Raw genomic sequence first — 57,671 nt, forward strand, 5'->3', positions numbered from 1 at the left:
GAGATTTCTGACGCATCCAAAACATAATATTTATAATTATGTTCATTTAATTCCTTACGTAATTTTTCTATTTTTTGTTGAATTTCTTTACTCATAATTTTTATCTGTGAAAGCATAAAAATAAGAAACTTCTTCGGATTGAAATCAAACATTTTCACTTAATTTGGGCACTTCATTCCTTTCTTTTTTTTTAGAAAAAAGAAAAAATATCGGGCTTTCGGCAGTCGCTTTTTGGCTGCAAAAATGCAGGCATCCAAAAGAGCTTCAACAATTGCCTCTATCCCTAGTGCGATTTTCAGATAAATTGTAACTTTAAGTTTAAAACTAAAAAAATGAAAAATCAACAAATTGCAATCATCGGAGCAAACCAAGATTTATGTAATCAAGATCTTTATGATTTCGTATATCAAGTAGGAAAAATACTTTCTAAATTTGACATAACTGTTTTAAATGGAGGAAAAGGTGGCGTTATGGAAGCTGTTTCAAAAGGAATTTTTGAAAATAAAAACAGAAAAGCAAAAATCGTCGGAATTTTACCAGAAAAAGATACAAGTCTTGGAAATAATTTTTTAGATATAACTATTTGTACAGGTTTAGGAGAAATGCGAAATTCTTTAATTGTAAGTTCTGCTGATTTTGTAATTGCTTTTGGAGGCGGTTCAGGAACTTTAATTGAACTTGGTTTTTGTGCAAAATACCAAAAGAAAACATTTTGTTATAAAACCGAAACTGGTTGGAGTAGTTATTTTTCAGAACATAATATTGATGAAAGAAATTCAGGTTTATTAGTTTGTTTTTCTAATATTGAAGAACTAGAATCTCTAATAAATTTAGAACTAAAAAAATCCTCTTAAGTTTAAACAAAAGAGGATTTTACATATTTTTTTTATAAAACTTATCCTTTTATTACATCTTCAAACATATAGAAAAACTCTTCAAATTTTTCCATATTTTCATTTAGAAACACCATTGTTTCTTGCCATGTTTTTTTATTGTGAATACAAACTTTGTCTTTCTGAATATAAATTCTTGAAATTTCTTTTCCATTTTCTAAAACATAACAATCTTCGAAAATTAATCCTTGAATATAATCTTCTTCCAAAATTTTCTTGAAAGATTCAAATTTCTCATAATAATGAATTCTCGATTCCAAATCTCTACATTCAATATCTAAAGCAACCATCGCAGATTTTCTATCAAAATAAAATTTGAATGCTACATCTTTAATTTTTGTATTGTATAAAATCCACTTTCTTGGAAATGATTTTCCAAATGAAGTCCAAAATTCTTGTTTTAATCTTCTTGATTCTTCTTTGCTGAACATATAATTGATTTTAAAAAGCGGGCAAATTTCTTAAAAATTATTCATTTTAAAAAACAAATTTATTTCCCTTCCACAACAGGTAAATCACTCGGAATTCCCCATTCGCTCCAAGAACCATCATAAACTGTAATATCTTCATAACCTAAAATCGTTGCTGCAAGAGCTAAAATGCAAGCAGTCACACCAGATCCACATGAAAAAATCAATTCATGAGTTTTAGAAATTCCTGCAAAAGCTTTTTCTAATTCTTCTTTAGAAACAATTTTTCCATCTTTAATAATTGAAGTAAAAGGAATATTTACAGAATTTGGAATATGTCCACCTCTTAAGCCTGGTCTTGGTTCTGGAGTTGTTCCACAGAAACGACCTTCAGGACGAGCATCACAAGTTGTAATCATTAATTCATCAATTGTATCTTTTACATATTTTTTATCACAAAAAGCATTATAATGATATTTCGCTTCAAAATTTCCTAAAGAATATTCCTTTTTCTCTATTTCTTCCACTTCTCCACCTGAATTTTTCCACGCTGGATAACCACCATCTAAAACAGCAATATTTTGAAATCCCATTGCCTTAAACATCCACCAAACTCTTGGAGAAGAAAAAATTCCAAGTTTATCATAAACAACAATAATACTATCTTGATTAATTCCAAGTTTTCTAACTTCTTCCTGAAAAACTTCAGGAGTTACCATCGTATGAGGCAAACCAGAAGAAGTATCTGAGAAATTATTTCCTAAATCAAAAAACCTGCTGCCTTTAATTTGCAAATTATCTTCTTCTACTCCTTTTGCATTAGGGTTTGAAATTGTTGCATTTAATAATATTAACTTGTCATTATTTAAGTTTTCTTTTAGCCAATCAACTGAGACAATTGGACTTGAAAAAAATGTATTTTCCATTGGTATATTTTTTTGATTGCTTTCTTTTAAAATTACAAAACAATAATCCTACTTTTTAGTCTTTAAAAAATATTTTTACTTACCCTATCAAATTATTTTTTAAAAATTATATTTGTTGAAAAATAAAGAGAACCTATTAGATTCACTATTTTTTAATTCAAATTCTTTTTTAAAGCTAATTATATGGTATTCTTTTAAAAGAATTCTAATTATTAAATACTATTTCTTTTATTTTTCGTTTAATAAACAAATACCTTTTACACGATAGTCATATATGAAGAAAATACTATTACTTCTTTGTCTTTATTCTACTTTTGCAACAGCGCAAACTGGAGGAGAAAATGTTTATCAATTTTTAAATATTACTACTTCTGCTAGACAAGCAGCTTTAGGAGGAGAAATTTATACATTAAGAGATGATGTAAATCAGGCACTTTGGAATCCTGCAACCATCAATGAGAAAATGCATAATAATATTGGAATTAATTACATCAATTATCTTGCTGGAATTTCATTTGGTTCTGCTTCATATGCTTATAAAGTGAATGATAAAATCGGAACTTTTCATGCTGGAGTGACCTATGTTGGATATGGTGAATTAATTGGTGCAGATGCGCAAGGAAATGAGACAGGAACTTTCAAAGCTAACGATTTTTCTGTATCTTTGGGATACGCATATCAGATACCAAATTCGCACTTTATTTTAGGTGCAAATCTAAAAATGATTAATTCAGTAATTGACAGTTATTCTTCGTTTGGACTTGCGACAGATTTAGGTATTTTATATCATAATCCAGACAAACAATATTCCTTTACTTTAGTAGTAAAAAACTTAGGAACTCAGATTACTAAATTCGATAATACAAAAGAAGATTTGCCACTTGAGATTGCTTTGAGTGCTGACTATCAACTAGAAAATGTTCCATTAAAATGGTATGTTACATTAGATAATCTTCAACAATGGCAAGTTGCTTATGAAAACCCTTCTAATGCAACAACAGATATTGAAGGAAACAGAACAGAAGAAGACATTACTTTCTTTGACAATGCTTTCAGACATTTAATTATTGGAGCAGAACTTTTTCCTCAAAAAGCATTCAATATTCGTGTTGGATATAATGTTCGAAGAGGAAAAGAATTAAGTCTAGCTGACTCAAGAACTTTTGCAGGAATTTCTGCAGGATTTGGACTGAAATTAAACCGTATAAAGTTTAGTTATGCGTTTACAAAGTACCATCCAGCAGATAATGCGAGTACTTTTAGTTTATTAATTAATTTAAATTAGAGGATTTGAGTATGGAGAGTAAAAAAATAACAATTGCAATAGATGGTTTTTCATCAACTGGAAAAAGTACCATCGCAAAAGAATTAGCTAAAAAATTAGGATATGTTTATGTAGATACAGGTGCAATGTATCGCGCAGTAACTTATTTTGCTATGATTAATGATTATGTTTCTGATGAAACATTAAATAAAGAAGGATTAATTGCTCAATTAAATAATATTAAACTGAAATTTGTCTTTAACCCTGATGCAGGTTTTTCTGAAATTCATCTAAATGGTGAAAATATTGAAAAACAAATCAGAGGGTTAGAAGTTTCTCAATTAGTAAGTAAGGTTGCCGCAATTACAGAAGTTCGTAAAGTTCTTGTAAGTCAACAACAAGAAATGGGGAAAGACAAAGGTGTAGTAATGGATGGAAGAGATATTGGAACTGTTGTTTTTCCAGATGCAGAACTAAAGTTATTTATGACAGCTTCTCCTGATAAAAGAGCAAAAAGGAGATATAAAGAACTTTTAGACAAAGGTGAAGATATTAAGTTTGAAGATGTATTAAAGAATGTTCAAACACGAGATCATATTGATACTACAAGAACAGATTCTCCATTAAAAAGAGCTGATGATGCTATCGAATTTGATAATTCTGATATGGGGTTAAAAGAACAATTTGAAAGAGTTTATAACATCACTCAAAGAACAATCCAAGGAATAAAATAAAAATCTAAATAAATTCACATTGAAAGAATCTCAATATTTTTAACGAAATATTGAGATTTTTTTATATTTCTCTTCACATTTTATCTATAAAAAAGGACTCAAAAGTCTTTTATATAATGCGTATTTGTTAAATTTATCAACTTAAAAACCTAACAAACATATATTTACATATTTAAATCTTTTTTCTTCTACTAGATATTCAAGCTTTTGCGTTAGATTTACCTGATTTTAAAACATAACAGGAAATCATCATGAAAAAAATTTTATTAACATTAGTTCTTATGCTAAATATCTGTTTTGCATTTGCACAAAGCCATATTGGTAAAGCAAAAGTTGTAAACGGATTAGAAGTATATGTCTTTATGGAACCTCTAAGAAGTTATGAAACTGTATTAACTTCAGACATTACTTCAAATATTAATGCAAAATCTCTAATTTCAAGTGGATTAAGCAATGAAAAACCTGACGAAAAAATGAGTCAGTATATCAACAATATCAAAAGACAAGCTTCAAAACAAGGAGCAGAAATTGACGCTGTTATTTATAGCGAGGGAAAAAGCGCTATAGGAATTAAATTTACTGAAGATAAAACAGATGAAAATTACCGCTTAGGAGAACTTCAAAAAGTAGACAATTTAGCAGTGTATTTTTTCTCTGAACCAATCAAAGAGTATGAAGAATTAAAAACAATCAAAGCTGGTTCTGGTTCAATGGCTTCATTGGGAACTGCTGGAATTGTAAACTCTTCAATAAAAGAAGATATTATTGACTTTGTAAGAAAAGCCAAACGTAAAACTAGAAAGAACAAGGCAGATTTTATCATCTATTCTGGTGGAAAAAGAGCTGTTGCTTGTAAATTCAAATCATAACTAAAAATCAACTTATCTTATTTTATTTTTGAGTGCCACTTTTATAAGTGGCATTTTTTTTGGATTTTATTTTGAAAAAAATCTATTACATTTGAAAAATACACTCTAAAATTTCACAAAATGAAAAAGACTATTCTTTTAATTTTTAGTATTCTATTTCTGGTTTCTTTTCAAAAGAAAGATACTTTACCTAATGGTTTTTCTTATGTCGATAATAAACTACCAACAATAATTACTGAAATTCGATACCATTCAAAAGATAATTTTGTTGGAAAAAAAATTGATGGCTATGAAAAATCTATCTGTATTCTTACAAATGAAGCTATTGCTGCTTTAGATAAAATTCAAAAGGAATTAATTACAAAAAATTTAGGATTAAAAATCTATGATGGTTATCGTCCGCAACAAGCTGTAAATGAATTCGTTCGTTGGGCAAGAGTTTTAAATGACACAATAATGAAACAAAAATATTATCCAAATGTCAAGAAGAAAAATCTTTTTAGAGATGGATATATCGCTTCAAAATCGGGACATTCTCGCGGAAGTACTGTGGATGTTACTTTAGTTAATTTTGAAACTGGTGAAGAGCTTGATATGGGAAGTCCTTGGGATTTTTTCGGTAAAGAATCATGGGTTAAGAACCCGAACTTAACTCCAAAACAAAAGAAAAATAGACAAACTTTACAAAAAATAATGAATAAACACGGATTTCGATCTTATAGTAAAGAATGGTGGCATTTTACATTAAAAAATGAACCTTATCCAAAAACATATTTTAATTTCCCTGTAAAATAAGTCAATTCATCTTGGCTTATTTTTTTGCTTTTATAAATATTTCATAAGGATATTCTTGGTAATTTTCCCAAAATTCCTTTCCATATTTTTTTATTCCTATTGGTGAAATTTTTGTTTTAATCCATTCAACAGAAGAAAATCCAACTTTTTTAAAAGCTTCTTCATATATTTTTGGAAATAAAAAACTATTTGTTATTTCAATTGTTTGCTCTTTTTCCACAAACATTTTCACAAAAACAGGTTTTCCATTTTCATATTCTGGAATCGTAATTTTTATTCCATAATTTTTATAAAAATCTTCTGAATATTTCTGATGATGAAAATTTGAACTACAGCCTACATAAAATCCATCTTTATTTAAACTTCGATAAATTGTTTCACAAAATTTCAAAACTTCTTCTTTTGTTTTCATGTGATTAAAAACAAAAGCAGAAATAACAATATCAAATTTTTCTTCGGATTTAAATTTAGATAGATCTTCAACTAAAAATTCTACATTTTCTAACTTTAATAATTTAGCTTTTTCATTAGCTACTTTTATCATTTCATCAGAAATATCAATTCCAACAATTCTTTTAGCACCAAGTTTTTGCAACAAAAATGAATAATAACCAGAACCACAACCTAAATCCAACAATGTTTTATTCTTTAATTCTCCAATTTCTTTTAAAAAAGTAAATTCTTCACCATATTTTCTTGTTGGAAGCTTGTGAGATAAATCATATGTTCTTGCCATTTTGTTGTAATCTTTCTCTAGCATAACATTTATTTTTAGGTTATTAAAAAGAATTTAAAATTATTCATCTTTTGATACTTAAATTTAATCCAAAAAAAAATCGTGAACAATAATTCACGATTTCTATTTTTTTAAACCCAAGATTTTGGATTTTTCAATATTTCTTCTAATTCTGCTTCTTTAGAACCTGTTTCTGGATGATAATCATATCTCCATTGTACTTTCGGCGGTAAACTCATCAAAATACTTTCAATTCGTCCATTTGTTTTTAATCCGAAAAGTGTTCCTCTATCGTGAACTAAATTAAATTCTACATAACGTCCTCTTCTGATTTCTTGCCAATCTCTTTGCTCTTTTGTATACTCAAAATTCTTTCTTTTTTCTACAATTGGAGCATAACATTCTAAGAAAGAATTCCCAATTTCAGTTACAAAATCAAATCTATCTTGTAATGAAAACTCTTCAGTTTCTTTTAAATAATCAAAGAAAAGTCCACCAATTCCTCTTGCTTCATTTCTGTGTGTATTCCAAAAATAATCATCACAAGCTTTTTTATATTTTGGATAAAAATCTTTATGATGTTTGTCACAAGCAGTTTTACAAACTTCATGAAAATGTTTTGCATCTTCTTCGAAAACGTAATATGGAGTTAAATCTTGACCTCCTCCAAACCAACAATCTTTTACATTTCCATTCTCATCATACATTTCAAAATAACGCCAATTTGCATGTACAGTAGGAACCATCGGATTTTTAGGATGAATAACTAAAGAAAGCCCACATGCGAAAAATTTTGCTTGTGCAACACCAAAATTCTTACGTAAAACTTCTGGTAATTCTCCATGAACATAAGAAATATTCACACCTCCTTTTTCAAAAACGTTTCCATTTTCAATTACACGAGTTCTTCCTCCTCCTCCTTCAGGACGATCCCAAAGATCTTGCTGAAAAGTAGCAACTCCATCTAAAGATTCAATTTTTTCACAAATTTGATCTTGTAAATTATGTATATATTCAAGAAATTTTTCTTTCAAACCTTTCGTTTTTTAATTTTCAGAAACAAAGATACAATTTGATTAATTAGTAAAAACATATTCTAAAATGTTTGCACCCATTTTTAAAGCTTTCAATCTAGTTTCATCGTCATCATTATGAATTTCTTTATCTTCCCAACCATCACTTAAATCCGATTCATAATCATAAAAACAAACCAATCTTCCATCGATAAAAAGTCCAAATCCTTGTGGTCTTTTTTTATCATGTTCATGAATTTTAGGAACTCCTTTTGAGAAATCAAATGTTTGGTGGTAAATTGGATGATTATATGGAATTTCCTTAAATTCTGCATCTGGAAATAATCTTTTCATTTCTCTTCGAATATATTTGTCCATTCCATAATTATCTGAAATATGTAAAAACCCTCCAGATTTCAAGTAATTTCGCATGTTTTCTAATGCATTTTCAGAGAAAATCACATTTCCATGCCCTGTCATAAACACAATTGGATAATTAAAAATCTCCACATTATCTGCTGAAACTGTCGCTGGATTTTTATCTATTTTTGTAGAAATATTTCTATTTGAAAATTGAATCAAATTCGGAATTGCTGTTGGATTTGCATACCAATCTCCTCCTCCTTCATATTTTAAAATTGCAACTTGTTGTGCTTCAGAAGTATTCCAATTTAAAAAGCTACTTAGAAACAGCAAAAAAGTGATGATTTTAATATTCATAGTTTCGTGTTTTATTTCGTAAAAATAAGATATTTTTTAAACCTTTTCAGAATCATATCTTCTTCTATTTTAACAGCAAATTCACTTTCAAAATTTTAATCAAGTATAATTTTTGCTATAAAAAAATTAATTTAATTTAAATAGTTGGTTATGAAATGTTTTATCATTGCATTGATTGGTTTTTTAACTTTTTCTAGTTGTTCAAAAGAAACAATTTTAAAAGTTGAAGCAAATCAAAACCTTTCGGAAAATCCATTTCGAAATTCCAACTCTACTAGTGCTCCTACACAAATTGAACTTGAAAATATTGTCTATTATGATGGATTTGGTCCTGAAAATATGACTTTAAAAGTTCAATTTCGTTTTAATCCTGTTGGTTATAGTGATTTTAATATTATTCACTATTTAATCATCTTCGGTAATGAAAATTATGATGTAAATACTGGTTCTGGTAAAATTTATAATGCTTTTCAAATAGAGCATGATGAAAACGCTGAAATTCAAGAACTTTTTTTAAGTCATTATGATGAGTTTGGCTTTCAACTTGATTTGGTAAAATGTAATGTATATATCCTTCCTATTACAGATGGAAATGGTATTTTGCCATATACTTGCTTTTACGATAACGTTCGACAAGTAAAAGATTATTTTCGATTTAACAATGCAAATTTAATTTCTGTTACAAATCCAAATAATTTAGAACCGCCAATAGTAATTCCTTGGAATCCACTTGAGCCGCCACAAACAACACCAGCAATCCCTTTAGATCCTGCTAAAAAGAAGAAAAAACATTGGTGGGATTGGATTCCTTGGGATGATTGGTTTCCTTGGTGGCCTTGGCAAGAACAAACAACCTAATATGTATAACAAAAAAATCCTGTTCAAAATTGGAACAGGATTTTTTTATCAAAAGAAAAATAAAATTATCTTCTTCTTTCTTTAATTCTTGCTTTCTTACCTGTAAGGTTTCTAAAGTAGAAGATACGAGCTCTACGTACTTTACCTCTTTTGTTAACTTCGATTTTCTCGATAGCTGGTAAGTTTACTGGGAAGATACGCTCTACTCCAACAGTTCCTGACATTTTACGAATAGTAAAAGTCTCAGTTAATCCTGTTCCTCTTCTTTGGATTACTACTCCTCTAAAGAACTGAGTACGAGTCTTAGATCCCTCTACAATTTTGTAATAAACAGTGATTGTATCACCTGCTGCAAACTCTGGTAATTCGTTTTTTGTAACAAATTCGTCTTGTACAAACTTTACTAAAGATTCCATTTTATATCTTTTATATATGGTTTAATAAAAATCAACATACACGGTTTTCGTCAGAGGTTAATTTTGAGTTGGCAAATTTATAAAAAAACTATATAAATTCACACACCTATCTGTTAAATATTTTTATTTAATGATTTTTTAATGTAAGAACTCATTTTCAAAGCATTACTGAATTGCATCTACAATTATTTGTTGAATTTTAGTACGAATATTCTCTTTTACTAAACCTCGATTTTTAGCATTAGGATAAATTCTGTTCGAAAGAAACACATAAATTAATTGTGTCTGTGGATCTGCCCAAACATAAGTTCCTGTAAATCCACTATGTCCAAAACTCGATTCTGAAACACAACCACAAGTAACTGAAATTGTAGAATCTAATTGTGGTTTATCAAATCCAACTCCTTTTCTTACACCATTTTTTTCGAAATATCGATGGTTAAATTTGTGAAATGTTTCTGGTGAAATGTATTGTTTTCCTCCATAATATCCTTCTTGAAGATACATTTGCATTATTTTCGCAATATCATTTGCATTCGCAAAAATCCCAGCATGTCCACCAATTCCGCCTTGCATTGCAGCTCCCATATCATGTACATAACCATGTACTAGAGTATTTCGATAATAATCGTCTATTTCTGTTGGAACAATTTCATCTTTTTTCATTCCAGCTTGAATCGGATTATAAGTTGTTCTATAAGCTCCTAATGGTTTATAAAAGTATTTTTTTGTCAAATAATTTAAATCTTTTCGATATTGTTCTTCAATGTATTTTTTAAATAAGAAATATGGTAAATCACTGTATTTATAACCAACTTTCTTTCGTTGATCTGCATCAATTACCCTTGAATAAATTGTGTCTTTATAATCATTTCTTAAATATAAATTCGGTGCAACTTTTACATTATATTTTCCTTTGCTATAAATTCTATAATATTTAGAGTCTGGCTTTTTAGTTTTAGAATTTAATGTTTTCACATAAAAAGGAATCCAAGCTTTCAACCTTCCATAATGCGACAAAACTTCTTTTACTGTTAAAGTATCTTTATTAGAATCTTTTAAAAAAGGCATAAATGTTCCTAATTCACTATCTAAAGAAAACTTTCCTTCTTCTTCCATTCGCATGACAATTGGCAAAGTAGCTAGAATTTTAGTTAGAGAAGCGACATCAAAAACATCTGTATTTTTAATCTTTTGTTTCTTTTTTGCCGTTTGAAAACCAAAACTTTTTTCATACACTACATTTCCGTCTTTTGCAACTAAGACTTGCATAGCTGGAGCCATTTTTTCATCTAAAACAATACTAGCAATGGAATCAATTTTAGATAAATATATTGAATTCATTCCAACAGTTTCAGGAGAAGCATAACCTAATCTTTCTAATCTTTTTGTTTTAATTCCTGTTCCAGCAGGAAAATCAGATAAAATAGAAACTGGTAATTTTCCTTTTGCTTGTAATGCTCCAAAAATAATTTGTGCAGAAACACTTTGTGCCATTTTACTATTTTGATAAGACACTAAAATACTTTCAATATTTGCAAACATTTTTAAATCCAATAAACTATAAGGACTTGTAAAAACATCTAGAATAACTTTCTTTTTTCTTGAAATTTCTTGAATCCAAACGATTTCTGGATTTGTTAATTTATAGCTTTTCCAAGGATGTGCATTTGACTTATGAAAACCTAAAATCACAACATCATATGCTTTTAATTTTTCTAGAACAACATCAACTGTTTTCCCTCTAATCACATCTACTTTTGCATATTTTTGAAGTGTTTCTACAAAAGTTTTATTTTCAGCATCTCCAAGTTTTACATAAGCAATCTTTTGTTGTTCTAAATTACGAATCGGAATTAGATTTTCTTCATTTTTAATGACAGTCATTGCATTTTCAATCAATTTCCTGTGCAAAACCTTATTTTCTTTCGTATGTAAATCTTCTATAATATTTGTTTCCTTAATTGGTTTAAAATGTTCTAATCCTGCCCAATATTTCGCTTCTAATATTTTTCTAACAGAATAATCTAAACGTTCTTCTGTAAGTGTTCCTTTTTCTAATGCTTTTTTAAATGTTTTTATCGTATTTGGAATATCTTGAGGAAATAACAAAATATCATTTCCTGCCAAAAAAGCATCATAATCCAATCTTCCTTTTTCAGAAAAATCTGCTGCTCCTTTCATGTTTAATGCATCTGTGATAATCAAACCTTCAAATCCCATTTTATTTTTTAAATAATCCGTCACAACATCTTTACTTAAAGAAGTTGGAATATTTGCATTTAATTGCATACTTGGAACACTTAAATGTGCCACCATTACGCTTGCAACATTATGATTAAAAAGTTGATAATATGGATATAATTCTACATTTTCTATTCTATTTTCATCAAATAAAACACTTGGCAATGTCTTATGAGAATCTGTAGAAGTATCTCCATGACCTGGGAAATGTTTCGCACATGCCAAAACATGTTCTTTTTGCATTCCTTCTGTAAAAGCAATTGCTTTTTCTGCAACATTAAATTTATTTTCACCAAAAGATCGATTTCCAATAATTGGATTATTAGGATTTGTATTTATATCTACAACAGGCGCAAAATTCATTGTAATTCCAACACGATTACAATGTTTTCCTACTTGTTCTCCAAATTGACGAATCAGCGTTGTATCTTGAATTGCTCCTAAAGTCATATTCCAAGGAAATTTATACGTATTATTTAAACGCATATTTAATCCCCATTCTCCATCAAAACCAATTAATAAAGGAATATTTGCAATTTTCTGATATTCATTTGTAAGTTTTACTTGACGAATTGGCTCTCCTTTCATGAAAATCAACCCACCAATTTTATATTTTTTTATTGTCTCTTTTAATTTTTTTTCTTCTTTTACATCTCCTGTTGAATAGGCAGGAATCATAAAAAGTTGACCAATTTTCTCTTCAATAGTTAATTTTTGCAAAACACTATCCACCCATTTCTGTTGTTTTTCCCAATCTTTAGTGATTAAAGGATTATTCTGTTGTGAAATCATATTTGTAACAAACAACATAAACAACAATAATGACAGTATTTTTTTCATAAGTATTTGGGTATATATTATTAAAACTTAAATAAATTTAGTGTTTCGGTTTCTAATCAGAAATTTATTTATTTTTTTGATTAAAAAGTTTAAAATTTTTCATAAAAAACGATCTGACAGGTTTCGTATTTTTTGTCTAATATACTTATTAAATACAGAAAAGACAAGGTATAATCACACCTTGTCTCTTCCATTTTTTTCAAATAAATTTATTCTAAGAAAAAAGAATAAGAAACGAATTAAGATACTTTTGATGGAATAAATCGTTGGTGCCAACTCTTTGACGCTTCGATTTCCCATTCTGTTTCAAATGCTTTTTTTGTTTGTACCATGTTGTTGAAAACTATTGTTTCAGAAGTAATTTTTCCTTCTTTTGCATAATTTTGAAAATCTGCTAAAGAAAGTAAATTGATATTTTCTCCAACTTTAAAAGTAATATTCATTTTATTCATTAAATCTACTTGGAAAGCTTGCTCAATTTGCTTCATTGCATTCACAGACGAATCGATAGAACAACCTGAAACATTATTAAAAGATTCATCTACAGCTAAAACAATAAATTGATTATATTTTATCGTATAACTTCCTTTTAAATCATCTCCATGACGAACCCATTTTGTAACAAATTCTTCTAATTTTGTTTCAATTTCAGAAATCTCAGCTTCTGTGAATTCTCTATTTGCTTGATAAATCCAAACTCTTGAAGAATCTGGCATTTCATTAAAATCTACAAACATATTCTTTCTTCTTTTTAACTTAATTTATTATTTAAAGCTCTTAATTTAATCGCTGTCAATATTTTCTTTGTATAAAGAGGGAAATCCGACTTTTGAATCCAAGAATAATATCCTTGATCTTTTTGTAAAACTTCCTCTACTTTCTGTCCTTTATATTTTCCAAAAGTGAAAATTTCTTCACCTTCTTTATCAAAAACGATAAATCCAGCAAAATCTGCTCTTTCACTATGCGTAGAAAATTTATTTAAGAACTTAACGTCATTTTCTAAATCTTCGTATTTTTCAATTTGAGCTTTTAAAATTTCATACGTTGCTAAAGTGTCTGCTTCAGCAGAATGTGCATTTTCTAATGTTTTATCACAATAGAATTCGTAAGCTGCACTTAAAGTTCTTTGTTCTTTTTTATGGTAAATTACTTGCACATCTACAGCAACACGATTTTTCATATCAAAATCAACATCTGCACGTAACATTTCTTCTGCCAAAAGTGGAATATCAAATCGATTTGAATTAAATCCAGCCAAATCACAATCTTTAATCATTGTGTTTACTTGTGGCGCTAATTCTTTAAAAGTTGGTTCATTTGCAACTTTTTCGTTTGTGATTCCGTGAATCTCTGTAGATTCTTTCGGGATTTTTACTTCTGGATTTACCAACCAAGTTTTGCTTTCTTTATTTCCGTTTGGATAAATTTTTAAAATAGAAATTTCAACAATTCTATCTTTTGCAATATTGATTCCTGTAGTTTCTAAATCAAAAAATATGATTGGTCTATGTAATTTAAGTTCCATAAATATTTTTCTAGTTTTTCAAATGTAAAAGTACAATAATTTAGACTAAATTTAATCAAAAATATGATGGAAACTATGAATATTCCATAAACTTCAGAAACTTTAGAACTTAATTTTTTTAAACTTAAAAAGCTAGCCCAATTAAGAACTAGCTTTCTAAAATATTTTGATTCTATTTCTAATTAAATTCTCTTTATTTAGAAATTAAAAGTGTTTTTGAAACTTTTTGATTTTTATCATTGATTAACTTTATGATATAAAATCCGTTATCATATTCGACTAAAGAAACTTGATTATTTTTTACTTTAAATTTCTCTAAAAATTGTCCTGTATAATTATACAATTCTATTTCTTTAATTCCGTTTGGAACCGTTAAGACATCACGAACTGGATTTGGATAATAAGTAAAATTTTCCAAAGAATTTTCTGTAATATCTAAACTACAATTATCCAAAATATCTTGCTTACTTTCACATCCATCATCATTATTTGAAATAGTTATCACTCCTCCAACACCATCATTTTCTAATAAATCACACAAAGCTGTACAAGTTGCTAAAACGGCATTATCTTGCATAAATAAATCTCCTGTAACTGTAGTGATATTATTTAATCCTTCTAAAGTTTCTAAATTCATATTTTCTTGAATAGAAAGATGTCCTCCAATAGAAGTAATATTTGATAAAGCAGTTACATCCGTCAAATTTGAATTGGTAAAAAATCGTAAGTTTCCGTTGATTTCTGTTAGATTTTCAAATCCTAAAATAGATTCTAAAGCGTCATTTCCTCCAAAATATAAATCACCTTCCACAGAATTTAAACCAGAAAAACCAGTAAGAGAAGTTAAAGTATTATTATTATCAATAATAACATTTGTTCCAACATAAATGATATTTTCCAAACCAGAAGTTCCTGTTAAAGAATGGTTGCTATCTAATTCTAAATAATCTCCTACAGAAATAATTTTAGATAAAATTGATAAATCAGAAATATCACTTTCTTGAATTTTTAAATATCCTGTGATTTTCGAGCAATTTGTTGTAAAATTATCTAATTCTGCTTGTGATGTAAACAAATAATTTCCATCGTTATTTGGAAAACCTGGACATTCTGCACATTTTTCCTCAATTGCTTCTTTAGAATCACAATCTTCTTCATTATTAGAAATTAAAATTGCACCTGAAACACCATTATTTTCAAACAAAGCACAAAAAGCTGTACAAGTTTCTAGAAAGAAATTATTTTGAACTTCTAGATTTCCTCCAATTGATGTAATCGATGAAAGTCCTTCTAAAGTTTCTAAAATAATATTCCCATTAATTTTTACATCATCTCCTACTGTTGTAACAGAAGAAAGAGCATCTAAAGAAATTAAACTTGCATTATCTAAAATTTCTAATTTATCTGCAATAGAAGTGATATTTTCAAATCCTGTAATATTTTCCAAACTTGCATTATCTGAAATCAATAATTTATCATCAATTGAATTTAAACCAGAAAAACCAGTTAAAGAAGTTAATAATTCATTATCATCGATATAAATTCCTTGTGAAATTGTAGTAACATTCTCCAAACCTGATGTGGTTATCAATAAGTCATTATTAAAAATTTCAACACCGCCTTCAATCTCTGTAATTTTAGTTAAAATGGATAAATCTGTAATATCACTTTCTTCCAAATTAGAAGCACCAATAATTAAATTTCCAGTGATTTTTGTACAGTTTGTGGTAAAAGCATCCAATTCTGCTTGTGAAGTAAAACGATAATTTCCATTATCAATAGGAAAACCTGGACAATTATCACATTCTGTTTCGATTGCTCCTTGACTTTCACAACCTGTTGCATTTCCAGATATAAAAATATTCCCTCCAATTCCATTTCCATCTAAAAGTTCACAAATTGCAGTACAACTTGTCAAAAGTGTATTATCTTGAATTAATAAATCTCCAGTAATTGTTGTGATATTTTCAAATCCAGCCAGTGAAGGAATTGCTATATTATCTTCAATATATAAATCTTCTCCAATAGTAGTAACATTTGAAAAAGCTTCGAAGGAAATTAAATTTGGATTATTAAAAACATCTATATCTCCACTAACGGATTGAACATTATCAAAACCTGAAACATTTTGCAAATTTGCATTATCATTAATTTGAAGTTTCCCTCCAATAGCAGTTAATCCTGAAAAACCAGATAATGAAGTCAACATATCGTTATCATCAATCAAAACACCATTAACAGATGTCAAATTTTCCAATCCATTTGTATTTGTTATCAAATCATTATCATATAATTCAATGTATTCTCCAACTGTAGTAATTTTAGATAAAATGGATAAATCTGTAATATTACTTCCATCTAAAACCAATCTTCCAGTAATTGTCGTACAATCTTCCGTAAAAGCATCTAATTGCGCTTGTGAAGTAAAAGTATAGTTTGGATCAGAACAGTTCTGCGAATTCACTGTTGTCAAACCAAAAATTAAAAAAAGAAAAAGTAAAGTTCGTCTCATATCATTGTCATTTTCATTAAAATCACATCTAAATTACTTAAATACAAATATTTAACCAATTAAACTTATGTATTTTCATGTTAATTTTTAAAAATTGTATCTTTAAGATAAATTCTCAAAATCTTATCTTTTTATGAAACAAATTGTACTTTTTTCTTTAATTATTCTCCTATTTTCACAGTGTGATACAAAGGAAAAAAATGTAAAACAAATCAATTTAAAACCTGCTAATTCAAAAATTAAAATTGATGCAAAATTGATGATGACTTTTGCCGCAATTGCAGATGAAATGAATGAACATGAACATGATGAAAAAAATACAATTGAAGGTTATTTAAACAGAAAAGATTTAGAAACAAATGCACAATGGGAATTGATTTGGTTTGCTAGAAATTATGAAAATAGTATTTCCACGTATATTGCAAAAAATAAATCAGATAGTTCTAAATATATCATCGCTTTTTCAGGAACTGATTTGTTCAATATTTTTGAAGTTTCTAAAATTTTAGATTTAAAAGATTTAGTTCCTCTTTTTGAAGAAAAACCAGAAGAGAAAATCTCTAAAGGTTCCAAAAATTTATATGAAGTTTTATTCAAATTGCGCTATCAAGGAAAAACCATTTTTGAAGTAATTGACCATGAAAGAAAAGAAAATCCAAATGCAAATTTTTATTTTTGTGGACATAGTTTGGGTTCAACTTTGGCGATTTATTATAGCTATTTTATCAAAGAAAGATGCCGAAAAAATCATATGAAAATTAATATGCATCTATGGGTTTTTGCAAATCCGAGTTTTTATAATCGTGCATTTGTAAATGGATTTTTAAAAACAAATTTCGACAAACATTTTTATGCAATTACCAATGATCAAGTTCATAAAAATTACTTTTGGAATATGGAAAATTTAGCTAAAATTCCATATCCAATGACTTCTAAATTAAAAAAAGAAATTACTAATTTTGGTGAAAAATTTGCAGAAAAACTACCAAAAGGTGATGATAAATATATTTCTTTTCCTGCGATTAAAATTAAAAATACATTTCCAATTCATGAAAGTATAAAAGAAAAGGAATTAAAAACTAGGATTGAGTTTTTAAAATATGCTGCTTACAATCACAATCGAAATCATTACTTATATAGTTTGGGCGCAAATTGTGTTCCGAAAGATTATAAAGCTCCTGAAGGAAATCACTGTGAAATCAAATAATTTTTAGGAAAATATTACATTTCTAAAATTCGAATTGTTTGTAATTTTAATAGAATTTCAAAATTTTTATGATGAAATCTATTATATACGCTACTGTTTTATTTTTGAGTTTTTCTTTTATAAGTTGTGAAGATTCAACTTCCGATTATGATACTTTAATTCCTAAAAATTCAAATGAAAATCTTCTTGGTTCAGAAGATAATTCACCAAATATTGACATCAAATTAATGATGACTTTTGCTGCAATTGGAGATTTTGTAAATCAACATAAATTCAATGAAAAAACTTCAGTTATAAATTATTTAAAAAGAACTGATTTAGAAACAAACAATGAATGGAATCTGAAATGGTTTGCTACAAATAGATTGCATGGAATTTCTGCATATATCACACAAAATAAAAACGATTCAGATATTTACACTTTAACTTTTTCTGGTACAGATTTAACTAATATTATTGAGCTTCAACAAGTTTTAAAACTCGATCAACAAGTTGCTTTTTCTACTAAAAACCCAGAATTAAAAATCTCAAAAGGTTCTTATGATTTATTTCAATATGCTTTGCATTTAAAAGATAAAAACAAGACAATCATTAATTATATTCAAGAAGTTTATCAAGAAAATCCAGATGCAAAATTTTATTTTTGTGGACATAGTTTAGGAACAACATTTTTGACTTATATGTCTGCTACGCTTTACGAATTATTTTCTTCAGAAAACCAAAATATTTCTATAGAAATCTGGCTTTTTGGCGCACCAACTTTCTACACTTCTAATTTTGTAAATTATTTTCTGAATTTACCTTTTACAAAAAACTTTTATTCTATTGAAGATGATCAAATACACACAAAATACGTTTGGGATTTTACGAAAGTATATGAAATTAGCTATCCTATTTCTACTCATTTAGAAAATGAATTATTAACAATCGGAACAAATTTGGCTGATGGAATTCCAACAGGAAATGAAAAATATGTGCCGCTTCCAAGTACTTTAATGGAAAATAAAGTTCCTATTGCTGAAATTTTTTCCGATATGGTTTTAAACAATTTTATTGATTATTTAAAATATGTAGAATACAATCACAATCGAAATCATTATTTATATAGTATTGGCGCAAATTGTGTTCCGCAAGAATACGATGCTCCTCTAGGTAATCATTGTGATTATTGATTTTTTTATTTAGAAATATTCATTAAAATTATAATGATTAATTCTTATATTTTACAAAAAAATGAATTCATTAAAAGAAGCTTCTTTTCAAAATTATGTAAAGAAAATCAATCGAGTTTTCAAATATATTGATACACATTTAGAGGAAAATTTAACTTTGGAAAAACTTGCAGAAATTGCACATTTTTCTCCTTTTCATTTTCATCGAATTTTTAAATTCATAACGAATGAAACTTTAAATCAATTTATCACAAGAAAACGAATTGAAAAAGCTGCTTCACTTTTAATTCATCAAAAAGAAAAATCTATCGCAAACATTTTTTTAGAAGTTGGTTTTGAAAATAACACAACCTTCACCAGAACATTTAAGAAGTTCTACAATAGCAATCCAACACAATTTAGAAAAGAAAATCAACATACTTTTCATAAAATAAAACAACAAAATAGCAAGAATGGTAAAGTCTATCCTTCTACAGAAGAATACATTTGTATCATTAAAAACTTAAAAAAATGGTTTGATATGAATGCAAAAATAGAAATAAAAAATGTAGATAAGATGCATCTTGCTTATAGAACAATTATTGGAGAAGAAAATATTCAAAAAGCTTATCAGCAATTAATTCATTGGGCAAAAGAAAATAATCTTTATTCTGAAAAAAGTAAAATGCTCACAATGTATCATGATAGTTTTAAAATTACAAAACCTGAAAAAGTTCGAATGAGTGCGTGTATGATTTTACAGCAAGAAATTTCTGAACAAAATTCAGTGGATTTTACAACTTTAGAAATACAAAAATGTATCATTGGAAGTTTTGAAATTCAGCCACAAGATTTTGAAAAAGCTTGGACAAGTCTTTTTATTTGGATGCAGGAAAATAATTATAAAAAAGCTACTAAAAATCCATTTGAAATTTATCATAACAATTTTGAAGAACATCCTGAAAAGAAATGTATTGTTGATTTTTATATTCCAATTTTATAAAAAACGATTTGGTTCATCAAATATGGTAAAAGTGATACAGTTTTTTTCAATTTCAGCAAAATGAATTACATTTTTCGGAACAAAATAAAAATCTCCTTTTTCTAATAAATGTATTTTAGTATTTATTGTTATTTTCATTTTTCCTTCTAAAACAATTCCCCATTGTGCACTGTGTTTGTGTGGTTTTTCGATATATTTTTCATAAAAATACATCAAAGTAAATTGTTGGTTTAAAGTTGAAATTACATAAATATCTAAGTCTGAAGTTGCTTTAATTTTAGTAAAACTTCTTAAAATTTCCTTGTTCAAAAACATCGTTTGCATAAATTTAAAAAATCCCTTTTCCAAGGGATTTTTTATTTATTTTTCTACTAATTCTTCTTCATATCTATCTTTTTGATCAAAAAAAGTTAAATCTTTATAGCCTGCTTTAATTTTTGCAGAATGAATCACATCTTTTTCGATAAAATAATGATCTCCTTTTTTAAAATTATGTACTTTTCCAGCTATTGTAATTTCCATTTCTCCTTCTAAAATAATTCCCCATTGCGCATTATGGGAATGTGGTGGAACTTCCACATCTTCATCAAATTCCATAAAAATAAATTGTTGATTTCCTGCTTGAATTAAACGAGAATCTAATCCATTTAATGGAATTTTTGCTTTTGGATGTCTTGTAATTATTTCTGGTAAAAATTTCTTTAAATCAGCCATATTCTTTTAATTTTTTAAATATTATGAATGCAAAATTGCAAAATATCACTTCTAAAAAATTGTATATTCTTGCTGTTTTATCGAATTGCTAATTGGTATTTTTTTGGTGTAATTCCAATAAAATTTTTAAAATTTCGAGTAAAATGACTTTGATCAAAAAAACCAACTTCCAATCCGATTTCTGTCACATTTTTAGAAGTTTTCAATAATTTTCTTGCTTTATTTAATCTTAAATTTATTAAAAATTGATGTGGGGGAATTCCTTTTTCTTTTGCAAAAATTCGATTTAAATGATATGGACTTAAATTGGCAATTTCAACCAAATCTTGCAATTCAATTTTTTGATGATAATGTACTCTTAAAAAATCTTCAACTTTAGAAACGATATTTTTAGAATGATTGAGTTTTAACTGATTTTCTTTTCCAATGATTGTATGATTTTTCACCATATACGTAAGAATTTCATACAGGTAATTTTGTTTTTGAAGTAATGTATAAGAATCTTGAAATAGAATTTTATGTAATTGAATTAAGTTTTTTTCTAAATAAACATCTCGTATTGCAAATTCCTGAAATTGCGGAAGTATTTCTTTTCCAAAAACTTCTTGAGAAACTTTTAAAAAAAGTTCAGAATCAATATAAAACATTCGATATTGAAATCCTTTTATATCCAAATTTTCACTTTTATGTAATGTAAACGGATTTACAACAGGAATATCTCCTGAAATCATAAATGCATCTTTAGCTTTTTTTGGTGAATATCCTTGAATTCCCATTTTCCATCACACCAATTGCAAATTCTTCATGAACATGCGCCATGGTTTTTTGTGAAGTAATCGAAGCTTTCATCAATTCTACTCCAGAAATCTCTTTATCTATATGAAAATCAACAGAATTCATTTCTTTAATTTATAAGGCAAAATTAAAGAAAAACTTTTTCATGAAATGAAATTTAACTAAACAGCCAAATCTTCTTTTTTGTGTCTTTTTTCCTCTTCTTCTTTTCGTTTTAAAAGTGCAAAACCAAAAGTCAAAACTCCAACACGTCCAATAAACATTAAAAGAATTAATAATAATTTTCCAAGGGTTGAAAGACTAGAAGTTATTCCTGTACTTAATCCGACAGTTCCTAAAGCAGAAGCTGTTTCAAAAAGTAAATCTTGTAAATTAAATTTCTCTGTGTAAGTCAATAAAAACGTAAATAAGAAAATTAAACTTGTGTAAAGTATAAAAGTAGAAGTTGCGACATAAAGTCTTTCAAATGGAATTTTTCTTCGCAAAAAAGTAATCGTTTCTTGTCCAAAAAGTCGACTTTTTAAAATTGCAATCATTGCAAAAAGCGTTGTAATTTTTAATCCACCAGCGGTTCCAGAAGGTGAAGCTCCAATATACATTAACATGGTTAATAATAATAAAATCGGCATTGAAAGTTGACTAATAGAAACTGTATTAAATCCAACTGTTGTCATTGCAGACATTGCTTGAAAAAATGCAATTAACAATCCATCTTCGTTTCCGTTTTGCATGCTTGGTTCACTAAAATATATCATTACAGTTCCGAAAAATAATAAACCAATAAAACCAAGAACAATCAGTTTTGTTGTGTATGTAAGTTTTTTTGCTTTCCTAGAAATCAGATACCAAAGATCTGTAACTACAATAAAACCTAGAGAACCAGCAATTGAAAGAAAAGAAATTACACCATTGAAATAAATATCATTTTGAAATTCAATAAAACTATTGTTAAGTAAACTAAATCCAGCGGTACAAAAAGCAGAAATACTATGAAAAATACTATACCAAGCAGCTTGAATCCCACTCATTCCTTCGTCTTTAAAACAGAGATAAAGCGCAATTGTTCCAATAATTTCCATAGAAACAGTAAAATAAAAAGCACTTTTTAGAAAATCTTTAATTTTCATTGTTCTAGGTGTTGTAAATTCCGCATTCATAATTTTTGCATGCCAATTCGTAATTTTATTGGAAGTCAAAAGAAGCACATAAGTGGTTAAAGTCATATAACCAATTCCTCCAATTTGAATCATAATTAAAATTAAAATCTGTCCGACTAAAGTATAAGAATCAATAATGCTAAGTGTTGTCAATCCTGTTGTAGAAACAGCAGAAGTCGATGTAAATAAGTTATCAATAACAGAAATATCTGTTTTATGAAACAAAGGAATAGAAAGCAACAAAAAGCCAATTAACGTATACAGAAAAAATCCCCAAACTAAATTTACTTGAGGAGTTTTTTTGACACGTAATCTTCTATATTTTCTGATTAATTTGGCTAAAAATGTTGATTTCATATATCTTTTTTTTAAAAAATTAACTGGTCATTCGTTGGTATAAATTGGAAGTTCCCCAATGTTCACGAATTTTTCCATCTTCAATTTTAAAAATATTAAAGGAATCGTAAATTACTTTTTCATTGAAAGCAGGAACACCAAAAAGCGGATTTCCATCATGAATTCCTTCTCCTTCAAAACGTAAACAAACACGATCATTATCACCGAAAACATCTTTTATTTCTATTTTAAAATCAGAAAAAGCATTATGAATTTTTTCAATATAACTTCGCATTTCAATCACAGTATTTACATCATCTACACCAAGACAAGTACCATGACTAACACAATCAGGATAAAGAAGTTCCGTTAGTTTATGATGTTTTTCCGAATCTACAATACATTCGATAAAATCGTCTACTATTTTCTTGTTCTTTTTGCTTAGCATACTTTCCTATTTTTTTGTTAGTCATTTAAAATTAATCAGAAAAAAAAAGATTTAAAAGAAATTAACCTTTTGTAAACTTTTTTACAGCGAAATTTTAGCTAAAAAAGACAAATTTCTTTTCATTTTTAAGAAGTGAAAAATTATTTAAAACTATATTATTTTAGCGTTCAAATGGTTACATTTTTTTTATAAAAAAAGCTTGTGGAATAAAAAAATGTTTCTATATTTGCAACCGCAATCAGGAAATGATAGCGACTCGGAGAAATGGCAGAGTGGTCGAATGCGGTGGTCTTGAAAACCATTGACTGTAACAGGTCCGGGGGTTCGAATCCCTCTTTCTCCGCGACCATGGAAGAATGGCAGAGTGGTCGAATGCGGTGGTCTTGAAAACCATTGACTGTAACAGGTCCGGGGGTTCGAATCCCTCTTCTTCCGCAAAAAAGAGCTCGTATTTTTTACGAGCTTTTTTTATGTGATATTATTTACAATATTTTCCACATTTTATTAGTTTTCATAATTCAATTTAAACCTATCTTTTTAATTAAAGATAGGTTTTCTTGTTTTTATAAAAGTTTGGAATCTTAATTCTAATCATGTTGATAAAAAAACTAAAATTTTCTTGAGATATTATTTTTTATTTACATCTAAATAGTACTATTTTAGCAAACAAATTAATTGAATTCGGATTCAATATTTTCTAAGATAACACGTTTAGAATTTATTTAAGTAACTTATAAAACTAAAAAACCTTGAGAAAGTTTATTTTAATCTTATTTTTAAGTGTATCTATAATTAGTTGTACTAAGAATAATACATTCATTATTGAGAAAGGAAAAGTAGGAAATTTCACAGCTCAAAATAAGGCAGAAGATATCAAAACAATTTTCGCTAAAGACTCTATTGTTGAGAATGTTAATACAAATAAAAGTATTACGAATAATTCATTTTTAAATTCAGATGAAGATGAATATTTGATTTATGAAAAAGACGGAAAACATCTGTTAACAATAGTTCCTCAGGTTTCAAACGATTCTGTTTCTAAAATTAAATATGTAGAAATAAATAGTCCAAAATATAAAACAAAGAAAGGTTTATCTTTAAATTCTTCTTTTAAAGACATCAAAGCAAATTATCAAATCAATAAGATTGAAACGACTTTATTTAATGTTACTTTATTCATTGATGAGTTAAATGCAACTATTGCTTTGGATAAAAAAGAAATCGGTGTTACTTCTTTCAGAGAAAAAGAAGTTTCAGAAAATCAAATTCCAGATCATGCAAAAATCAAATTTTTTACAATTTGGTTTAACTAATAAAACATTGAAAAAGGCTTAAATATTTAAGCCTTTTTTTTATATCATTGCTTTGATTTCGTTGTACATCATTTCAGGATTAAATACTCCTTCACACAATTTGTGAATCTCTTTTTCATCTTCTAGTAATAAAGAAGGAAAACCTGAAACTAAACTTCTTGCGTAATTAAATTCTTCATAAACTTTTGCAGAAATTGAAGCATCATTCCACATTTGTTCAAATTTTGAAGTTTCTAAGTGCATTTCTTTTAAAATTTCTTTATACACTTTTATCTCCGATAGTTTTTTACCGTGAACAAACTGAGCTTCTTGAACTTTTTTAATAAAAAATGCAGTATATTCTGGATATAGTTTTTTAATAATTTCCATCGCAATACTTGGCTTTTCACTACTAAATATGTAAGAAGTGTCTTTACATAACTCGTAAAATTCTTTTCCAAACTTTACACCTGTTATCGATTCAACTAAAGGAACATTTGTTTCAATAAATGACGACAAATTTTCTCCTCCTCTTGGGGCATCTTCTCCTATCCACATTCCTCCACTGATGAATTCCCATTTAAATTCTTTGGCAGTTTTTTTATACAAAGCTTCCAAATTTTCAGAATTTCCAAAGCACCATCCGCATTGAGGATCTAATATATAAATTAACTTCATTCTCTATAAGTTTTACGAAATATGTATTCGCAATTTAACTTGTTTTAAAGAGAATTAATTCTTATAAAAAGTTAATTTTTAATTCATTACAATTTAAAACTTAAACTTTATTTCTTAAAAAATGATTCATTTTTTCCAATATTAAAATCCAAATTCTCCATATTTTATTACATTTTTGAGAGAATTATATTTTAATTTTTTGAGTTAATTTTGAAAAAAATAAAAGTAAAATTTTAGCATTTTTTTAAACCTTTTTAAGAAACACTATTTTTTATTTTTCATGAATATATTTTATTCCTTTATTTATCATAATTTGAAAATCCTCATTTTGTGATAATTCTTCTAATTTATCTTTTACTATTTTTTCTAAATCGGTTTTTGAACCATAAATTAATTCATACAATTCAAATAAAATCAGCCAATCTTCAGGAAAGTTTTTAGTGGAAAAATCAAAAATAGTTTGCAAAAGTGTAAAATCTATCTCATTTGTTTTTCGAAAATCTCGAATGTTTTTATAATAAGAATATAATTGTTTTTCATTTTTAGTTGGATTGTATTTTATTTCATAAAAAGTTGGTTCTTCAAAATCTTCAAAAGAATCTTTGTCTGCAACTCCAGAATATGCAGAAATTATTTTCTCTCCAAAAACAATAGTATTTTTCTTTACATGAATTAAATGGTTTATGTTTTCCAATGTACAATTTTCTAATTCTAGAAAAAGTATTTCCTTATTCTCCTTAAAATAAAAGTCTGAAATATTTCCACTTACCTCCCATTTTGAAAAATAATTTATTTGAATTTTTTCCCCTTTTTTCAACAGTTCTCTCTTTATTTCATGAAAAGACAGCGATTTTTCTCCAGTTTTAAAATATTCAATTTTCCCAAAAGGTGTAATCAAATTTGTACATTTTCTAATTGCTTTTGAATCTTTAGCCAATACAATATTTTTCTTCATTTCAATAAAAGTAATTTGATTTTCTGAATAAAAAGCATTTTTAAAAATTCCTGAAATTTGTAAAGAATTTTCTAATTCAATCGTTCCAATATCTTCCGAATCAATCAGTTTTTCCATACCATGTTTTCCTCCAACAGAAATGCTCATTTTCTTTACATAACTATCTACAATATTTTTTAATGTATCAAAATCTTTTACAACTCGTAATTCTTTTTGATGGTTTGTAATATCTAATTCCGAATCAAAAGCATTCAAACTATATTCTTTTTTTTGAACTAAATCTGTCAAACAAAGTGTACTTTCATGAATAGAAGAAAGTAAACCAGCTCCGTAAATAATAGGTTTTTCGAGATTTCCCATCAATCCATATTCCACAGAATGCCAATGAAGTTTGCGAATTTTCTCCATTTCTGAAATTTCAGGAATTTTATTTTCTAAAGCATCAATTTCTTTTTGCTTCTCTGCAACTTTTTCCCAATCAGGCTTTTTTTGTTCTTTCAAAATCGACAAATCATTTAAAGCTTCATGAATTTTCACATCACTTTTAGAAGAGATTGCTCTTTTACCAATTTTCCCAAAATAATTTAAAACCTCTGCATATTCAGGTGAAACTATGCAAGGAACGTGACCTAAAATATCATGAATTAAATCTGGATAAGGTGTATAACGCAAATATTTTAAACTTCGAATATTGGAAGCAACAACCAAGAATTTTTCTGCATGAAACTCCATAAAAACTTTTGGAGTAATAAAACCATTAACAGCGACAATATGCCAACCAAAAGGTTTAACCAATTTATTTAATTCTTCAATTGTTGGAATTTTTTCTGTTGGTAAATGAATTTTATGCAAACTTTTTAAATAAAAATCATGTGCAAATTCTTTTGCATATTTTAAATTCATCAACATTACATATCGCCATTTTGCATGATCTTGTTCTGTGTAAATTTCATAAGGAAGACGAACAATAAACTTATGTAAATGCTTTGGTAATCGTTCTTTTATTTCTGGATTTATCTGAAACATATACTCATTTTTTGCTATTTAAATTTAACTTATAAAAAGTAATTATCTAAATATCAATATTTTAAATTCAAACATAAATATTTATTTAAAATAATTCTAAATAATTTTCACAAACACAAATTTTGACATACATTTGTCGAAATTTATTTTTAATTAGTCTTAATAAATATAATAATGAACAAAAAACTACCTATTTTTTTATTTTTAATTCTTATAGCTTTTAGTAGTAAAGCTCAAATATTAGAAGAAAATTTTGAAAGTGGAAGTTCAATTTTCACTTTAAATGAAGATTGGGTTGAAAACACCGAATTTTACAAAAATGGTACAAAATCTATTAAAAATATTCATGATGATGCAAATACAACATATATTTTAGAACTTACAAATAGTATTGATTTATCTGCTACAGAAACACCTGTTTTGAGTTTTTGGCAAATAGCGAAAACAGAAGGAACATACGATAAATGTTATGTAGAAATTTCATCAGATGGAGGAGCAAATTATGAAACTTTAATTGCTTCACATTATTTAGGAGAAAATGCAGATTTTATTGAAAATGGTTATTTCCATGAAGATTCTTATGAAGAATGGGGAACATATGATTCAGACCCAATTGACAATACAATGTGGAAAAAAGAATCATTTTCTTTAGTTGATTTTAAAGAAAATAATGTAAAAATTCGTTTTCGTTCTACAACAGATTATTCTGGTTATAGACAAGGTTGGTTTTTGGATGATATTTTAATAGAAAATGTAAGTTGTTTTTATCCAACAACAATCGAAACTTCAAGTATTTTAGATACTTCTGTAACTCTTTCTTGGAATGATTCTGGAGCGACTTCTTATGTTGTTGAATATGGAGTTTCAGGATTTACTTTAGGAACTGGGACACAAATTACTACTAATGAAACTTTAAAAATTATAGAAGGATTATCGGGTTCTACTGATTATGATTTTTATGTAAAATCGATTTGTAGTGATTCGGAAGAAAGTGATTTTTCAAATAATGTTTCTATTCGTACTTTATGTTCTATTCTTTATCCAGAAAATTTACCTTGGTCAAATGGGTTTGAAGATATTCCTGTAATAGGTTCTGGAAAAGTTGGTGAATGTATGGAAGAAATTGGAAGTTGGTATTCAGCTGGTCAAGATTTATCATTCGGAAGAACAGCTAGAAATGGTGAAAATTATGTGTATACAAGTTACACATCAGATGATTGGTTATTAACTCCTTATTTAAATTTAGAGGAAAATAAAACGTATCGCTTTTCTTTTTGGTATACGACGGACGGAACAGGATCTTGGGATATTTCTATTAAAAAAGGTGAAAATGACGATCCTACAACTTGGACAGAAACAATTTATTCAAATGAAGAAAATGCTTCTGAATACACAAAAATTGAAGGTGAATTTACAATTACAAACGATGTGAATTTCCGTTTAGGAATTCATGTAGAAGCAGACAATTCTCCTTGGTATTTTTCTGTAGATGATTTATTAATTGAAGAAATTACAACAGATGTTGTTTGTGAACTTCCAACAGCAATTTCAGTTCAAGAAATCACTCAAACAACTGCAAAAGTTTCTTGGGAAAATACAACAAATGTTGAAATCATTTATGGGGAAGCTGGATTTGATATTACTTCTGATGGAACAACAATTTCTGCAACAGGAAATGAAAAAGTAATTGAAAACCTTAATGCAAATACTTCTTATGATATTTATGTAAAAAATGTGTGTTCTGATTCTAATAAAAGTGATTGGACAACAGTTGAAAACTTTTCAACTTTAGAAGAAGTTATTGTTACTTGCGAACTTCCAACAGCAATTTCAATTCAAGAAATCACTCAAACAACTGCTAAAATTTCTTGGGAAAATACAACAAATGTTGAAATCATTTATGGGGAAGCTGGATTTGATATTACTTCAGAAGGAACAACAATTTCTGCAACAGGAAATGAAAAAGTAATTGAAAACCTTATTGCAAATACTTCTTATGATATTTATGTAAAAAATGTGTGTTCTGATTCGAATAAAAGTGATTGGACAATAGTTGAAAACTTTTCAACTTTAGAAGAAGTTATTGTTACTTGTGAAAAACCAGAAGATATAGAAATAGAAGATATTGAAACTACAACTGCAAAAGTGAAATGGGATTCAGAAATTGAAAATACAGAAATTCTTTATGGAGAAACTGGATTTGATATTACTTCTGAAGGAACTAATTTTATTGTTTTAGAAGATGATGATTATGAACTAGAAAATTTGTCAAGTAATACAACTTATGATGTGTATTTAAGAACAATTTGTAGTGATTCTTCAAAAAGTGAATGGACAATTAAAACAAGCTTTACAACAAAAGAAAACTTATCTGTTTCCACATTTGAAAAGGAATTAATTTCAATTTATCCTAATCCAGCAAAAGAAACGATTTATATTAAATCAGCTATTTCTATTAAAAATATTGAGGTTGTAAATTCTTTAGGAAAAATAGTAATTCAAAAGAAAAATCATATAGAAAAACTTCAGGTTAACAATTTAAATCCTGGAATATACTTTATCAATATTTATACAGAAAAAGGAACAAACAGTTTTAAGTTACATAAAATGTAATTTCCAATTATAGATTTTGTTTTAGTTATTTGAAAAAAAAAGAGGATGCTCATTTGAACATCCTCTTTATATTTTTGTATCAACTTTTCTTAGTTATTTAGCATTACAGGCATTACTAACATTGTAATAATTTCTCCCTCTTCTACTCCATCGATTGGAGTTAAAATTCCTGCTCTATTTGGTAAAGACATTTCGATTAAAATCTGATCTGAATTTAAATTACTCAACATTTCAGTTAAGAATCTTGAATTAAATCCGATTTGCATATCATCTCCTTGATATTCACAATTTAATCTTTCATCTGCCTTATTTGCATAATCAATATCTTCCGCAGAAATATTTAATTCTGTTCCTGCCATTTTTAAACGAATCTGGTGTGTTGTTTTACTTGAGAAAATAGACACACGTTTTACAGAGTTTAAGAAAGTAGCACGATCTACAGTTAATTTATTAGGATTTTCTTGAGGAATTACTGCATTATAATTTGGATATTTTCCATCAATTAAACGACAAATTAATACAACATTATCAAAAATAAATTTTGCATTTGTTTCATTATATTCAATCGTTACATCTGTATCATCACTTCCTAAAATTCCTTTCAATAAATTTAAAGGTTTCTTAGGCATAATAAACTCCGCTACTTCATTTGCAGTAACATCTGTTCTTGTATATTTTACTAATTTATGCGCATCTGTTGCAACAAAAGTTAAATTTTCTGGACTAAATTGGAAAAATACTCCGCTCATCACAGGACGTAAATCATCATTTCCTGTTGCGAAAATTGTTTTTGAAATTGCTGTTGCTAAAATTTCACCAGAAATAACTGTTTTGCTTGGAGATTCTAAAGTTACAGATTTTGGAAATTCTTCTCCATCAAAATAAGCTAATTCATATTTTCCATGATTTGAACTAATCTCAACAGTGTTATTCACATCTGTTTTGAAAGTTAAAGGTTGATCAGGGAAAGTTTTTAACGTATCTAATAATAAACGAGCAGAAATAGCTACAGTACCTTCAGAATCTGATTCAACTTCAATTGTAGAACTCATCGTAGTTTCTAAATCTGAAGCAGAAATTTTTAGTTCATTTGAATTTAATTCAAACAGAAAATTATCTAAAATAGGTAATGTATTATTACTATTTATAACGCCTCCAAGTATTTGAAGTTGTTTCAAAAGTTGAGAACTTGATACTATAAATTTCATCTATAACTGATTTTAATAAGACTACAAATATATTTTAAATAAATGTGATTAAAAAGCAAAATTTCATTCTATTTATTTAATTTTTTTGGAATCATATTTTTATTTTTTTCACTAATTTCTTAGCAAAAATATTTTTCTACAACACCATCCTTCATCACATTAACCATTATTAAAAATAACCATATTTATTTGACAATCAATATTTTAAACTTATTTTTTATTAAAAAGTTTTTAAGATAATGTTTATATTTATTAAGAAAATTTAATTTTCAAATATATGCATTGGATTGATTGGACTTTAATGATTCTCATAAGCATTGTTATTTTAGGACAAGGCATCTGGCTTACATGGAAAGAAAATCAGAAAAATAAATCCAAAAAAAAGTACTCTTTAAAAAAAATTAATATTTCTGTTCTTGCTGCACAGTTTACAATTACTTCACTTATTTTCATCCCAAGTCACGCATATCATGTTGGAATGGGATTTATTCAATATTATTTCGGAATTCCAATTGCTATCGTCATTGTTTGTTTAATTTTTGTTCCAATCTACAATCGCTATTTTTATAAATATAACATCCAAACTGCATATGGCTTTTTAGAAAAAAGATTTGACGATAAAACGCGTGTTTTAGTTTCTATTTTATTTTTAATTCAAAAAGGACTTGCAACAGGAATGATTATCATCGCTCCAGCAATTATCATCGCTTCCATTCTAGATGTAAATCTTTATTGGACAAATGTCATTATTGGTTCAATTGTAATTCTCTTTATCATTTTTATTAATATGAATGCAATTGTTACGATGAAAAAATATCAAATGTATTCAATTATCACTTTGATGATAGTTACTTTTATCATTCTGATTTTAAAACTTCCATCACATGTAAGTGTAAAAGATGCAATTGATTTAGCTGGATATTCTGATAAAATTAATTTGATAAATTATAATTTAGACTTTAAGAGCAAATACAATATTTGGACAGCTTTTTTTGGAAGTTCGATTTTATTTCTTTCTACATATTCTTCTAATCAAGGAAATGTTTCTAGTTATCTTTCTGATACACCTGTTCGGTTTATTCGTTGGAAACTTGTCATGAAAGCAATTACAAAAATTCCTGTGATGTTTCTAATTCTTTCCATCGCTGCAATGTTGTATGTTTTTTATATTTTTAATCAAGCTCCTCTTCATTTTAATCGAAGTAATGTAAACCAGATTGAGCATTCTCCTTATAAAGAAAAATACAACGCTTTAAAAACAAAACTTTCTTCTGTTTTTAGTGAAAAAAAAGCAGCAGCATTAATGCTTTTAGAAGAAAAAGAAATGCGTGACATTTATGATGATGGAAAAAATTCTTTAAGGGAAATTGAAAAAAAAGAAGATCAAATTCGAGATGAAGGAAGACAACTTATCGCAGATTATGCAGAAAAATACAACCTCAACATGAAAAAAAGAGATAAAGATTATGTTTTTGTTTCTTTTATTCGTGATTATCTCCCAATCGGCTTGGTTGGAATTGTACTTGGAATGCTCTTTTTTGCTTCCATTTTTTTAGTGCTTTTAAGTATTAATAATCTTGCAAAAACAACAATGCATGATATTTATTTTCATTTTTCTAAAAAAGAATTAAAAGATGAAAAATACATTCAATTAGAAAAGATTTTTAAATATATTTGGCTTGTTTTAGGAATTATTTTTGCAACATTTGTCACTTCTTTTGCAAATCTTATTGAAGCTTTAATTATCATCGCTTCTTTATTTTACGGAACTGCTTTTGGACTTTTTACTCTTGGTTTTTTCTTTAAATATATTAAACAAAATGCTGCTTTTTGGGGATTTCTAATTTCTGAACTTTGTGTAATCACTTTATTCTTTTTAGAAAGACTTCATATCATAAAGCTTTCTTTTCTATGGCTTAATTTATTTGGTTGTGTTTTAGTTTATTTCTTTAGCTTTATTCTACAATGGTTTTTTAATGGATTCCGATTTAAATCAAATAATAAAATCAAACTTCATTAAAAAAATTTCTTTAAAAATCTGTCTATTTTAATAAAAAACCATCTTCTTTTTTTCACATATATTCAGTATATTTAAAAGTAAATCAACTAATTACAAATAAAATATGCATTGGATAGACTGGGCATTTCTTATTTTTATTTGTTTGTTTATTATCGGACAAGGAATCTATCTAACTTGGAAAGAAAAACAAAGACAAGAAGATAATCCTTATTCGTTTAAACAGATAAATTTATCTGTGGTTACTTCTCAGTTTTCCATTACTTCCTTGATTTTTATCCCAAGTCATGCGTATCATGTTGGAATGGGATTTATACAATATTATTTCGGTGTTCCAATTGCAATTATCTTAATTACAATCATTTTTATGCCGATTTATAATCGCTATGCAAGAGAACATAAAATCAAAACTGCTTATGGTTTTCTAGAAAAACGTTTTGACAAAAGAACTCGCTTGATGATGTCAATTTTTGTATTGCTTCAAAATGGTCTTGCAACAGGAATGATTATTATTGCGCCTTCAATTATTATTAGTTCTGTTTTACACTTAAATATATATTGGACAAATGCCATCATTGCTGGGATTATCGTCATGTTTTTACTTTATATTGATATCGCAGTTCTTTCAACAATTCGGAAATATCAAATGTATATTATCATTACTTTGATAATCGTTACTTTCATTATTCTAGTTTTCAAACTTCCGGAAAGTGTTTCGTTTAAAGATGCTGTAAACTTAGCTGGATATTCTAATAAATTAAGCTTAATCAATTACAATCTCGATTTAGAACAAAAATATAATATTTGGACAGCTATTTTTGGAAGTTCCATTCTATTTCTTTCCATTTATTCTGTAAATCAACGAAGTGTTCGAAGTTATCTTTCTGACAAACCAATTCACTTTATTCGCTATAAACTTGTTTTAAAAGCTTTGACTAAAATTCCTGTAATGTTTCTGATTTTATTCATGGCTGTGATGATTTATGTTTTTCATATTTTTTATAAAACTCCACTTCATTTTAATCGAAGTAATGTAAATCAAATCGTAAATTCTGGTTATGCAGAAAAATACAATGATATTGAAGATAGATTAGAAACTGCTTTTGATCAAAAGAAAGCGATTGCTTATTTAATTCTTGATCAATATGATAGAGGTGATAAAATCACTGAAGATTTAAAAGCAGATTTAGTTGAAATGGAAGACAGAGAAGAAAAAATTCGACAAGAAGGTCGGAATCTAATTATCGATTATGAAGAAAAAATGGGAATTCATGTAAATGAATATGATAAAGATTATGTATTCATTTCTTTTATTCGTGATTATTTACCAAAAGGTCTTGTTGGAATTGTACTTGGTTTGCTTTTTTTCACTTCTATTTTTATTGTTATTTATAGTGTTGGAAATCTTTCTAAAAATAGTTTATACGATGTTTTTTATCATTTTTACAAAAAACAAGTTAGTGATGAAATGCATGAAAACTTAAAAGATTATTTCAAATATTTATGGCTGATTTTCGGAATTTTATTTGCCACTTTTGTAAATCCAAAAACCAATCTTATTGAAGCTTTAATCATTGTTGCTTCTTTGTTTTATGGATCGGCTTTTGGACTTTTTGCTATAGGATTCTTTATTAAATTTATTAAGAAAAAGGCTGCTTTCTGGGGATTTGTAATTTCAGAAATTTGTGTAATTACAATTTTTATTCTGGAAAAAACTGGAGTTTTTACTTTTTCTTATTTATGGTTAAATCTTTTAGGTTTAGGTTTTATTTTATTCTTCAGTTTCTTGTTCCAAATTATCAATACAAATTTCAATCTCGATGATCCAGAAGAAATAATGGAAAAAACAGAAGATGACGAAAATCTAGAAAATTCAAGTGAAACAGTTCCTTCAGAATCTTAATTTATTTTTGTTTTTTTCAAGAAAAATATTTTTCCCTTTATTGATCTAAAAAAGCAATCTTATTTTCAAGAAAAATCTCCATAATTTCTAAATGTTTTTCATCTTGATATAATCGAACAATATTATCTTTATAGCAATATTTAATAAAATCTTCTATTTTATGTTCTGGAATTTCCAAACGATTTACAAACATTGATTTTCCATAATTTTTCACTAAAACCTCTGGTAAAGTTTTTAATAATTCTTGATATTCTCTTCTTCTTCGTTCCTCTTTTTGTAAAACTCTAGAATGTAAATCACTCGGACCAACTGCATCAATAATTGGTGTTAACATAAAAGCAGCCAATCCCAACATATTTACGCCACTTACCCTTTTTGTCGGATCTGTTTCCGCTTTTGGTGGTCCTTGAGAATTATTTATTTCATATCCTAAATCCATGTAAGCAGAAGAAAAATCTAAAGCAATTGGATTAATTTTCGACAAATCACTCTCAGGAACATTACTTGCATCTTCCGAAAGATTCCCTGTCAAACCGTGATTTCGAATTTCAACTTCTTCCAATTCAATCGTATTATCTAAAGTGATGTAATGAATTTGATAAGTATTAAACTCTTCTCCTACTTTTATTTCTTTCAATCGATAATTTACAGCTGAAAAAACTAAAATATCTCCAACATCACACAAGATTTTAAAATATCCTTCTTCATTTGATAAAGTCACTCTTTTCTTTGTTTTATTTACAATATGGATATTTGAAAGAAATGTTTCTCCATCTTTTACATAACCTTGATAAAAATCTTGAGAAATATCTTGTGGAATTTCTTGCGAAATCATATTACCAATTCCAGCAAAAAATAAAATGAAAAGTAACTTTATCTTCATAATTATCAATTTTTAAAATTATTTAAACATTTTTTTAACTAAATATTTATAAACCAAATAAATAAATTATCTCGTTTCTGAGCGTTATCATTTCTTCTAAAGTTTTGTTAAAGATTTAGAATCCCTAAATTTGTTGAAAATCAATTTTTGATGAAAAATATTATCATTGCAAGTACTTCAACAGTACACGGACAGACGTATCTAGAATATATTTTACCAACGCTTAAAGAATTTTATAAAGGAATTGAAGAAATTCTATTTATTCCTTATGCAAGACCTGGAGGAATTTCACATGATGCATACACAGAAATTGCAGGAAAAGGATTTCAGAAAATCGGAATTAATGTAAAAGGAATTCACACATTTGACAACCCAATAGAAGCAATCCAAAATGCTAAGGGAATTTTTACAGGTGGAGGAAATACTTTTGTTTTGGTAAATGGTTTATATGAAAATAATATCATTAAAGCTTTACAAGAAGCTGTAAACAATGGAACTCCTTATTTAGGAACAAGTGCAGGAAGTAATATTTGTGGGCAAACAATAAACACAACGAATGATATGCCGATTGTATACCCTCCAAGTTTTAAAACTTTAGGATTTATACATTTTAATATTAATCCACATTATTTAGATCCAAATCCAGATTCAACACATATGGGTGAAACTCGAGAAACAAGAATCAAAGAATTCCATACTTATAATTCTTTACCAGTTTTAGGACTTCGAGAGGGAAGCTGGTTAGAAGTAAAAGGTGAAGAAATTATCTTACGAGGAGCACATTCTGCAAGATTATTTTTACAAGGACAAGAACCTAAAGAATTAAATACAAATACATTAGTTAGTATTTAATTTTAACAATTTTTAAAATCTTAAATTATTTATAAAATCTACTTGTTTTCTTAGGAAAACATTGTATATTTGCACTCGGCAAGTCCTACACAACTAGCTCCCTTTGAATCCCCCAGGGCGGGAACGCAGCAAGGGTATTAGGTCGTAGCAGTGTGATGTGGGTCGCTTGCCGTTTTTTGTTTATATACTTCACATAAGCTATGGCAAAAACAATCTTAATTACTGGAGGTTCCTCTGGAATCGGAAAAGCAATCGGAGAATATCTTTCCTCAAAAAACTACAAAGTTTACGGTACTAGTAGAAATCCAAAACAAGAAAAATTTAACGACAATTTTCATTTAGTAGCATTAGATGTTTCTGATGTTAATTCTATTGAAAAAGCGGTAAATTTTATCCTAGAAAAAGAAGGAAAAATTGATATTTTAATCAATAATGCAGGAATTGGAATTACGGGTCCTGTAGAAGAAACTCCAATAGAAGAAATCAAAAAAGCCTTTGACACTAATTTCTTTGGATTATTAAATGTTTGTAAAGGAGTTTTACCAAGCATGCGAAAGCAACGAGATGGAATTATCATCAATGTAAGTTCAATTGCTGGTTATATGGGACTTCCTTATCGTGGTGTTTATTCTGCTACAAAAGGTGCAGTTTCTTTAATCACAGAAGCGATGAGTATGGAAGTAAAGCAATTTGGAATTAAAATGGTAGATGTTGCTCCAGGTGATTTTGTTACAAATATCGCTGCTGGGCGTTATCATACTCCTGTCTTTAAAGGTTCAGATTATGAACAAAAATACGGAGAAGTTTTACGCCAAATTGATGAAGAAGTTGATACTGGTTCGGATCCAATTTTAATGGCAAAAGCAGTACATCAAATTATTGAAAACAAGAATCCTAAAATTCATTATAAAGTAGGTGTTTTTATGCAGAAATTTTCTATCGTTTTAAAGAGAATTTTACCAGATAGAATGTATGAAAAATTACTAATGAATCATTATAAATTGTAATTTTACCAAAATTTAAAAACAACACAAATGAAATTTTTTATTGACACAGCAAACTTAGAGCAAATTAAAGAAGCGCAAGCTCTAGGAATTTTAGATGGTGTAACAACAAACCCATCATTAATGGCTAAAGAAGGAATCACTGGTGAAGAAAATATCTTAAAACATTATGTAGATATTTGTAACGAAGTGGACGGAGATGTAAGTGCGGAAGTTATTTCTACAGATTTTGAAGGAATGATTAAAGAAGGAGAAGCTTTAGCTGCTTTACACCCTCAAATTGTTGTGAAAGTTCCAATGATTAAAGAAGGAATCAAAGCGATAAAATATTTTTCTGACAAAGGAATCCGTACAAACTGTACATTAATTTTCTCTCCTGGTCAAGCACTTTTAGCTGCAAAAGCTGGAGCTACTTATGTTTCTCCATTTATCGGAAGATTAGATGATATTTCTACAGATGGATTAAACTTAATCCAAGAAATTCGTATGATTTTTGATAACTACGGATTTGATACACAAATTTTAGCTGCTTCTGTTCGTCACACAATGCATATTATTGATTGTGCAAAAATTGGTGCTGATGTGATGACTGGTCCTTTAAGTGCAATCGAAGGTTTATTAAAGCATCCTTTAACTGACATTGGTTTAGCAAAATTCTTGGCAGATTATAAAAAAGGAAACTAATATTTTTGTTAAAAAGCCAAATATTATTAAAAGAAATATAAAATCCTGATACTATCAGGATTTTTTTTATATATTTAAATGCTTAAATCTATTATAAAATATGCAATCACACGCTGAAAAACTTAGCCTATTATCACAATTAATTCAGTTCGCAAAAAGTGATGCTCCACTAAATGCAGATGAATATAATTTTATCGTAAATATTGCAGAGCAATTAGGTGTAGAAAAATCTGAATTAAACTCGCTTTTGGTAAAAAAGGTTGCTATTGAAATACCTAAAGAAGAAAGCGATCGAATTGTACAATTTCATCGATTGGTTTTGTTGATGAATATTGATGACACCAATAAAGATACAGAATTAGAAATGATTCGTAATATTGGTTTAAAAATGGGACTTAGTCCAATTGCTACAGACAAAGTATTGGAAACAATGCATCGCTATGAAGATAAAATTGTTCCTACGGATGTTTTAATCTCTATTTTCCAAAGACATTATAATTAATTTCTTAATATCTCTCTTTCTTTTTTGAAACTTTCCTTTTCCTTCGATTTTTCTAAGGAATAAGTCGAGATTTTTGTTATATCTTTTTGTTCCATTCTTCTACAAAAGGATGACGTTATAATCCTTAAATCAATAAAATCATTCCATATATTCTTACAACTGGAATTCCAAAAAACTTTCTATTTAACCTTCTAGATTCTTTCTTAATATTATAATTAGTATTGAATATTTTAAATACGCTTTATTAAATTTTATTTCAATAAAAAAACTCCTAATAATATTCAAAATTAGGAGTTCTTATTTATATGAATTTCAATTTATTCTTTAATCCATTTAATTAATTTATTACCATCGATTGTAGAAATCGAGATAAAATAAATTCCAGATTTTAATTCATTTACGTTCAAAGAATATTCAGTGGTTTCTTTTTCAAATTCTTTAACATAAACTAATTCTCCAAGCAAATTAAAAAGCTCTAATTTTACTAAATCAAATTCACTTTTTACTTGAATCAAATTTTTTCCAGGATTTGGGTATAATTCAAATTCTTGATTTTGTTCAAATGCATTATCATTGTTATTATTATCTGCTTCAATAATTCCAACTTGAGTTTTTTCTGTATTGGTTACAATTGCTTCGTTGAAATCAAAAAATATTTCTGCTGTATTTTCGATTACATCTTCCAATTCTAAAGTGTCTAAAGTTTTGATTTTAAAAACTACATATCCATCATTATTTTCATCATCAAATGGTAAAAATATATTTTGAAATATAAATGTAGCTTTATTCCCTTTCACTCTTACTTCACAAGAATGACTATAATCAACCAATTGTAATGTTGAAACATCAAACATTTCTGGGTTTAAATTATCTTCTACAACAACATTTACGGCACTTGCTGTTCCTTCATTTTCAAAACGAATTCTATAGTGAATATAATCCCCTATTAACTCTTCATCTATTGCTTTTCCTTCCAAACAAGTTTTGTCATTTGGATCATAAGAATTTACAACTACTTGTTCTATTTTATGAGAAACAGTTTGTGGTGACTCTGAATCTAAAGCAAAACTTCCTGTTACTGTAAAAGGTAATTTTGAATCTGAATCTAATGCTGGATCTTCCTGGGGAGAATTTAAATTTAATGTAACAAAAATTTCTCCTTTCTCAAAAGGTTGTAAATTTTCATATGACCAAGTTAAATTTCCTGTAGAATTTGATTCATACATTGGATTAGCATTTACAAAATCTAAAACTAAATCGTCATACAAGAAATCTATATTACCAGAAAGTACTGTATTTCCTTTATTTTTATAAATAATTTTATATTCAGCATCAAAACCTGGACGAGCACTACCAATTGGAAATACTGTAATTTCTAAATTATTTTTTACTCCATTAGGTCTTAAGCAAAAATTATGAATAAATGTTGTTAAATTATTTTGATTTGGAAAAGAAACTTCTATACTTTCAGGTGTAAATGTAAAATATTCGGGATGTTCATTTGTAGGTGTAATTGTATAAGTACCTTCATCTAAATAAATAGAATAATTACCATCTTCATCAGAAACATATGCTCCTGATTCTATACCATCTGTGATTTGAAATTTGACATTTGGAGTTATTTCAGAATCATCTATACAATATTCATTTAAGGAATAATTAACAACACCTTTTACTTTATAAGAAGATTCTAATGGATTATAAGAACAAAGAGAATCTACAATACAAGTTAAATTCCCATTATATTCTAACCTATTTTTATAAGATTCTACTTTTTCAGAATTTACACATAAATATTCTAAAAGACCGAATCTAAAACTAAAATTAGAATATGAGCTATAATCATCATTTTTTAAATACAAATATTTTAATTTCACATGGCAAGTTAAAATAAATAGGTTTTTATTTTGACGTAAATCTAAACTTGTTAAATTTATTTTACTCAATGCCAAATGACGTAATAATATATTTTGAGTTAAATCTAATTCTGTCGTACTCTCAATAAAATATAAAATTAAAACTTCTAATAATGTATTTTGAGTTAAATCTAAAGCTGTTATATTATTAGCGCTAAATATATTTAATCCTCTTAGTAATGTATTTTGAGTTAAATCTAAAGCTGTTATATAATCAAAATAGGATAAATTTAAATTAGTTAACAATGTGTTTTGAGTTAAGTCTAAATTTAATATATCTAGACCTACTAAATTTAATATATTTAACAATGTATTTTGAGTTAAATCTAATTCTGTTATATCTAAATACTCTAAGGCTAAAGTTTGTAATAATATATTTTGGGTTAAATCCAATTCTGTTATATCTAAAACCTCTAAAATCAAAGTATTTAATAATGTGTTTTGGGTTAGATCCAAAGATGTTAGAGAAGGTATAGAAAAAGAAGAATTCCATATTTTTAAATCCTTTAATAATGTATTTTGGGTTAAATCCAAAGATGTTAAATACGTATTATGTAATTTTATATTCTCTAATAATATGTTTTGTGTTAAATCTAAAGTTGTTAAATGCAATTTGTATAAACCTAAAGAATCTAACAATGTATTTTGAGTTAAATCTAAAGTTGTTAAATCTAATTCACCTAATTTTAAAGTATTTAATAATACATTTTGGGTTAAATCCAGAGATGTAATTGAAATCTGAGCATCATCCCTTGATATTTCTAATTTCTTTAATAATGTATTTTGTGTTAAATCTAAGGATGTAATATTCAACTTAGATATAACTAAATTTTCCAATAAAGTATTTTGTGTTAGATCTAAGCTGTTTAAATTATCTAGAGAACTTAAATCTAAAGTTTTCAAAAATAAATTTTGAGACAAATTAATATTTTGTACTTTGAGACGATTAAGTTTAAGATTTTCAATATTTTTAAAATAAATTAATTCTTCAAAGGAAAAGACATCATAATGAATAGCATTAATTCTAAGCCCCTTAACAGCTTCAGCTTCTTCAATAGATATCTCTCCATCATCATTAGTGTCAACTGCAGAATTATACTCACCATCTCCTGTTAAATCAGCTATAGGTCTATTAACCAATACAAATTTTACATCATTATCTTCAAATTCAATGTTTTGTGCATATAAGAATGTATTAACTAATAAAAATAAAAGTAAAAGGTATTTTTTTTTCATATAATATTTATTTTAAATCAAAATGATTTAATTTTTGCAAAATTATAAAATATTTAATTAAATTAAATATATGATTTAAACCTATTTTTTAAAATTCAATAACATTTAATCATTTCTTTTTTTTATTTTTAAATAAACTAAACAATATGTTTTTCTTTAAAAAAAGCTATCATTTTCCAACTTTCAATATGCTAAAAATCCGTACCTTTGAAATCGATTAAAAACATAAGAAATACACAAATGAGTGCAGAAATAAGAAACTTAGAGCCAAAAGCTTTATGGAACAATTTTGCAGATTTAAATGCTGTTCCTAGACCTTCGAAAAAAGAAGAAAAAGTAATCAACTTTATGGTAGAATTTGGTGAGAAATTAGGATTAAAAACAGTGGTTGATCCTGTTGGAAATGTAATTATCAAAAAACCTGCTACAGAAGGAATGGAAAATCGTAAAAAAATTGTGATGCAATCACATTTAGATATGGTTTGCCAAAAAAATGCAGATACAGAATTTGATTTCGAAACAGAAGGAATTAAAATGTATGTGGATAATGGTTGGGTTACTGCAAAAGGAACAACTTTAGGAGCTGACAATGGTTTAGGTGTTGCTGCAATTATGAGTGTTTTAGAATCTACAGATATTGCACACCCTGCAATTGAAGCACTTTTCACAATCGATGAGGAAACTGGAATGACTGGAGCAATGGGATTACAAGCTGGTTATTTAACTGGAGAAATCTTATTGAATCTAGACACAGAAGAAGATGATGAAATCGATATGGGATGTGCAGGTGGAATTGATATTACTGCTACAAAATCATATACAGAAGAAGCTGCAAATGGAACAACTTTCGAAATTGCTGTTCGTGGTTTAAACGGAGGACATTCAGGAATGGATATCATCAAAGGTTTAGGAAATGCAAACAAAATCATGAATCGTATTTTATATGCGACAATGGAAGAAATGCAAATTTCAGAAATCAATGGAGGAAGTTTGAGAAATGCAATTCCAAGAGAGAGTTTTGCAAAAGTTGTTGTTAATAACAAAGAAAATTTCTTGGCTAAAGGAACCGAGATTGCAAATACAATCAAAGAAGAATACAAAACTTTAGAAGAGAATTTAGAAATTACTTTCGTAGAAACAGAAGCTTCTGAAAAAGTAATGACTAAAGAAGAACAAAAATTTGTAATCCAAGCAATTTATGCAGCACATAATGGAGTTTACAGAATGAGTCCTGATATGGAAGATTTAGTGGAAACTTCAAATAATATTGCAAGAGTAATCGTAAAAGATGGTTCTATAAAAATTGGATGTTTAACACGTTCTTCAGTAGAGTCTACAAAAATGGATTTAGCTTATGATTTAAAAGCCGTTTTTGAATTAGCTAAATTTGAAGTAGAATTTTCTGGTTCTTACCCAGGTTGGAAACCAAATGTTAATTCACCAATCTTAAAAGTGATGACAAAATTATATGAGGATTTATTCGATAGCAAACCAAATGTAGTTGCTTGTCATGCTGGATTAGAATGTGGAATTTTAGGAACAAATTATCCAGAAATGGATATGATTTCTTTTGGACCAAACATTCGTGGAGCGCATTCACCAGATGAGAGAGCAGAAGTAAAATCAGCACAAAAATTCTGGAAATATTTAATTGAAATTTTAAAAAATATTCCAGTTAAAGCATAAATCAAGAAAGAAAGCTATCAAAATTTGATAGCTTTTTTTATTTAATGTAACATTTCTCTAAAAAAAGCTTCTAATAAATCAAAAAAAGTACTGAGAATCACTTAATTGAAAAACCAACATAAAATGCTAATTAATCATTCTATTTTATGTACCTTTGCACCGATTTTTCACTTAATTAAGTGATTTCGATTTTTGAAATTTAATATTAAAAAATGGAGGAAAAAAAATTTGACGTAAAGTCCTTATTAGGGATGACATTGCTGTTTGGGCTAATGTTAGTATTCTTTTATTTGAATCAACCATCAGAGGAAGAACTAGCGGCGCAAGAAAAAGCAGCAAAAGTAAATGATTCAATTGCAGCAGCGCAAAAAGAAATTACAAGTCCAAAAACGGCATCTTACACAGATATGCCAGATTCATTGGCATTAGAAAAAGCAAAAGGAGAATTAGGACATTTTGCTTATAGTGCAGCAAAAGCACAAGACAAAACTACAGAATTAAAAAATGATTTAGTTAAGTTTGAAATTTCGAATAAAGGAGGGTTTATTCATCAAGCAGAGCTTTTAACTTATAAAACTTATGATTCATTACCATTATATTTAATCAAAGATGGTAGTGCGAAATTCAACTTATCTTTTCAAACATCAGATAATAGAACATTAAATTCAGAAGATTTATTCTTCGAGCCTAACCTAACTAAAAACGGAGAGAATCAAGTTCTTTCTATGAAACTTAAAGTTTCTGAAACACAATTTTTAGAATATCGATATGAGATGAAACCAAATGATTATATGGTTGATTTCTCTATTCGTTCACAAGGTTTAGGAAATGTATTTAATTCATCACAGCCAATTCAATTAACTTGGAAAGCAGAAGGATTACGTCATGAAAAAAGCATGAAGTATGAAAACCAACACACTGCTTTATATTACGAGTTAGATGGAGATAAAGTAGATTATTTATCTGTTGGTGGTGATGATGATGAAAAAGAAGAAAATGTAACTTGGGTTGGATTTAAACAACACTTCTTCTCTTCTATTTTAATTACAGACAAAGCTTTCAAAACTGCAGAATTAAATAGTAAAAACATTTTTAAAGATGTTGAAACAGACACTACTATTACAAAAGATTTTGCAATGGTTACTCCTTTAGAATTAAATGGAGGAGAATTAAATTATAACATGAAATGGTTTTATGGACCAAATGATTATAATTTATTAAAAGATAAATATAGTAACTATAATCTTTATGAAATTGTTGATTTAGGTTGGGGAATTTTTGGTGTAATTAACCAATATATTTTCTATCCTATTTTTGATTTATTACAAGGGTTTGGATTAAACTACGGAATCTTAATTATCTTAATGACAATTGTTGTTCGTATTATCATGTCTCCACTAGTTTATAAATCATATTTATCTAGTGCGAAAATGAAAGTTCTACGTCCAGAAATTACTGAGATTAATGATAGACTTCCTGGAAAAGAAAACGCAATGAAGCGTCAACAAGAAACGATGAAATTATATGGTAAAGCTGGTGTAAGTCCAATGGCGGGATGTATTCCTGCATTGTTACAAATGCCTATTTTCTTTGCTTTATTCCGCTTCTTCCCATCGAATATCGATTTGAGACAAAAAGGATTCTTATGGGCGACAGATTTATCTTCTTATGATTCTATTTTAACTTTACCGTTTAATATTCCAATTTACGGTGATCACGTAGGTTTATTCCCAATCTTAGCTGCAATTGCTATTTTCTTTTACATGAGAATGAGTCAAAGTCAGCAAATGAATATGCAACAACCTACACAAGAAGGAATGCCAGATATGCAAAAAATGATGAAGATGATGATGTATTTCTCTCCTATCATGATGTTGGTATTCTTTAACTTGTATGCTAGTTCGTTAAGTTTATACTATTTTGTATCTAACTTATTAACAATCATCATTATGTTTGTAATTAAAAATTACATTATTAATGAAGATAAAATTCATGCACAAATTCAAGAAAACAAGCAAAAACCTAAGAAACAATCTAAGTTTAAGCAACGTTTAGAAGATGCAATGAAACAAGCACAAGAGCAACAAGAAAAGCAAAAAAGAAAGTAAATTTTACTTAATTTTATAAAATTAAAAGCCATCTTAAGTTATTTTAAGATGGCTTTTTTTATATCATTTTTTTTCTTTCAAAGAGAAAACTTCCCTTTATATAAAATGTATTCATTCTAGTTATTTATTAAATATTTATTGAAATATCTGGCTTTTTAATTATTATATAAACTACACCAAAAAAACATTTTATTTAAAAGAACTCTTTATACAGTTTAAATTTCACAACTTTTCTAAAATCCTTTATTGATTAGTGAATAATTACCACTTTTCTTAGAAGAAAATGTATGTTTTCAATATAATTTTAAAATTAAATAATTATCAAATTACACTTCTAACTGTGAATCATAAGCTTATATTTTATATTATATTTAAAATTTCTCGTATTTACAATGTTATATATTAAATTTAACCTAATAATTTAATTTATAAATAAAAAATTAACGTTTTATTAAAATTATTATTTTATAATAAAAAATATACATATTTTTAGCCAATAAATATTTAAGAATCCTAAAACGAATAATTTTTATGAAAAAAATTACTTTATTATTTTTTCTGCTCACACTCCCTTTGCTTAGTTGGAAAGCTCAAGCACAGTGTCCAGATGGTGAAACTACTGTTCACCTGAGTGTATACGGCGGAAGTGGTTTTGGTGAAGAATGGGTAAGTATTACTTCTGAAGAAAATGGTGAAGGTGACGTTATCTGGCAACAAGGTGATGAAATCGGAGAAAATTCTGGAACTATTGAAGTTGATATTTGTATCCCTACTGGTCAAACACTATATATAAACGCTTACGATAAATTCGATGGTGGTTGGGAAGGAGTAAAATATAAACTTACAGACCCTTCTGGTACCATTGTAATTGCTGACAACGGAGATGTTTCTCCTGATGATGGAAATGAGGATGGTAGTTCAGCTGCTTGGACAGATGATGACATCGAAGTTTCTGAAGAATTTATGTATACACCTCCTACATGTCCAGCACCATCAAATATTGATGTAACTGCGATGGCTACTACAGCTGATATTACTTGGGCTACAGGAAGTGCAACTGCTTGGGAAATTATCGTACAAGAAGAAGGTGAAGCTGCTCCTGGAGATGATACTACAGGAACAGATGTTGATACTACTCCATCTTATTCTGCAACAAGTTTAACTGAAAATACTTCTTATACTATATATGTTAGAGATGTATGTGCAGCAGACGATAAAAGTTCTTGGACTTCAATGACTTTTACAACTCCTTATGCATGTCCATTCCCAACAGAATTAAATGTTTCTGGAATTACTGGTGAAGGAGCAACAGTAACTTGGGTTACTGGTGGTTCTACTACTTGGGAAATCATTATTCAAACTGCTGGAAATGATGCTCCAACTGAAACTTCTACAGGAACAGAGGTTACAACAACTTCTTCTTATGAAGCATCTGATTTAAATGGTGTAACACAATACGAAGTTTATGTAAGAGATATCTGTTCTGATGATGAGAAAAGTTTATGGACTGGTCCATTTTCATTTGAAACTCTTTGTGCTACTGTAATTCCTTATTATAATCAAAATTTTGCTTCTTACATCCCTAATTGTTGGGAAGAAGCAACTGGTGGAACAGTAACTACAGGACCTGCTACTTTTACAGGAAATTCTTGGATTCAAGATGATTTTGGTAATGACACTGGTCATATCAATGGAAAATCTGCAAGATATGAGTTATGGCAATCAGGGGCAATGGATTGGTTAGTTTCTCCAACTTTCGAAATCCCAGCAGATGAAGCTCACGAATTGAATTTCGATATTGCTTTAACAAAATGGAATAACACAGATAGTGAACCACTTGGTGGAGAACACTATGTTCACTTATTATATACAAATGATGGTGGAACAACTTGGAATACTATCCAAACTTGGGATAGTGACTCTGTTGTTTCAAACACTGGAGATAACATTAATATCTCATTAGAAACTATTACTGGTACAGTAAGATTTGCTTTCTTAGCTCAAGAAATCGCTGAAGGAGGAGATGCTAATTTTTATGTTGATAACTTCTCTGTAAGAACTCCACCAACTTGTCCTGTTCCTTCTGAATTAACTTTAGGTAATATATCTGATACTACAGCTGAAATTAGCTGGACTACTGGAGGTGCAACTTCATGGGATGTAATTTATTTAACAGCAGGTTCTCCTTTTCCTTCTGAAGATGCTACAACTAACGTTTCTACAACAACAGTTAATACTAATTATGAAGTTACTGGATTATCTCCTGTTACTGAATATGATGTTTATGTAAGAGATATTTGTGCAGATGATGACAAAAGTTATTGGGTAGGACCTATTACTTTCACAACAGAATGTGCAGCTTTTGATATTACTTATGTTGAAAACTATGATGAATATATCCCTAATTGCTGGGAAGAAGCAACTGCTGGAACTTTAACTGATGGTCCAGAAAATTTTGGAAGTTCAGTTTGGACACAAGATGATTTCGGAAATAATACTACAGGAGCTAATGGAGAATCTGCAAGAACAAACTTATTTGGTTCTGGTAGTTTACAATGGTTAATATCTCCACTAATTATTGTTCCAAATGATGGTTCTACTTATCAAGTAAACTATGATGCTGCTTTAACTGGTTTCTCAAATCAAAATGAAGCTGAAATTGGAGCAGGTCATGCAGTTTATGTTTTATATAAATTACAATCTGAAACAGAATGGACTACGATTGCTACATATAACTCAACTACTACTGTTTCTAATACTGGTCAAAATGATAGTGCATATTTAGAAGGTATCTCTGGTACTGTACAAATCGCTTTTGTTTCTGAAGAACTTGCTTCAGGAGGTGATACTAATTTTTATATTGATAATTTCAAAATTGAACAAGCACCAACTTGTTTAACTCCAAATGGATTAATTGCTGGAAGTATTACCGCTAACACAGCTGAATTAGAGTGGAATGGTGGAAATGGTGAATCATGGGATATTGTAATTCAAGAAGAAGGTGCTGGAGCTCCAGATGATACAACAGTTCCAACTGTTGAAGCTCACACTGAACAAACTTACACTGTTACAGCATTAACTTCAAATACAACTTACGAGTATTATATTCAATCAAATTGTGCTGGAGATGATGAATCTATTTGGGTTGGACCTTTTGTATTCTCAACTCCTTGTGATAACTTAATGCCAGCTTATAATCAAGATTTTACAACTTATCTTCCTGATTGTTGGTCAGAAGGAAATGGAGGATCTATCGCTGATGGACCATCAAATACAAATGATAATGATGATTGGGAACAAGATTCTTTTGGAAATGATGATACAAATGCTTTTGGACAATCTGCAAAAGTTCAATTATCAGGATCAGGTGGAAAAGGATGGTTAATCTCTCCAAATTTTGATATCCCTGACACAGATTTACATGAAGTAAGATTTGATATAGCTTTAACTAACTTCTCTACTGGATCTACTACAATGGATTCTGATCACTCTGTAACATTACTTTATACTAATGACTTAGGAGCAACTTGGAATACATTAGTAACTTGGAATGGTGATTCTGTAATTTCTAATACTGGTCAAGAAGAATTTGCTTATTTAAATGGAGTTAGTGGAACTGTACAATTTGCTTTCTTCGCTGATGAATCAGCTTGGGGAAGTACTTCTAATTTCTTTATTGATAACTTTAAAGTACAATTAGCTCCTTCTTGTCAACAACCAACAGAATTAGAAGGAACTGTTCTTTCAGGTACTGAAGCTACTTTAGTTTGGAATGGTGGAAATGGAACATCTTGGGATATCGTAATTCAAGATGCTGGAACTGGAACTCCTACTGAAACTACAACAATTACTGTTGAAGATCATGATGCAACAACATATGATGCAACAACTTTAACTCCTTTAACAGATTATGAGTATTATGTAAGAAGCACTTGTTCTGATACAGAAGATAGTTTCTGGTCTGGACCATTTACTTTCTCTACTCCATGTGCAAACTATACTCCTGAATATTTAGAGCAATTCGAAACATTCTTAGCTGAATGTTGGGAAGAAGGTACTGCTGGAACTTTAACAGAAGGACCTGACTCTATAGGAAGTGCATCTTGGACTGGTGATGATTTCGTAAATGATACATCTCACATGAACGTAAGATCTGCTAAAATCAATATTTTTGGTTCTTCAGGATCTTATAACTGGTTAATTTCTCCAAACATTGATATTCCAGATACAGAAACTCATGAAGTTTCTTTCGACTTAGGATTAACTTCTTGGAATAATACAAATGAAGCTACATTAGGAGAATCTCAAACTGTAAATTTATTGTATACAAATGATGGTGGTACTACTTGGAACACTTTAAAAACTTGGGACAATACTACTCCAATTTCTAATACAGGACAATTCGAATTTGTAACATTAGATGGAATTTCTGGTGTTGTTAAATTTGCAATGGTTACACTTTCTCAAAGTTCTGGTGATGTTGATTTCTTCATGGATAACTTTAGAGTAAGAATTGCTCCTTCTTGTATTCAACCTACTAACTTAATTGTAGATAATATTTTAGCAACAAGTGCTGATATTGAATGGACTGCAGGTAGTGGTTCTTCTTGGGATATCATCATTCAAACTGCTAACTTTGATGATCCTAATGCTGATTCTACTCCAACTGTTGCTCAACATGATGCTACATCATATGAAGCTACTGGATTAGAACCAAGTACTTTATATGAAGTTTATGTAAGAGATTACTGTTCTGCTGATGATCAAAGTTTCTGGACTGGTCCATATACATTCACAACACCATGTGCTGACTTTAATGAAATTCCATATTTAGAAGGATTTAATTCATTTACAGCTTCTGAAGAATGTTGGACTGTTTTAAATGCAAATACTGATTCTGATGAATGGGATTTAGATTTTGATGGAACTTTCTCTGAAGGAGATCAATCTGCAAGTTTAAAAACTGACTTAAACAATGGAAATAACAATGATTTCTTAGTTTCTCCAGGAATTAACTTAACAGGTGATGATATTTTAAGATTCAAATTTAAAGTTGGTTCTGAAATTCAAGGAGATAAATTCCAAATTTTAGTTTCAGAAGAAAATAATTTTGATTTATATACTCCTGACGCTGATGGAAATGATGCAACAAATGGAATTACAGTATTATTAGCTGCTCCAAATGATGTTTATTCTAATATTGAATTTGAGCAAGTAGAAATTGATTTATCTTCAATGTCTGGAGTTCATTTCTTCGCATGGCATGTACCAAATACTCCAGGTGAAGATGGAACTAGCATCACAATTGATGATGTGAAGTTTATCCCAACTCCTAACTGTACTGCTCCAACAAATATCATGACTTCTGATATTACAGATACTTCTGCTACATTAAGCTGGGATGATCCAGGAAATGTTGGAAACTTTGATGTTGCTGCTGTTCCTTTTGGAGCTGGATTACCAACAACTTGGACTGAAGTTACTGCAACTTCTTATAACTTTACAGGATTAGATCCAAATACTAAATATGACTTATATGTAAGATCTGTTTGTGAGGATAACATTAACGAAAGTGAGTGGAGTGACCCTCAACACATCAAAACTGCATGTGGTGTAATTGATAGTTTACCTTGGATTGAAGATTTCGAAGCTATGGAAGAAGTAGGTGTAGATATCTTACCAGAATGTATGGAAGGTGAAGGTGTTTATTACATGTCATTAGATCAACCTGCTACATTTAACAGATCTGCTTATAGTGGTGATAATTATGTTGCAATTGATTTTAATTCTGATGCTTGGATTAAAACTCCATATTTTAACTTAGACAAAGACAAAAACTATAAATTAAAATTCAAATATAGCACAAGTGGATTCGCTGGATTCCAATTCTCAGCTTGGTTTGGAACTTCAAGAGATGTATCTAGTTATGAAGGACATCCAATTGGATTTACAATGGGTGATGATGCTGGAGAACAACTTGTAAATGAAGAATATGTTGAGTATAGTGCTGTATTCTCTCCTTTAGAAAGTGGAAATCACTCAATTGGATTACACTTTGTATCTGATAACATTGCTTTCTTCTTAAATATTGATGATATCGAATTAGAAGAAACTACAGATGAAGTAACAAATCCAATTAATATCGGAGTTGATGACTTTGCTTTAGAAGGATTAAACTTATATCCAAACCCAACTTCAGATATCTTGAATGTTGAGTATCAAAAATCTATTGATGCAATTTCAATTGTAAACTTATTAGGACAAGAAGTAATTAACATTGCTCCTAACACTAATAAGCAAAGAATTGATTTAAGCGAATTAGCTACTGGTACTTATATCGTAAAAGTTGTTTCTGGAAACGATTTTGGAACATATAAGATTATGAAAAACTAGGTTTTTTTAAATATTTTAAATTAAAAGCTCTCATTTTATGAGAGCTTTTTTTTTATATGTACTTTTGGTGAAAATATCTTAATTTCATTTAAGCTAAAAATTTATTGGCTTAGGGATTGAAGAGAAAAGCTTTTCTTTTTGAAAATTAAAAATCCTTAACAAAAAGTAGCGACCAGCGGATGCTCACGGATTGTTTTAGGAGTTTTTATTTGAAAAAAGAAAACTTACAACGAAAAGCCCGACCTTTTTTGACTTTATTCAAAAAAGGAAAGCTCCAAAATATTTAAATAAAGAAACATTGAAATTTTCACTTGTAATACCAGTTTATAACCGACCTGAAGAAATAAATGAACTGCTGGATAGTTTGACAAAGCAGCAGAAATTTGAAGATGATTTTGAAATAATTATCGTGGAAGATGGTTCTGATAAAACTTCAAAAAATATCGTAGAGAAATATAACAATTCTCTAAATATTCATTATTATTTTAAAGAAAATTCGGGTGCTGGACAAAGTAGAAATTACGGAATGGAAAGAGCCAATGGTGATTATTTTATCATTTTAGATTCTGATTGTATTATTCCTGAATTTTATTTATTTAATGTTTCAGAAGCTTTAAAAAAACAATATACAGATGCTTTTGGCGGACCAGATGCTGCACATGATTCGTTTACGATAACACAAAAAGCAATTAATTATTCGATGACTTCCTTATTGACAACTGGAGGAATTCGAGGAAAAAAAAATGGAATTGGGAAGTTTCAATTGCGAAGTTTCAATATGGGAATTTCAAAAAAAGCTTTTGAAAAAACGAATGGATTTAGCAAAATGAAATATGGAGAAGATATTGATATGACATTTCGACTTTGGGAAAATAGATTTGAAACACAATTAATTCCATCAGCATTTGTCTATCATAAAAGAAGAGCTACATTAAAAGCATTCTTCAAACAAACATATAATTTCGGTACTGCGCGACCTATTTTAAATAGAAAATATCCAGAATCTAGAAAACTTACTTTCTGGTTTCCTTCTTTATTTGTATTGTTTTTCATATTTGCAATTATTTGTAGTTTCTTTCAATTTTATATTCCATTTTATTTTATCGGAGTTTATTTAGCTTTAAATTTCTTTGCATCTACCCTTTTAAATAAAAATGCTATTGTCGGACTTTTATCTATAATTACAACAATTGTTCAATTTTTTGGATATGGTTTAGGATTTTTAAAGAGTAAATTATTTTAAATATTTTTGAAGTATGAATTTTGAAAAAACAACTGAAAAAGACTCGAATTACAATCATTTAGAAAAAATGAGTGTACATGAGCTTCTTTTAAATATAAATAATGAAGATCAAAAAGTTGCAAATGCAGTTTTAGAAGCAATTCCTATGATTGAAAAATTTGTAGAAGAATTGGTTTTAAAATTAAAAAAAGGAGGAAGACTTTTTTACATCGGAGCTGGCACAAGTGGGCGATTAGGAATTTTAGATGCTTCAGAATGTCCACCAACATTTGGAGTTTCACATGATGTCGTAATAGGATTAATTGCAGGTGGAGATACAGCAATTAGAAAAGCTGTTGAAAATGCAGAAGACGACAAAGAACAAGCTTGGAAAGACTTAAATCAATATCAAATTACTGAAAATGATTCAGTTGTTGGAATTGCTGCTTCAGGTACAACACCATATGTGATTGGAGGAATTGAGCAAGCAACAAAATTTGGCTGCACAACAGCTTGTATAACTTGTAATGAAAAGAGTCCATTATCGACAGTTGCTACATATCCTATAGAAGTCATTGTTGGACCAGAATTTGTGACAGGTAGTTCTAGAATGAAAGCGGGAACTGCGCAAAAGATGGTTTTAAACATGATTTCTACTTCAGCAATGATTCAATTGGGAAGAATCAAAGGGAATAAAATGGTAGATATGCAGCTTTCGAATGATAAATTAGTCAATCGTGGAACTCGAATGTTAATGGAAGAATTACAGATTGAAGAATCAGAAGCAAAACAACTTTTAGAAAAATATAAAGGCGTTCGAAATGCATTAAATAATTATAAAAAATGAGCACAGACAAAACTAAACTTGCAAGAGGAATAAAATACGAAGCTGGTGCATTACCATTAATTCTACTTGCTCCTTTCTTAATAAATATTGGCTTTAAAGCTATTAAAAGAAACGATAATTACTTATTTTTAATAGTAGGAATCATTGTAGCTATTATTGCTGTCGTTTTAGGAGTGATAGGTATACGAATTATTTTAAGTGCATTGTTTGACAAAAATGAAGAAAGTAAGTAATTTCAAAAAAATTTTTCAATGGGAATATTGGCCATCTTATATGTTTTATGTTCCTATAATCCCTTACGCAGTTTATTTAGCTTTAAAAAGTAGAAATTTTGTGTTTTTTTCTGCCACAAATCCAGCAATAAAGCATTCTGGAAATGGAGCAGAATCAAAATATAAAACGATACAATTAATTCCAGAAGAATTTCGTCCAAAAACAATTCTTGTAAAAAAGAAACATACGTTTAAAGAAACGCTTAAACAACTTGAAGAAGCTGGAATTAATTTTCCTTTAATCGCAAAACCAGATATTGGTTTTAGAGGATTATTGGTTAAAAAAATTGATACACCAGAGGTTTTAAAAACATATTTAAAACAATATAAAATTCCAATTATCATTCAAGAATTTGTTGCACATCCAAATGAATGTGGAATATTTTATTATCGAATTCCAGGAGAGAAAAAAGGTCAAATTTCTTCGATTACAATTAAAAAGTATTTGACTGTTTTAGGTAACGGAAAAAATACATTAGAAGAATTAATTGTAAATGATGAAAGAGCGCAATTTTATTTAGAATTAATGAGAGAAATTCATGGAGAAGATTTAAAAATCATTCCTAAAAAAGAAGAATCTGTTCTTTTAAATGTCATTGGAAATCATGCAAAAGGAACACAATTTTTCGATGGAAATCATTTAATTGATGAAAAATTAATTGCTAGTTTCGATAGTTTAAATGAGCAAATAAATGGTTGGTATTATGGACGTTTAGATATCAAATATGATAATTTTGAAGATTTAAAAAAAGGAAAAAACTTTAAAATCCTTGAAATTAATGGAATTATAGCAGAGCCAACACATATTTATGATGCTACAAATCAGAGTTATTTAAATTCTTTAAAAACCATCACAGAACATTGGAAAGTGATTCAGCAAATTGCTACCAAAAACCATGAAAATCATGGAATTCCTTATGCAAAAGCATCTAATTTTATAAAGGATATTAAAGAATTATTGGCTTATACAAAAAAAATAAAGGAGCTAACTAATTCTTAGCTCCTACCATTTGTTTTTCTTTAGGTGTAGATGGATTAAATCCAAAATCTTCATCAGGTAATTCAATATTAAGCTGTGAAATAATGTATCCAATACTTGCATAATGGTGTATTGCATGGCTATGTGCTTGAATTAATGCACTTGCTAATGTATAATTTACACTCACTTCTCCTAATCCTAAATCATCTGATACTGTAATTATTTTATTGAAATCTGAATCGGCTAATTCAAGAAGTCTTTCTTTAGTTTTCTCAAAATATGCAATCCCTTCTGAAGTCTTTGTTTCAGCTAATGGGTTTCTTTTTCTCGCTACTAAATTTACTCTCTCCTCCGGCAAACCATCAAAAATACAATCAAATACATCTAAAATATGTCGCATGTGACCTCCTATACTAGAATAATAAGGAGCAACAGATTTATCGCTGTATTGTTCATCAGTGATTGATTCCAATAATTTGATACCTCGATCCAAATTTTTTTCAATAGCTTTTATCATCTTAAAAATTAATTTGTTATTACCCTGTCTGACGTAAATATATGAATAATATTACGCCATTCTTTTATTTTATTAATAAATATCCATTTTTTTTCCTTGACGCATTCCAAATTATTTCGGCACGTTGTTTGAATACATCAAAAATATAGTTAAAAAATAATTATTAATTTAAACTAAAAGAATTATGAAAACAAGAATACTTATCATTATCGGTTTAGTTTTCAGTAGTTTTCAAATGATGGGATTTGAAAATGCTGAACAATATAGGAAAGTAAGAGCATTTGAAGAACCAATTTATTTTGTAGAAAACAATATTGAATTCTATGTTTTCTCAAATGGAGATTTTGACTTTAATGCTTTACCAGAATCAGAATGTTATTATAAAAATGGTGTAAAATATGAAGTAATTCATGATGCTTATTCGATACCAATTCGCAAAGATTATTATGGACGAATTACTTCTATTGGAAATGTACCTATCAAATATTTAAGAAATGGAAAAGTTTCTAGAATTGGAGAGGTTCGAATTAGATATCAAAACCATAATATTTGTCAAATTGGTCATTTAACAATTTCTGTAAATCCTTTCGGACATTACCATTACAAAGGATATGTAAATAGACCTCATCATCATTATTATAAAAAACATTACAAACATCACCATAAGCCTAAAAAGCATAAAAAATATTATCATAAATCTAAAAAATACGATAAACATAAAAAACACTACTATAAAAAAGAACAAAAAGATAAAAGTAGAAGAAGTCCAAACTATTCTAATTATCGAGTGTAAAAACAAAAAGCCTTATGAATTTCATAAGGCCTTTTTATATCAAAAATTTTAATTCTATTTTAAAGAGTTCTCTAAAGATGCTTTTACAAAAGCTACAAAAAGAGGATGAGGATTTAAAACTGTACTCTTATATTCTGGATGATATTGTACACCAACAAACCATGGATGTTCCGTAATTTCAACAATCTCTACAAGATTTGTATCTGGATTTTTTCCTGTTGCAGCCATTCCTGCATTTTCAATTTGCTCCAAATATTCATTATTGAATTCATAGCGATGTCTATGTCTTTCATCAATAATTTCTTCTTTATAAACATCTTTTGCAATCGAACCATCTTTTAAGGCACATTTCCAAGCTCCAAGACGCATTGTTCCTCCTTTATGCGTAATCGATTTTTGCTCTTCCATAATATTAATTACTGGATGTGGCGTTTTGCGATTCATTTCTGTAGAATTTGCTTTGTCTAATCCTAAAACATTTCTTGAATATTCAATTACAGCCATTTGCATTCCAAG

Annotated in this window: 49 protein-coding genes, 2 tRNA genes and 1 other RNA gene (2 of these 52 cut by a window edge); 28 read left to right on the forward strand and 24 right to left on the reverse strand. The window is 28.3% G+C overall.

The window, feature by feature from the left end; all coding sequences use genetic code 11:
• On the reverse strand, positions 1-95 hold the beginning of the coding sequence (gene ligA, locus I1A51_RS04620; RefSeq protein ID WP_196891566.1) for an NAD-dependent DNA ligase LigA. The gene continues 1,912 nt to the left of window position 1, outside the view; 95 of the gene's 2,007 nt are visible here — the first part of the coding sequence; its start codon is at positions 93-95; its stop codon lies beyond the left edge, outside the window.
• 237 nt (positions 96-332) lie between these two features.
• On the opposite strand from ligA, the gene I1A51_RS04625 reads away from it, so the two are divergent.
• Positions 333-854: a TIGR00725 family protein gene (locus I1A51_RS04625; protein WP_196891567.1), complete on the forward strand. Its 522-nt coding sequence runs from the start codon at positions 333-335 to the stop codon at positions 852-854.
• A 41-nt stretch (positions 855-895) separates the two neighbouring features.
• Here I1A51_RS04625 and I1A51_RS04630 read toward each other — a convergent pair whose 3' ends face one another.
• Together I1A51_RS04630 and I1A51_RS04635 are read right to left on the reverse strand one after the other, a co-directional pair.
• On the reverse strand, positions 896-1,324 hold the full coding sequence (locus I1A51_RS04630; RefSeq protein WP_196891569.1) for a DUF4268 domain-containing protein: 429 nt from the start codon (positions 1,322-1,324) through the stop codon (positions 896-898).
• 59 nt (positions 1,325-1,383) lie between these two features.
• Positions 1,384-2,229: a sulfurtransferase gene (locus I1A51_RS04635; protein WP_196891571.1), complete on the reverse strand. Its 846-nt coding sequence runs from the start codon at positions 2,227-2,229 to the stop codon at positions 1,384-1,386.
• Positions 2,230-2,503: 274 nt separating this feature from the next.
• On the opposite strand from I1A51_RS04635, the gene porQ reads away from it, so the two are divergent.
• The 4 genes from porQ to I1A51_RS04655 all read left to right on the forward strand — a co-directional run bounded on the left by porQ (position 2,504) and on the right by I1A51_RS04655 (position 5,891).
• On the forward strand, positions 2,504-3,514 hold the full coding sequence (porQ, locus tag I1A51_RS04640) for a type IX secretion system protein PorQ (RefSeq protein WP_196891572.1): 1,011 nt from the start codon (positions 2,504-2,506) through the stop codon (positions 3,512-3,514).
• Between the two features lie 11 nt (positions 3,515-3,525).
• Positions 3,526-4,227 (forward strand): (d)CMP kinase, encoded by a 702-nt coding sequence (gene cmk, locus I1A51_RS04645; RefSeq protein WP_196891574.1) that lies wholly within the window; start codon positions 3,526-3,528, stop codon positions 4,225-4,227.
• 251 nt (positions 4,228-4,478) lie between these two features.
• The gene (locus I1A51_RS04650) at positions 4,479-5,096 is read left to right on the forward strand and encodes a hypothetical protein (protein WP_196891576.1); all 618 of its coding nucleotides are present in this window, start codon (positions 4,479-4,481) and stop codon (positions 5,094-5,096) included.
• A 120-nt stretch (positions 5,097-5,216) separates the two neighbouring features.
• On the forward strand, positions 5,217-5,891 hold the full coding sequence (locus I1A51_RS04655; protein WP_196891578.1) for a M15 family metallopeptidase: 675 nt from the start codon (positions 5,217-5,219) through the stop codon (positions 5,889-5,891).
• A gap of 16 nt (positions 5,892-5,907) precedes the next feature.
• Here the strand turns inward: I1A51_RS04655 and I1A51_RS04660 are convergent, their stop codons facing one another.
• The 3 genes from I1A51_RS04660 to I1A51_RS04670 all read right to left on the reverse strand — a co-directional run bounded on the left by I1A51_RS04660 (position 5,908) and on the right by I1A51_RS04670 (position 8,354).
• Positions 5,908-6,651: a class I SAM-dependent methyltransferase gene (locus tag I1A51_RS04660; RefSeq protein WP_196891579.1), complete on the reverse strand. Its 744-nt coding sequence runs from the start codon at positions 6,649-6,651 to the stop codon at positions 5,908-5,910.
• A gap of 107 nt (positions 6,652-6,758) precedes the next feature.
• On the reverse strand, positions 6,759-7,661 hold the full coding sequence (hemF, locus tag I1A51_RS04665; RefSeq protein WP_196891581.1) for an oxygen-dependent coproporphyrinogen oxidase: 903 nt from the start codon (positions 7,659-7,661) through the stop codon (positions 6,759-6,761).
• Between the two features lie 42 nt (positions 7,662-7,703).
• Positions 7,704-8,354: a DUF4159 domain-containing protein gene (locus tag I1A51_RS04670; protein ID WP_394369295.1), complete on the reverse strand. Its 651-nt coding sequence runs from the start codon at positions 8,352-8,354 to the stop codon at positions 7,704-7,706.
• 156 nt (positions 8,355-8,510) lie between these two features.
• Here I1A51_RS04670 and I1A51_RS04675 point away from each other — a divergent pair, with 156 nt between their 5' ends.
• A complete protein-coding gene (locus I1A51_RS04675; RefSeq protein ID WP_196891584.1) occupies positions 8,511-9,218 on the forward strand; it encodes a hypothetical protein in 708 nt (235 codons plus the stop codon).
• A 65-nt stretch (positions 9,219-9,283) separates the two neighbouring features.
• Here I1A51_RS04675 and rplS read toward each other — a convergent pair whose 3' ends face one another.
• From rplS to I1A51_RS04700, 5 genes are all read right to left on the reverse strand, one after another.
• Complete coding sequence (rplS, locus tag I1A51_RS04680) at positions 9,284-9,634, reverse strand: 50S ribosomal protein L19 (protein WP_196891585.1); 351 nt, start codon at positions 9,632-9,634, stop codon at positions 9,284-9,286.
• A 165-nt stretch (positions 9,635-9,799) separates the two neighbouring features.
• Entirely contained in the window at positions 9,800-12,718 is a 2,919-nt protein-coding gene (locus I1A51_RS04685) for a glycoside hydrolase family 3 N-terminal domain-containing protein (protein ID WP_196891587.1), read from the reverse strand.
• Positions 12,719-12,957: 239 nt separating this feature from the next.
• On the reverse strand, positions 12,958-13,455 hold the full coding sequence (locus I1A51_RS04690; protein WP_196891589.1) for an ABC transporter ATPase: 498 nt from the start codon (positions 13,453-13,455) through the stop codon (positions 12,958-12,960).
• 14 nt (positions 13,456-13,469) lie between these two features.
• Complete coding sequence (locus I1A51_RS04695) at positions 13,470-14,246, reverse strand: 3'-5' exonuclease (protein WP_196891590.1); 777 nt, start codon at positions 14,244-14,246, stop codon at positions 13,470-13,472.
• Positions 14,247-14,439: 193 nt separating this feature from the next.
• Positions 14,440-16,758 (reverse strand): T9SS type A sorting domain-containing protein, encoded by a 2,319-nt coding sequence (locus I1A51_RS04700; protein WP_196891592.1) that lies wholly within the window; start codon positions 16,756-16,758, stop codon positions 14,440-14,442.
• 133 nt (positions 16,759-16,891) lie between these two features.
• Here I1A51_RS04700 and I1A51_RS04705 point away from each other — a divergent pair, with 133 nt between their 5' ends.
• The 3 genes from I1A51_RS04705 (at position 16,892) to I1A51_RS04715 (ending at position 20,119) form a co-directional block, all read left to right on the forward strand.
• Positions 16,892-17,965 (forward strand): lipase family protein, encoded by a 1,074-nt coding sequence (locus I1A51_RS04705; RefSeq protein ID WP_196891593.1) that lies wholly within the window; start codon positions 16,892-16,894, stop codon positions 17,963-17,965.
• Positions 17,966-18,036: 71 nt separating this feature from the next.
• On the forward strand, positions 18,037-19,137 hold the full coding sequence (locus I1A51_RS04710; protein WP_196891595.1) for a lipase family protein: 1,101 nt from the start codon (positions 18,037-18,039) through the stop codon (positions 19,135-19,137).
• A gap of 61 nt (positions 19,138-19,198) precedes the next feature.
• The gene (locus I1A51_RS04715; RefSeq protein WP_196891597.1) at positions 19,199-20,119 is read left to right on the forward strand and encodes an AraC family transcriptional regulator; all 921 of its coding nucleotides are present in this window, start codon (positions 19,199-19,201) and stop codon (positions 20,117-20,119) included.
• On the opposite strand, the gene I1A51_RS04720 is transcribed toward I1A51_RS04715, so the two are convergent.
• The 6 genes from I1A51_RS04720 to I1A51_RS04745 form a co-directional block, all read right to left on the reverse strand.
• Complete coding sequence (locus tag I1A51_RS04720) at positions 20,114-20,434, reverse strand: cupin domain-containing protein (protein WP_196891598.1); 321 nt, start codon at positions 20,432-20,434, stop codon at positions 20,114-20,116. The two genes, I1A51_RS04715 and I1A51_RS04720, sit on opposite strands and share 6 nt — an antisense overlap.
• A gap of 45 nt (positions 20,435-20,479) precedes the next feature.
• Positions 20,480-20,833, reverse strand: coding sequence for a cupin domain-containing protein (locus tag I1A51_RS04725; protein WP_196891600.1), 354 nt, complete (start codon positions 20,831-20,833; stop codon positions 20,480-20,482).
• 77 nt (positions 20,834-20,910) lie between these two features.
• Positions 20,911-21,609 (reverse strand): AraC family transcriptional regulator, encoded by a 699-nt coding sequence (locus I1A51_RS04730; RefSeq protein ID WP_196891602.1) that lies wholly within the window; start codon positions 21,607-21,609, stop codon positions 20,911-20,913.
• Positions 21,575-21,733: a hypothetical protein gene (locus I1A51_RS04735; RefSeq protein WP_196891604.1), complete on the reverse strand. Its 159-nt coding sequence runs from the start codon at positions 21,731-21,733 to the stop codon at positions 21,575-21,577. The genes I1A51_RS04730 and I1A51_RS04735 overlap by 35 nt, the downstream gene beginning before the upstream one ends.
• 56 nt (positions 21,734-21,789) lie before the next feature.
• Complete coding sequence (locus I1A51_RS04740; protein ID WP_196891605.1) at positions 21,790-23,142, reverse strand: TrkH family potassium uptake protein; 1,353 nt, start codon at positions 23,140-23,142, stop codon at positions 21,790-21,792.
• Positions 23,143-23,161: 19 nt separating this feature from the next.
• Complete coding sequence (locus I1A51_RS04745; protein ID WP_196891607.1) at positions 23,162-23,569, reverse strand: ester cyclase; 408 nt, start codon at positions 23,567-23,569, stop codon at positions 23,162-23,164.
• A 258-nt stretch (positions 23,570-23,827) separates the two neighbouring features.
• Here I1A51_RS04745 and I1A51_RS04750 point away from each other — a divergent pair.
• The 3 genes from I1A51_RS04750 (at position 23,828) to I1A51_RS04760 (ending at position 24,882) form a co-directional block, all read left to right on the forward strand.
• Positions 23,828-23,912, forward strand: a tRNA-Ser gene (locus I1A51_RS04750).
• Between the two features lie 7 nt (positions 23,913-23,919).
• A tRNA-Ser gene (locus I1A51_RS04755) sits at positions 23,920-24,004 on the forward strand.
• 314 nt (positions 24,005-24,318) lie between these two features.
• The gene (locus tag I1A51_RS04760) at positions 24,319-24,882 is read left to right on the forward strand and encodes a hypothetical protein (RefSeq protein ID WP_231373962.1); all 564 of its coding nucleotides are present in this window, start codon (positions 24,319-24,321) and stop codon (positions 24,880-24,882) included.
• 39 nt (positions 24,883-24,921) lie between these two features.
• On the opposite strand, the gene I1A51_RS04765 is transcribed toward I1A51_RS04760, so the two are convergent.
• Together I1A51_RS04765 and I1A51_RS04770 are read right to left on the reverse strand one after the other, a co-directional pair.
• Positions 24,922-25,539, reverse strand: a complete 618-nt coding sequence (locus tag I1A51_RS04765) for a DsbA family protein (RefSeq protein ID WP_196891608.1) — start codon at positions 25,537-25,539, stop codon at positions 24,922-24,924.
• A gap of 271 nt (positions 25,540-25,810) precedes the next feature.
• A complete protein-coding gene (locus I1A51_RS04770; protein WP_196891610.1) occupies positions 25,811-27,520 on the reverse strand; it encodes an aromatic amino acid hydroxylase in 1,710 nt (569 codons plus the stop codon).
• A 174-nt stretch (positions 27,521-27,694) separates the two neighbouring features.
• On the opposite strand from I1A51_RS04770, the gene I1A51_RS04775 reads away from it, so the two are divergent.
• A complete protein-coding gene (locus I1A51_RS04775) occupies positions 27,695-30,133 on the forward strand; it encodes a T9SS type A sorting domain-containing protein (protein WP_196891612.1) in 2,439 nt (812 codons plus the stop codon).
• A gap of 89 nt (positions 30,134-30,222) precedes the next feature.
• On the opposite strand, the gene dnaN is transcribed toward I1A51_RS04775, so the two are convergent.
• Positions 30,223-31,341 (reverse strand): DNA polymerase III subunit beta, encoded by a 1,119-nt coding sequence (gene dnaN, locus I1A51_RS04780; RefSeq protein ID WP_196891613.1) that lies wholly within the window; start codon positions 31,339-31,341, stop codon positions 30,223-30,225.
• A gap of 277 nt (positions 31,342-31,618) precedes the next feature.
• Between dnaN and I1A51_RS04785 the strand changes: the two genes are divergently transcribed.
• Positions 31,619-33,361 (forward strand): sodium:solute symporter family transporter, encoded by a 1,743-nt coding sequence (locus I1A51_RS04785; RefSeq protein ID WP_196891614.1) that lies wholly within the window; start codon positions 31,619-31,621, stop codon positions 33,359-33,361.
• A 103-nt stretch (positions 33,362-33,464) separates the two neighbouring features.
• Positions 33,465-35,261, forward strand: a complete 1,797-nt coding sequence (locus I1A51_RS04790) for an SLC5/6 family protein (protein WP_196891615.1) — start codon at positions 33,465-33,467, stop codon at positions 35,259-35,261.
• Between the two features lie 37 nt (positions 35,262-35,298).
• On the opposite strand, the gene I1A51_RS04795 is transcribed toward I1A51_RS04790, so the two are convergent.
• A complete protein-coding gene (locus I1A51_RS04795; protein ID WP_196891616.1) occupies positions 35,299-36,144 on the reverse strand; it encodes a peptidase associated/transthyretin-like domain-containing protein in 846 nt (281 codons plus the stop codon).
• A gap of 150 nt (positions 36,145-36,294) precedes the next feature.
• On the opposite strand from I1A51_RS04795, the gene pepE reads away from it, so the two are divergent.
• From pepE to I1A51_RS04820, 5 genes are all read left to right on the forward strand, one after another.
• The gene (pepE, locus tag I1A51_RS04800) at positions 36,295-36,996 is read left to right on the forward strand and encodes a dipeptidase PepE (RefSeq protein WP_196891617.1); all 702 of its coding nucleotides are present in this window, start codon (positions 36,295-36,297) and stop codon (positions 36,994-36,996) included.
• A 76-nt stretch (positions 36,997-37,072) separates the two neighbouring features.
• An RNA gene (gene ffs, locus I1A51_RS04805) (signal recognition particle sRNA small type) lies at positions 37,073-37,171 on the forward strand.
• A 25-nt stretch (positions 37,172-37,196) separates the two neighbouring features.
• Positions 37,197-38,003: an SDR family oxidoreductase gene (locus I1A51_RS04810; RefSeq protein WP_196891618.1), complete on the forward strand. Its 807-nt coding sequence runs from the start codon at positions 37,197-37,199 to the stop codon at positions 38,001-38,003.
• Between the two features lie 27 nt (positions 38,004-38,030).
• Positions 38,031-38,684, forward strand: a complete 654-nt coding sequence (gene fsa / locus I1A51_RS04815; protein WP_196891619.1) for a fructose-6-phosphate aldolase — start codon at positions 38,031-38,033, stop codon at positions 38,682-38,684.
• A gap of 100 nt (positions 38,685-38,784) precedes the next feature.
• The gene (locus I1A51_RS04820; protein WP_196891621.1) at positions 38,785-39,186 is read left to right on the forward strand and encodes a TerB family tellurite resistance protein; all 402 of its coding nucleotides are present in this window, start codon (positions 38,785-38,787) and stop codon (positions 39,184-39,186) included.
• Between the two features lie 317 nt (positions 39,187-39,503).
• On the opposite strand, the gene I1A51_RS04825 is transcribed toward I1A51_RS04820, so the two are convergent.
• Positions 39,504-42,338, reverse strand: coding sequence for a DUF7619 domain-containing protein (locus tag I1A51_RS04825; RefSeq protein WP_196891622.1), 2,835 nt, complete (start codon positions 42,336-42,338; stop codon positions 39,504-39,506).
• Positions 42,339-42,578: 240 nt separating this feature from the next.
• On the opposite strand from I1A51_RS04825, the gene I1A51_RS04830 reads away from it, so the two are divergent.
• The 7 genes from I1A51_RS04830 (at position 42,579) to I1A51_RS04860 (ending at position 55,866) form a co-directional block, all read left to right on the forward strand.
• The gene (locus I1A51_RS04830; RefSeq protein WP_196891624.1) at positions 42,579-44,024 is read left to right on the forward strand and encodes an aminoacyl-histidine dipeptidase; all 1,446 of its coding nucleotides are present in this window, start codon (positions 42,579-42,581) and stop codon (positions 44,022-44,024) included.
• A gap of 212 nt (positions 44,025-44,236) precedes the next feature.
• The gene (gene yidC / locus I1A51_RS04835) at positions 44,237-46,132 is read left to right on the forward strand and encodes a membrane protein insertase YidC (protein ID WP_196891625.1); all 1,896 of its coding nucleotides are present in this window, start codon (positions 44,237-44,239) and stop codon (positions 46,130-46,132) included.
• A 531-nt stretch (positions 46,133-46,663) separates the two neighbouring features.
• A complete protein-coding gene (locus I1A51_RS04840) occupies positions 46,664-52,525 on the forward strand; it encodes a fibronectin type III domain-containing protein (protein WP_196891626.1) in 5,862 nt (1,953 codons plus the stop codon).
• Between the two features lie 298 nt (positions 52,526-52,823).
• A complete protein-coding gene (locus I1A51_RS04845; protein ID WP_196891627.1) occupies positions 52,824-53,768 on the forward strand; it encodes a glycosyltransferase in 945 nt (314 codons plus the stop codon).
• A 13-nt stretch (positions 53,769-53,781) separates the two neighbouring features.
• Positions 53,782-54,594, forward strand: a complete 813-nt coding sequence (gene murQ / locus I1A51_RS04850; RefSeq protein ID WP_196891628.1) for an N-acetylmuramic acid 6-phosphate etherase — start codon at positions 53,782-53,784, stop codon at positions 54,592-54,594.
• The gene (locus I1A51_RS04855) at positions 54,591-54,827 is read left to right on the forward strand and encodes a DUF6095 family protein (RefSeq protein WP_196891629.1); all 237 of its coding nucleotides are present in this window, start codon (positions 54,591-54,593) and stop codon (positions 54,825-54,827) included. Before murQ ends, I1A51_RS04855 begins: the two co-directional genes overlap by 4 nt.
• Positions 54,811-55,866: an ATP-grasp domain-containing protein gene (locus I1A51_RS04860; RefSeq protein ID WP_196891630.1), complete on the forward strand. Its 1,056-nt coding sequence runs from the start codon at positions 54,811-54,813 to the stop codon at positions 55,864-55,866. Before I1A51_RS04855 ends, I1A51_RS04860 begins: the two co-directional genes overlap by 17 nt.
• Here I1A51_RS04860 and I1A51_RS04865 read toward each other — a convergent pair.
• Positions 55,856-56,362 carry a DinB family protein gene (locus I1A51_RS04865; RefSeq protein WP_196891631.1) on the reverse strand — a complete coding sequence of 169 codons (507 nt, stop codon included), beginning with the start codon at positions 56,360-56,362 and terminating at the stop codon, positions 55,856-55,858. The genes I1A51_RS04860 and I1A51_RS04865 overlap by 11 nt on opposite strands.
• Positions 56,363-56,546: 184 nt before the next feature.
• On the opposite strand from I1A51_RS04865, the gene I1A51_RS04870 reads away from it, so the two are divergent.
• Positions 56,547-57,155, forward strand: a complete 609-nt coding sequence (locus I1A51_RS04870) for a hypothetical protein (RefSeq protein WP_196891633.1) — start codon at positions 56,547-56,549, stop codon at positions 57,153-57,155.
• A gap of 54 nt (positions 57,156-57,209) precedes the next feature.
• On the opposite strand, the gene I1A51_RS04875 is transcribed toward I1A51_RS04870, so the two are convergent.
• Positions 57,210-57,671, reverse strand: the 3' portion of a protein-coding gene (locus I1A51_RS04875; protein WP_196891634.1) for a CTP synthase. The gene runs 1,152 nt beyond the window's last position; only the last 462 of its 1,614 coding nucleotides appear in the window; its start codon lies beyond the right edge, outside the window; it ends in the stop codon at positions 57,210-57,212.

Origin of the sequence: Aureivirga marina, from assembly GCF_015767265.1 — a bacterium.
GTDB lineage: Bacteria > Bacteroidota > Bacteroidia > Flavobacteriales > Flavobacteriaceae > Aureivirga > Aureivirga marina.

Excerpts from the sequence above, each read along its gene's own strand:
- I1A51_RS04635 (WP_196891571.1), bottom strand. The coding sequence starts at position 2,229 with ATGGAAAATACATTTTTTTCAAGTCCAATTGTCTCAGTTGATTGGCTA.
- fsa (WP_196891619.1), top strand. The coding sequence starts at position 38,031 with ATGAAATTTTTTATTGACACAGCAAACTTAGAGCAAATTAAAGAAGCG.
- I1A51_RS04830 (WP_196891624.1), top strand. The coding sequence starts at position 42,579 with ATGAGTGCAGAAATAAGAAACTTAGAGCCAAAAGCTTTATGGAACAAT.
- I1A51_RS04725 (WP_196891600.1), bottom strand. The coding sequence starts at position 20,833 with ATGGCTGATTTAAAGAAATTTTTACCAGAAATAATTACAAGACATCCA.
- I1A51_RS04700 (WP_196891592.1), bottom strand. The coding sequence starts at position 16,758 with ATGAGACGAACTTTACTTTTTCTTTTTTTAATTTTTGGTTTGACAACA.
- I1A51_RS04745 (WP_196891607.1), bottom strand. The coding sequence starts at position 23,569 with ATGCTAAGCAAAAAGAACAAGAAAATAGTAGACGATTTTATCGAATGT.
- I1A51_RS04730 (WP_196891602.1), bottom strand. The coding sequence starts at position 21,609 with ATGGGAATTCAAGGATATTCACCAAAAAAAGCTAAAGATGCATTTATG.
- cmk (WP_196891574.1), top strand. The coding sequence starts at position 3,526 with ATGGAGAGTAAAAAAATAACAATTGCAATAGATGGTTTTTCATCAACT.
- I1A51_RS04840 (WP_196891626.1), top strand. The coding sequence starts at position 46,664 with ATGAAAAAAATTACTTTATTATTTTTTCTGCTCACACTCCCTTTGCTT.
- murQ (WP_196891628.1), top strand. The coding sequence starts at position 53,782 with ATGAATTTTGAAAAAACAACTGAAAAAGACTCGAATTACAATCATTTA.
- dnaN (WP_196891613.1), bottom strand. The coding sequence starts at position 31,341 with ATGAAATTTATAGTATCAAGTTCTCAACTTTTGAAACAACTTCAAATA.
- I1A51_RS04775 (WP_196891612.1), top strand. The coding sequence starts at position 27,695 with ATGAACAAAAAACTACCTATTTTTTTATTTTTAATTCTTATAGCTTTT.
- I1A51_RS04810 (WP_196891618.1), top strand. The coding sequence starts at position 37,197 with ATGGCAAAAACAATCTTAATTACTGGAGGTTCCTCTGGAATCGGAAAA.
- I1A51_RS04820 (WP_196891621.1), top strand. The coding sequence starts at position 38,785 with ATGCAATCACACGCTGAAAAACTTAGCCTATTATCACAATTAATTCAG.
- I1A51_RS04765 (WP_196891608.1), bottom strand. The coding sequence starts at position 25,539 with ATGAAGTTAATTTATATATTAGATCCTCAATGCGGATGGTGCTTTGGA.
- I1A51_RS04740 (WP_196891605.1), bottom strand. The coding sequence starts at position 23,142 with ATGAAATCAACATTTTTAGCCAAATTAATCAGAAAATATAGAAGATTA.
- I1A51_RS04860 (WP_196891630.1), top strand. The coding sequence starts at position 54,811 with ATGAAGAAAGTAAGTAATTTCAAAAAAATTTTTCAATGGGAATATTGG.
- I1A51_RS04650 (WP_196891576.1), top strand. The coding sequence starts at position 4,479 with ATGAAAAAAATTTTATTAACATTAGTTCTTATGCTAAATATCTGTTTT.
- I1A51_RS04795 (WP_196891616.1), bottom strand. The coding sequence starts at position 36,144 with ATGAAGATAAAGTTACTTTTCATTTTATTTTTTGCTGGAATTGGTAAT.
- I1A51_RS04785 (WP_196891614.1), top strand. The coding sequence starts at position 31,619 with ATGCATTGGATTGATTGGACTTTAATGATTCTCATAAGCATTGTTATT.
- I1A51_RS04855 (WP_196891629.1), top strand. The coding sequence starts at position 54,591 with ATGAGCACAGACAAAACTAAACTTGCAAGAGGAATAAAATACGAAGCT.
- I1A51_RS04695 (WP_196891590.1), bottom strand. The coding sequence starts at position 14,246 with ATGGAACTTAAATTACATAGACCAATCATATTTTTTGATTTAGAAACT.
- rplS (WP_196891585.1), bottom strand. The coding sequence starts at position 9,634 with ATGGAATCTTTAGTAAAGTTTGTACAAGACGAATTTGTTACAAAAAAC.
- I1A51_RS04660 (WP_196891579.1), bottom strand. The coding sequence starts at position 6,651 with ATGCTAGAGAAAGATTACAACAAAATGGCAAGAACATATGATTTATCT.
- I1A51_RS04710 (WP_196891595.1), top strand. The coding sequence starts at position 18,037 with ATGAAATCTATTATATACGCTACTGTTTTATTTTTGAGTTTTTCTTTT.
- yidC (WP_196891625.1), top strand. The coding sequence starts at position 44,237 with ATGGAGGAAAAAAAATTTGACGTAAAGTCCTTATTAGGGATGACATTG.
- I1A51_RS04720 (WP_196891598.1), bottom strand. The coding sequence starts at position 20,434 with ATGTTTTTGAACAAGGAAATTTTAAGAAGTTTTACTAAAATTAAAGCA.
- I1A51_RS04825 (WP_196891622.1), bottom strand. The coding sequence starts at position 42,338 with ATGAAAAAAAAATACCTTTTACTTTTATTTTTATTAGTTAATACATTC.
- I1A51_RS04735 (WP_196891604.1), bottom strand. The coding sequence starts at position 21,733 with ATGAATTCTGTTGATTTTCATATAGATAAAGAGATTTCTGGAGTAGAA.
- I1A51_RS04675 (WP_196891584.1), top strand. The coding sequence starts at position 8,511 with ATGAAATGTTTTATCATTGCATTGATTGGTTTTTTAACTTTTTCTAGT.
- I1A51_RS04705 (WP_196891593.1), top strand. The coding sequence starts at position 16,892 with ATGAAACAAATTGTACTTTTTTCTTTAATTATTCTCCTATTTTCACAG.
- I1A51_RS04790 (WP_196891615.1), top strand. The coding sequence starts at position 33,465 with ATGCATTGGATAGACTGGGCATTTCTTATTTTTATTTGTTTGTTTATT.
- I1A51_RS04655 (WP_196891578.1), top strand. The coding sequence starts at position 5,217 with ATGAAAAAGACTATTCTTTTAATTTTTAGTATTCTATTTCTGGTTTCT.
- I1A51_RS04715 (WP_196891597.1), top strand. The coding sequence starts at position 19,199 with ATGAATTCATTAAAAGAAGCTTCTTTTCAAAATTATGTAAAGAAAATC.
- porQ (WP_196891572.1), top strand. The coding sequence starts at position 2,504 with ATGAAGAAAATACTATTACTTCTTTGTCTTTATTCTACTTTTGCAACA.
- I1A51_RS04870 (WP_196891633.1), top strand. The coding sequence starts at position 56,547 with ATGAAAACAAGAATACTTATCATTATCGGTTTAGTTTTCAGTAGTTTT.
- I1A51_RS04690 (WP_196891589.1), bottom strand. The coding sequence starts at position 13,455 with ATGTTTGTAGATTTTAATGAAATGCCAGATTCTTCAAGAGTTTGGATT.
- I1A51_RS04865 (WP_196891631.1), bottom strand. The coding sequence starts at position 56,362 with ATGATAAAAGCTATTGAAAAAAATTTGGATCGAGGTATCAAATTATTG.
- I1A51_RS04770 (WP_196891610.1), bottom strand. The coding sequence starts at position 27,520 with ATGTTTCAGATAAATCCAGAAATAAAAGAACGATTACCAAAGCATTTA.
- I1A51_RS04630 (WP_196891569.1), bottom strand. The coding sequence starts at position 1,324 with ATGTTCAGCAAAGAAGAATCAAGAAGATTAAAACAAGAATTTTGGACT.
- pepE (WP_196891617.1), top strand. The coding sequence starts at position 36,295 with ATGAAAAATATTATCATTGCAAGTACTTCAACAGTACACGGACAGACG.
- I1A51_RS04685 (WP_196891587.1), bottom strand. The coding sequence starts at position 12,718 with ATGAAAAAAATACTGTCATTATTGTTGTTTATGTTGTTTGTTACAAAT.
- I1A51_RS04625 (WP_196891567.1), top strand. The coding sequence starts at position 333 with ATGAAAAATCAACAAATTGCAATCATCGGAGCAAACCAAGATTTATGT.